The sequence below is a fragment of the Treponema maltophilum ATCC 51939 genome, from assembly GCF_000413055.1.
Taxonomy (GTDB): Bacteria; Spirochaetota; Spirochaetia; order Treponematales; family Treponemataceae; genus Treponema_C; species Treponema_C maltophilum.
Genome location: NZ_KE332518.1, coordinates 1,655,342 through 1,710,895, shown reverse-complemented (window position 1 = coordinate 1,710,895; position 55,554 = coordinate 1,655,342). Strand labels below are relative to the sequence as shown.

General features: G+C 48.7%; 56 protein-coding genes and 2 tRNA genes (2 of these 58 only partly in view). 24 read left to right on the top strand and 34 right to left on the bottom strand.

Going from position 1 to position 55,554, the window contains the following annotated elements; translation table 11 throughout:
- Together HMPREF9194_RS07815 and HMPREF9194_RS07810 are read right to left on the bottom strand one after the other, a co-directional pair.
- Positions 1-2,068: the 5' portion of an ankyrin repeat domain-containing protein gene (locus HMPREF9194_RS07815; RefSeq protein WP_016525828.1), read on the bottom strand. The gene continues 719 nt to the left of window position 1, outside the view; 2,068 of the gene's 2,787 nt are visible here — the first part of the coding sequence; the start codon lies at positions 2,066-2,068; its stop codon lies beyond the left edge, outside the window.
- Between the two features lie 57 nt (positions 2,069-2,125).
- Complete coding sequence (locus tag HMPREF9194_RS07810) at positions 2,126-2,917, bottom strand: copper homeostasis protein CutC (RefSeq protein WP_016525827.1); 792 nt, start codon at positions 2,915-2,917, stop codon at positions 2,126-2,128.
- Between the two features lie 30 nt (positions 2,918-2,947).
- Between HMPREF9194_RS07810 and HMPREF9194_RS07805 the strand changes: the two genes are divergently transcribed.
- From HMPREF9194_RS07805 to HMPREF9194_RS07790, 4 genes are all read left to right on the top strand, one after another.
- Positions 2,948-3,937, top strand: coding sequence for an ROK family protein (locus tag HMPREF9194_RS07805; RefSeq protein ID WP_016525826.1), 990 nt, complete (start codon positions 2,948-2,950; stop codon positions 3,935-3,937).
- A gap of 110 nt (positions 3,938-4,047) precedes the next feature.
- Complete coding sequence (locus tag HMPREF9194_RS07800; RefSeq protein WP_016525825.1) at positions 4,048-4,365, top strand: BrnT family toxin; 318 nt, start codon at positions 4,048-4,050, stop codon at positions 4,363-4,365.
- Positions 4,337-4,600, top strand: coding sequence for a BrnA antitoxin family protein (locus tag HMPREF9194_RS07795; protein WP_016525824.1), 264 nt, complete (start codon positions 4,337-4,339; stop codon positions 4,598-4,600). Before HMPREF9194_RS07800 ends, HMPREF9194_RS07795 begins: the two co-directional genes overlap by 29 nt.
- A gap of 14 nt (positions 4,601-4,614) precedes the next feature.
- Positions 4,615-5,643, top strand: a complete 1,029-nt coding sequence (locus HMPREF9194_RS07790; RefSeq protein WP_040846268.1) for an endo alpha-1,4 polygalactosaminidase — start codon at positions 4,615-4,617, stop codon at positions 5,641-5,643.
- A 25-nt stretch (positions 5,644-5,668) separates the two neighbouring features.
- Here HMPREF9194_RS07790 and HMPREF9194_RS07785 read toward each other — a convergent pair whose 3' ends face one another.
- From HMPREF9194_RS07785 to HMPREF9194_RS07760, 6 genes are all read right to left on the bottom strand, one after another.
- Positions 5,669-6,739: a DUF7955 domain-containing protein gene (locus tag HMPREF9194_RS07785; RefSeq protein ID WP_016525822.1), complete on the bottom strand. Its 1,071-nt coding sequence runs from the start codon at positions 6,737-6,739 to the stop codon at positions 5,669-5,671.
- 164 nt (positions 6,740-6,903) lie between these two features.
- Complete coding sequence (locus HMPREF9194_RS07780) at positions 6,904-7,680, bottom strand: alpha/beta fold hydrolase (RefSeq protein ID WP_016525821.1); 777 nt, start codon at positions 7,678-7,680, stop codon at positions 6,904-6,906.
- Positions 7,681-7,682: 2 nt separating this feature from the next.
- The gene (locus tag HMPREF9194_RS07775; RefSeq protein WP_016525820.1) at positions 7,683-8,219 is read right to left on the bottom strand and encodes a hypothetical protein; all 537 of its coding nucleotides are present in this window, start codon (positions 8,217-8,219) and stop codon (positions 7,683-7,685) included.
- A gap of 30 nt (positions 8,220-8,249) precedes the next feature.
- Positions 8,250-8,837, bottom strand: coding sequence for a 3'-5' exonuclease (locus tag HMPREF9194_RS07770; protein WP_016525819.1), 588 nt, complete (start codon positions 8,835-8,837; stop codon positions 8,250-8,252).
- On the bottom strand, positions 8,827-10,593 hold the full coding sequence (locus HMPREF9194_RS07765; protein WP_016525818.1) for a phospho-sugar mutase: 1,767 nt from the start codon (positions 10,591-10,593) through the stop codon (positions 8,827-8,829). Before HMPREF9194_RS07765 ends, HMPREF9194_RS07770 begins: the two co-directional genes overlap by 11 nt.
- Before the next feature lie 13 nt (positions 10,594-10,606).
- Positions 10,607-11,317 (bottom strand): lysoplasmalogenase family protein, encoded by a 711-nt coding sequence (locus HMPREF9194_RS07760; RefSeq protein ID WP_040846266.1) that lies wholly within the window; start codon positions 11,315-11,317, stop codon positions 10,607-10,609.
- A 101-nt stretch (positions 11,318-11,418) separates the two neighbouring features.
- On the opposite strand from HMPREF9194_RS07760, the gene HMPREF9194_RS07755 reads away from it, so the two are divergent.
- The 10 genes from HMPREF9194_RS07755 to HMPREF9194_RS07710 all read left to right on the top strand — a co-directional run bounded on the left by HMPREF9194_RS07755 (position 11,419) and on the right by HMPREF9194_RS07710 (position 23,462).
- Complete coding sequence (locus HMPREF9194_RS07755) at positions 11,419-11,664, top strand: OadG family protein (RefSeq protein ID WP_016525816.1); 246 nt, start codon at positions 11,419-11,421, stop codon at positions 11,662-11,664.
- 16 nt (positions 11,665-11,680) lie between these two features.
- A complete protein-coding gene (oadA, locus tag HMPREF9194_RS07750; protein ID WP_016525815.1) occupies positions 11,681-13,744 on the top strand; it encodes a sodium-extruding oxaloacetate decarboxylase subunit alpha in 2,064 nt (687 codons plus the stop codon).
- A gap of 13 nt (positions 13,745-13,757) precedes the next feature.
- Positions 13,758-15,140, top strand: coding sequence for a sodium ion-translocating decarboxylase subunit beta (locus HMPREF9194_RS07745; RefSeq protein WP_016525814.1), 1,383 nt, complete (start codon positions 13,758-13,760; stop codon positions 15,138-15,140).
- Positions 15,141-15,143: 3 nt separating this feature from the next.
- Positions 15,144-16,145 carry a TRAP transporter TatT component family protein gene (locus HMPREF9194_RS07740; RefSeq protein ID WP_016525813.1) on the top strand — a complete coding sequence of 334 codons (1,002 nt, stop codon included), beginning with the start codon at positions 15,144-15,146 and terminating at the stop codon, positions 16,143-16,145.
- Between the two features lie 29 nt (positions 16,146-16,174).
- On the top strand, positions 16,175-17,218 hold the full coding sequence (gene dctP, locus HMPREF9194_RS07735; protein ID WP_016525812.1) for a TRAP transporter substrate-binding protein DctP: 1,044 nt from the start codon (positions 16,175-16,177) through the stop codon (positions 17,216-17,218).
- Positions 17,208-19,058, top strand: a complete 1,851-nt coding sequence (locus HMPREF9194_RS07730) for a TRAP transporter large permease subunit (RefSeq protein ID WP_016525811.1) — start codon at positions 17,208-17,210, stop codon at positions 19,056-19,058. The genes dctP and HMPREF9194_RS07730 overlap by 11 nt, the downstream gene beginning before the upstream one ends.
- Before the next feature lie 6 nt (positions 19,059-19,064).
- Positions 19,065-20,471, top strand: a complete 1,407-nt coding sequence (locus HMPREF9194_RS07725; RefSeq protein WP_016525810.1) for a glycoside hydrolase family 3 N-terminal domain-containing protein — start codon at positions 19,065-19,067, stop codon at positions 20,469-20,471.
- A complete protein-coding gene (locus tag HMPREF9194_RS07720) occupies positions 20,452-21,180 on the top strand; it encodes an RluA family pseudouridine synthase (protein ID WP_016525809.1) in 729 nt (242 codons plus the stop codon). Before HMPREF9194_RS07725 ends, HMPREF9194_RS07720 begins: the two co-directional genes overlap by 20 nt.
- A 3-nt stretch (positions 21,181-21,183) precedes the next feature.
- Complete coding sequence (locus HMPREF9194_RS07715; protein WP_016525808.1) at positions 21,184-22,074, top strand: RsmB/NOP family class I SAM-dependent RNA methyltransferase; 891 nt, start codon at positions 21,184-21,186, stop codon at positions 22,072-22,074.
- A gap of 167 nt (positions 22,075-22,241) precedes the next feature.
- Positions 22,242-23,462, top strand: a complete 1,221-nt coding sequence (locus tag HMPREF9194_RS07710) for an HD domain-containing phosphohydrolase (RefSeq protein ID WP_016525807.1) — start codon at positions 22,242-22,244, stop codon at positions 23,460-23,462.
- Positions 23,463-23,534: 72 nt separating this feature from the next.
- On the opposite strand, the gene HMPREF9194_RS07705 is transcribed toward HMPREF9194_RS07710, so the two are convergent.
- The 6 genes from HMPREF9194_RS07705 to infC are packed head-to-tail and all read right to left on the bottom strand — an operon-like array spanning position 23,535 to position 25,852.
- Positions 23,535-24,014: a YaiI/YqxD family protein gene (locus tag HMPREF9194_RS07705; RefSeq protein ID WP_016525806.1), complete on the bottom strand. Its 480-nt coding sequence runs from the start codon at positions 24,012-24,014 to the stop codon at positions 23,535-23,537.
- Positions 24,014-24,328, bottom strand: a complete 315-nt coding sequence (locus HMPREF9194_RS07700; RefSeq protein WP_016525805.1) for a cell division protein ZapA — start codon at positions 24,326-24,328, stop codon at positions 24,014-24,016. The genes HMPREF9194_RS07705 and HMPREF9194_RS07700 overlap by 1 nt, the downstream gene beginning before the upstream one ends.
- A 10-nt stretch (positions 24,329-24,338) precedes the next feature.
- The gene (locus HMPREF9194_RS11925; RefSeq protein ID WP_016525804.1) at positions 24,339-24,719 is read right to left on the bottom strand and encodes a cell division protein ZapB; all 381 of its coding nucleotides are present in this window, start codon (positions 24,717-24,719) and stop codon (positions 24,339-24,341) included.
- A gap of 16 nt (positions 24,720-24,735) precedes the next feature.
- Positions 24,736-25,095 carry a 50S ribosomal protein L20 gene (rplT, locus tag HMPREF9194_RS07690; protein WP_016525803.1) on the bottom strand — a complete coding sequence of 120 codons (360 nt, stop codon included), beginning with the start codon at positions 25,093-25,095 and terminating at the stop codon, positions 24,736-24,738.
- 20 nt (positions 25,096-25,115) lie between these two features.
- A complete protein-coding gene (gene rpmI, locus HMPREF9194_RS07685; RefSeq protein ID WP_016525802.1) occupies positions 25,116-25,316 on the bottom strand; it encodes a 50S ribosomal protein L35 in 201 nt (66 codons plus the stop codon).
- 11 nt (positions 25,317-25,327) lie between these two features.
- Positions 25,328-25,852 (bottom strand): translation initiation factor IF-3, encoded by a 525-nt coding sequence (gene infC, locus HMPREF9194_RS07680; protein WP_016525801.1) that lies wholly within the window; start codon positions 25,850-25,852, stop codon positions 25,328-25,330.
- 146 nt (positions 25,853-25,998) lie between these two features.
- Between infC and HMPREF9194_RS07675 the strand changes: the two genes are divergently transcribed.
- Positions 25,999-26,640 carry a hypothetical protein gene (locus HMPREF9194_RS07675; protein ID WP_016525800.1) on the top strand — a complete coding sequence of 214 codons (642 nt, stop codon included), beginning with the start codon at positions 25,999-26,001 and terminating at the stop codon, positions 26,638-26,640.
- Between the two features lie 11 nt (positions 26,641-26,651).
- Here the strand turns inward: HMPREF9194_RS07675 and HMPREF9194_RS07670 are convergent, their stop codons facing one another.
- The 6 genes from HMPREF9194_RS07670 to HMPREF9194_RS07645 all read right to left on the bottom strand — a co-directional run bounded on the left by HMPREF9194_RS07670 (position 26,652) and on the right by HMPREF9194_RS07645 (position 35,336).
- A complete protein-coding gene (locus HMPREF9194_RS07670) occupies positions 26,652-27,731 on the bottom strand; it encodes an ABC transporter ATP-binding protein (protein WP_016525799.1) in 1,080 nt (359 codons plus the stop codon).
- Complete coding sequence (locus HMPREF9194_RS07665; RefSeq protein ID WP_016525798.1) at positions 27,731-29,434, bottom strand: ABC transporter permease; 1,704 nt, start codon at positions 29,432-29,434, stop codon at positions 27,731-27,733. The genes HMPREF9194_RS07670 and HMPREF9194_RS07665 overlap by 1 nt, the downstream gene beginning before the upstream one ends.
- 82 nt (positions 29,435-29,516) lie before the next feature.
- On the bottom strand, positions 29,517-30,563 hold the full coding sequence (locus tag HMPREF9194_RS07660) for an ABC transporter substrate-binding protein (protein ID WP_016525797.1): 1,047 nt from the start codon (positions 30,561-30,563) through the stop codon (positions 29,517-29,519).
- Between the two features lie 180 nt (positions 30,564-30,743).
- Positions 30,744-32,579: a 6-hydroxymethylpterin diphosphokinase MptE-like protein gene (locus HMPREF9194_RS07655; protein ID WP_016525796.1), complete on the bottom strand. Its 1,836-nt coding sequence runs from the start codon at positions 32,577-32,579 to the stop codon at positions 30,744-30,746.
- Positions 32,580-32,587: 8 nt separating this feature from the next.
- The gene (locus HMPREF9194_RS07650; RefSeq protein WP_016525795.1) at positions 32,588-34,078 is read right to left on the bottom strand and encodes a peptidylprolyl isomerase; all 1,491 of its coding nucleotides are present in this window, start codon (positions 34,076-34,078) and stop codon (positions 32,588-32,590) included.
- Positions 34,079-34,163: 85 nt separating this feature from the next.
- Positions 34,164-35,336 (bottom strand): DEAD/DEAH box helicase, encoded by a 1,173-nt coding sequence (locus HMPREF9194_RS07645; protein ID WP_016525794.1) that lies wholly within the window; start codon positions 35,334-35,336, stop codon positions 34,164-34,166.
- 45 nt (positions 35,337-35,381) lie between these two features.
- Here HMPREF9194_RS07645 and HMPREF9194_RS07640 point away from each other — a divergent pair, with 45 nt between their 5' ends.
- On the top strand, positions 35,382-36,506 hold the full coding sequence (locus HMPREF9194_RS07640) for a glycosyltransferase family 4 protein (protein ID WP_016525793.1): 1,125 nt from the start codon (positions 35,382-35,384) through the stop codon (positions 36,504-36,506).
- Positions 36,507-36,529: 23 nt separating this feature from the next.
- Here the strand turns inward: HMPREF9194_RS07640 and clpX are convergent, their stop codons facing one another.
- The 5 genes from clpX to HMPREF9194_RS07615 form a co-directional block, all read right to left on the bottom strand.
- Positions 36,530-37,786, bottom strand: coding sequence for an ATP-dependent Clp protease ATP-binding subunit ClpX (gene clpX, locus HMPREF9194_RS07635; protein WP_016525792.1), 1,257 nt, complete (start codon positions 37,784-37,786; stop codon positions 36,530-36,532).
- On the bottom strand, positions 37,779-38,390 hold the full coding sequence (clpP, locus tag HMPREF9194_RS07630) for an ATP-dependent Clp endopeptidase proteolytic subunit ClpP (RefSeq protein ID WP_016525791.1): 612 nt from the start codon (positions 38,388-38,390) through the stop codon (positions 37,779-37,781). The genes clpX and clpP overlap by 8 nt, the downstream gene beginning before the upstream one ends.
- A gap of 36 nt (positions 38,391-38,426) precedes the next feature.
- Complete coding sequence (gene tig, locus HMPREF9194_RS07625; protein ID WP_016525790.1) at positions 38,427-39,791, bottom strand: trigger factor; 1,365 nt, start codon at positions 39,789-39,791, stop codon at positions 38,427-38,429.
- A 100-nt stretch (positions 39,792-39,891) separates the two neighbouring features.
- Positions 39,892-39,963, bottom strand: a tRNA-Gly gene (locus tag HMPREF9194_RS07620).
- Between the two features lie 42 nt (positions 39,964-40,005).
- Positions 40,006-40,086: transfer RNA gene (locus HMPREF9194_RS07615), tRNA-Leu, on the bottom strand.
- Positions 40,087-40,281: 195 nt separating this feature from the next.
- Between HMPREF9194_RS07615 and HMPREF9194_RS07610 the strand changes: the two genes are divergently transcribed.
- The 6 genes from HMPREF9194_RS07610 to HMPREF9194_RS07585 all read left to right on the top strand — a co-directional run bounded on the left by HMPREF9194_RS07610 (position 40,282) and on the right by HMPREF9194_RS07585 (position 43,965).
- Positions 40,282-40,572 (top strand): TRL domain-containing protein, encoded by a 291-nt coding sequence (locus HMPREF9194_RS07610; protein WP_016525789.1) that lies wholly within the window; start codon positions 40,282-40,284, stop codon positions 40,570-40,572.
- Between the two features lie 98 nt (positions 40,573-40,670).
- Complete coding sequence (locus HMPREF9194_RS07605) at positions 40,671-41,213, top strand: hypothetical protein (RefSeq protein ID WP_016525788.1); 543 nt, start codon at positions 40,671-40,673, stop codon at positions 41,211-41,213.
- Positions 41,214-41,230: 17 nt separating this feature from the next.
- Complete coding sequence (locus HMPREF9194_RS07600; protein WP_016525787.1) at positions 41,231-41,833, top strand: P13 family porin; 603 nt, start codon at positions 41,231-41,233, stop codon at positions 41,831-41,833.
- 146 nt (positions 41,834-41,979) lie between these two features.
- On the top strand, positions 41,980-43,251 hold the full coding sequence (locus tag HMPREF9194_RS07595) for an ArsB/NhaD family transporter (protein WP_016525786.1): 1,272 nt from the start codon (positions 41,980-41,982) through the stop codon (positions 43,249-43,251).
- A gap of 65 nt (positions 43,252-43,316) precedes the next feature.
- Positions 43,317-43,568 (top strand): ribbon-helix-helix domain-containing protein, encoded by a 252-nt coding sequence (locus HMPREF9194_RS07590; protein ID WP_016525785.1) that lies wholly within the window; start codon positions 43,317-43,319, stop codon positions 43,566-43,568.
- Positions 43,546-43,965 (top strand): type II toxin-antitoxin system VapC family toxin, encoded by a 420-nt coding sequence (locus HMPREF9194_RS07585; RefSeq protein ID WP_016525784.1) that lies wholly within the window; start codon positions 43,546-43,548, stop codon positions 43,963-43,965. The genes HMPREF9194_RS07590 and HMPREF9194_RS07585 overlap by 23 nt, the downstream gene beginning before the upstream one ends.
- A 51-nt stretch (positions 43,966-44,016) precedes the next feature.
- On the opposite strand, the gene fumC is transcribed toward HMPREF9194_RS07585, so the two are convergent.
- Together fumC and HMPREF9194_RS07575 are read right to left on the bottom strand one after the other, a co-directional pair.
- Positions 44,017-45,393: a class II fumarate hydratase gene (fumC, locus tag HMPREF9194_RS07580; protein ID WP_016525783.1), complete on the bottom strand. Its 1,377-nt coding sequence runs from the start codon at positions 45,391-45,393 to the stop codon at positions 44,017-44,019.
- A gap of 39 nt (positions 45,394-45,432) precedes the next feature.
- A complete protein-coding gene (locus HMPREF9194_RS07575; RefSeq protein WP_016525782.1) occupies positions 45,433-45,804 on the bottom strand; it encodes a hypothetical protein in 372 nt (123 codons plus the stop codon).
- 334 nt (positions 45,805-46,138) lie between these two features.
- Between HMPREF9194_RS07575 and HMPREF9194_RS07570 the strand changes: the two genes are divergently transcribed.
- A complete protein-coding gene (locus tag HMPREF9194_RS07570; protein ID WP_016525781.1) occupies positions 46,139-47,275 on the top strand; it encodes a carbohydrate kinase in 1,137 nt (378 codons plus the stop codon).
- Positions 47,250-48,182 (top strand): pseudouridine-5'-phosphate glycosidase, encoded by a 933-nt coding sequence (locus HMPREF9194_RS07565; protein WP_016525780.1) that lies wholly within the window; start codon positions 47,250-47,252, stop codon positions 48,180-48,182. The genes HMPREF9194_RS07570 and HMPREF9194_RS07565 overlap by 26 nt, the downstream gene beginning before the upstream one ends.
- 15 nt (positions 48,183-48,197) lie before the next feature.
- Here the strand turns inward: HMPREF9194_RS07565 and HMPREF9194_RS07560 are convergent, their stop codons facing one another.
- The 7 genes from HMPREF9194_RS07560 to HMPREF9194_RS07530 form a co-directional block, all read right to left on the bottom strand.
- Entirely contained in the window at positions 48,198-49,829 is a 1,632-nt protein-coding gene (locus HMPREF9194_RS07560; RefSeq protein WP_016525779.1) for a hypothetical protein, read from the bottom strand.
- 27 nt (positions 49,830-49,856) lie between these two features.
- Positions 49,857-50,852 (bottom strand): protease modulator HflC, encoded by a 996-nt coding sequence (hflC, locus tag HMPREF9194_RS07555; RefSeq protein ID WP_016525778.1) that lies wholly within the window; start codon positions 50,850-50,852, stop codon positions 49,857-49,859.
- Positions 50,849-51,814, bottom strand: coding sequence for an FtsH protease activity modulator HflK (hflK, locus tag HMPREF9194_RS07550; protein WP_016525777.1), 966 nt, complete (start codon positions 51,812-51,814; stop codon positions 50,849-50,851). The genes hflC and hflK overlap by 4 nt, the downstream gene beginning before the upstream one ends.
- Before the next feature lie 2 nt (positions 51,815-51,816).
- On the bottom strand, positions 51,817-53,610 hold the full coding sequence (pyk, locus tag HMPREF9194_RS07545; protein ID WP_016525776.1) for a pyruvate kinase: 1,794 nt from the start codon (positions 53,608-53,610) through the stop codon (positions 51,817-51,819).
- Positions 53,611-53,674: 64 nt separating this feature from the next.
- Complete coding sequence (locus HMPREF9194_RS07540; RefSeq protein ID WP_016525775.1) at positions 53,675-53,863, bottom strand: hypothetical protein; 189 nt, start codon at positions 53,861-53,863, stop codon at positions 53,675-53,677.
- 68 nt (positions 53,864-53,931) lie between these two features.
- The gene (locus tag HMPREF9194_RS07535) at positions 53,932-55,035 is read right to left on the bottom strand and encodes an ISAs1 family transposase (protein ID WP_016525774.1); all 1,104 of its coding nucleotides are present in this window, start codon (positions 55,033-55,035) and stop codon (positions 53,932-53,934) included.
- A gap of 198 nt (positions 55,036-55,233) precedes the next feature.
- Positions 55,234-55,554, bottom strand: the 3' portion of a protein-coding gene (locus HMPREF9194_RS07530; RefSeq protein WP_016525773.1) for a hypothetical protein. It continues 177 nt past the right edge of the window; the window shows 321 of its 498 coding nt (coding positions 178-498); the start codon falls outside the window, past its right edge — the gene reads right to left on this strand; it ends in the stop codon at positions 55,234-55,236.

The following is a 55,554-nucleotide window of genomic DNA, read 5'->3' as shown; positions in this document are numbered from 1 at the left end:
CGGCGTCCATAAGCGGTGTGCGTCCGATAATATCGGTCGAATTGATGTCGGCCCTGCTGCGCAAGAGCAATTCGGCCATGGCGGTGTTTCGGCTGCGGGCGGCTTCATGCAGCGGTGTTTTGCCCGCAAGGTTTTTCGCGTTTACGTCGGCACTTGCCAAAAGCGCCAAAGCCGATTTTTCCGCGTTCCATCTTACGCATGAATGAAGGGGCGTGTTGCCCAAATAGTCGCGCAGGTTTTGATTTGCGCCGTTTTTTACAAACAGCTTTATCGCGTCGGCATTGTCCGATTTTACGGCGCTGAAAACGGGCGTTTCGCCATTTGTGTTTTGCGTGTTCACCGAAGCGCCTTTTTCGATAATGACGGCTGCCGAATCGTTAAGCTGCCATTCGGCCGCATAATGAAGCGGAGTGTTTCCCATTCCGTCGACGGACCGTATTACTTCGGAGGTTAAAAGCCAATCCTGTACATCGCCTCCGGCGCTGAGCGCCAAACGCAGCGGCGAATAGTTTGCCGTATTGGTCGAAAATACGTCGGCTCCGCGCGATAAAAGCATTTCGCCGATGAGCCTGTTGTTTTGGCGTACCGCCATATATAAAGGAGAATCTCCGCTTCGGTTGCGTGCATTGATTTCGGCACCGTTTTCCAGTAAATAGGTTATTTGATCGGCGCCCGCTTTGTTGAATACCGCAATGTGAAGCGGCGTGTTGCCGATGGAGTCGCGCGTATTGACCGTAGTGCGGTTTATGAGCGTCTTTGTCATGTCCAAACCGATTTCGAGCGAGCGTGTAAAGGGCGTGTTGCCGTTTACGTCTTCGGCATGTATGTCGGCTCCTTTCGATGCGAAAAAAGCGATGTGGGCGGTGTTTTTATGTTCGACGGCTTGAGCTAAAGGCGTAACGCCTTTTTTATTGCGCCCGTTGACGTCGGCACCGCGCGAAGCGAGCGCTTCCAAAACGGCAACGTCGGTTTTGGTCATTGTCGCAACATGCAGGCAGTTATCGCCGAACGAATCGACGGCATTTGCGTCCGCTTTGTGCGCCAAAAGCATATCGTACAGTTCCCGGCGGGTTTTATCGGGCATGATAATGAGCAAGGGCGTTTTTCCGATACTGTCGCGCGCATTGACGTTTGCTCCCGCATCCAGCAGCATAACGGCGATTTCCGTTCTGCCGTAGCGGACCGCTTCGTGCAGGGGCGTCGAGCCTGAAATGTCTTTTGCCTGAATCGACGCGCCTTCGCGGATTAAATACTGCACAATCGCTTTATCGCCCGCGATGACGGCAAAATGCAGCGGGCTTTGTCCGTCGCTGAAGCGCATGGAAAGATTGCGCGTTTTTACCGCGTCTTCAAAATATGCATGAGAACCGCGTTCGGGTTCCGCGTTTGCCAAAATGAGTGCCGCAGCGATATCGACCGAATCGATGTCTTTTTGCGAATAAGCGAGTGTCAGCGGGCTTACGCCTTTTATATCCGTTACCGAAAGCGGAATGTTCTTTTTAATGCAAAAATCGATTGCCTGCTTGTTTTTATTCCGGACTAAATAATGAATGATGCTTTGTCCTTCGATGTCCCGCATATCGCCCGTGCGCGTCGTAAGCAGCGCGTCGAAAAAAGTCGTTCCCTGCTTTAAGCCGATATCGAAAGCGCTGTTGCCTTCGGCGTCTTTTGCAAAAATGTTTCCCTTGAGTTCGGCAAGAACCGCGGCGGAATCCGTTGCACGGTTTTTTACCGCAGCGAGAAGGGGCGTATCGCCGGCATAATTTTTGATTTCGGAATCGGCGCCTTTATAAAGCAAAAAGGTAACCAGCGGCGCATCGTTTACCTGTGCGGCTATGTGAAGCGCCGTGTTCCCGTTGTCGTCCGTCATATTTATGTCGGTTTGCGATTGGAACAGCGCGCGCACTTCGTCGGTTTTGCCCGCAAGAATCAGTTGCTGTATGCTCATTTGTCGGCTTTGTCCGGCAGGCGAAGTCGTAAGACAGCCGCCGAACAGTGCGGCGCATAAAATAAAAACGGCGGATAAAACGGCTAAGCCGTGTTTGTGTTTAATTATGCATATTTCCATACTATGATTATCGATATAAGCGGAATAAGAATTGAGCGAAAAATGGGCATCAGGGCACTAGCCGATGCCGTTCAATTGTCGCCGCGCTTCGCGTATGACGTTTTCGTCGGCGCTCCACAATTCGTATTCGCTGAAGCTTTTTACCGACATGCTGACTTCAGGATTTTTATAGCGCATGGGGCTTTGAACGATTTTTTTCCCCGAAAGGTGAAAACAGCGCACGCCGGTTTCTTCAAAAAGCGGTACAATCAGTTCGGGTTTTAAGCCGCTTCCCGCCATAATGACCGGGCCTTTTGCGCCGCGTTTTTTTTGCAGTTCTTTTAAAAGAAAGCGGCCTTCATAGCAGCTTGCCTTTTGTCCCGAGGTTAAAATCGTGTCGAATCCGAGTTCGGCCGCTTTTTCGTAGGCTTCAAAGGGATCTTTACACATATCGAAGGCGCGGTGAAGCGTAAACGAAACTTTTTTCGCCCCGTCTTTAGCTTCCGCTGCGCTCATAAGCGTACGCAGCGCTTTTTCATCGAGCGAGCCGTCGGTTTTCAAACAGCCAATGACGATGCCGTCGGCTCCCGCTTTACGGCACAGCTCTATGTCTCGCGCCATTTGCGTTATTTCGGCTTTGCCGTAGCAAAAGTCGCCGAAGCGCGGCCGAATGAGTACATGCACGGGAATCGACAGTTCTTTTTTTACCGCTTCTACAAGGGCGAGCGTCGGCGTGGTGCCGCCGATAATAAGGTTTGCGCACAGTTCTATGCGCATAGCTCCCGCTTTTTGCGCCGTGAGCGCGCTTTCTGAAGAGTCGGCGCATACTTCAAGCATTTTATAAAACCGATTATTCGTATTGATTGACATGAATGCGATTATAGCACATTATAGTGCGATATGGAATATTTTTTGGGAATAGATTTGGGCGGGACGATGATTAAAGCATCCGTGCTCGATAAACATTACCGCATTATCGCTTCGGCCGTGAGGCGCACCATGCTTCCTCGTCCGTGGAACGAGATACTTGACGATTGCGCCTCCGCCGTGTCCGATGTGCTTGAACAGCTTCCGGCTTTATCTTTGCGCAGCTTTTCGTATGTGGGAATCGGTACTCCCGGCATTGTAAACATCGAAACCGGCGTTATAGAAACCGCCGCCAATTTGGGATTTTACGGAGTTCCGATAAAAGAATATTTGGAAGAAAAATTGCGCATTCCCGTTTGCGTTGAAAACGATGCGAACGCGGCCGCTTGGGGCGAGTTTATCGCGGGTACGGGAAAAGAAAGCTTTACCGGAAAGTCCGACGGAAAAACCTGCAGCGATTTGGTATCGATTACGCTCGGAACGGGAATAGGTTCGGGAATCATCATCGGCGGAAAAATCTTCCGCGGCGGCAACGGGCTTGCAGGCGAATTGGGGCACACGGTTATAGAACTTGACGGACGGCCCTGCCCGTGCGGGCGGAAAGGCTGCGTAAACATGTACGCTTCGGCAACCGGCCTAAGGCAAACGACAATGGAATTTATGGAAAAGTATCCTGACAGTATGCTGTGGCGCGAAGCGGAAGGAAAGCTTGAAAACGTTTCGGCAAAAACGGCTTTTCGTGTCGCAAAAACAGGGGATGATGCCGCCGTTCAAGCCGTACACTTTTATGTCCGCACGCTTGCGGCCTGTATCGTAAACGCCGTAAGTATTTTTCAGCCGCAGATTATCACGCTTTCCGGCGGCGTAAGTAAAGAAGGAGAGGCGCTGCTTGAGCCGCTGCGCGCTATCGCCGAAAAAGAATGCCTTCGCGGGCCGAACACCGCTTTGCCGCTCATCTGCACGGGTAAATTACAGGATAAGGCGGGCGTTGTCGGAGCCGCGCTGTTGAATGCGCTCCCGTAAAATACCGCAAAACCGTACCGCAAGGTATTAAAAGAAAAAAGGAAAGATAGCTATTATTTTAAACTTGCAGATCTGCAGAATAGGATGTATGCTTTTACTTAGGGGTTATTATGGGAACCGTAATCGTAAGTGAAGATACTTTATTTGAATGGGATATGGAAAAAAATGAGAACAATATAAAAAAGCACGGATTCGGTTTTGATGAAATAACCGAGGTATTCAAGGATCCGTATCTTCTTACAAGGTATGACGATATTCATTCCCAAGAGGAGCAACGTTTTTATAGTATCGGTTGTTTAAATGGTGTTCTCATTATTGTAGTCTATCATACAGAACAGAATAACCGCGTACGAATTATATCTGCACGGAGAGCCGAAAAAAAATTGCAGGAGGTGTATTATGATTATGTCAAAAAAGTTAACGGATAAAAGAATAAATGAAATTAAAAACAGGTCTATAATCTTCGATGAAGATATTCCCGAATTTACCGATGAGCAGTTAAAAGAATTCAAACCCGGTCTGATGGAATCTTTTCTGTCTCCTCCTCCAAAGAAGACAATATCAATAGCAATAGATATGGATATATTGAAAGCATTAGAGACGGAAGGAGAAATATGTCAAACACGAATAAACAGTATTTTACGTCAGGCTCTTTTCGGGTAATGTACGAGGATGGTATGAAAAAAAATATTCTTATTGCTTCCCTGTTGTTCTTTGTGCTGTCGATAAGCGCATGCCGCACATCGGCTAAATCTTCCGCCGTCGATTATCGCGGTGAAATGCGAAAATTCGTCGTTTCCATTGCGCGAACGGCGCGCCTTTCTTCCCCTTCATTTGCCGTCATTCCGCAAAACGGTCAGGAATTGATTGAGTCGGAACCGATTGACAGCGCGGATGAGTCTGCGGATAAAGCCTCTGCCGGTGAGCTCGACGGCGCCGACATCGAAACATATATGGATGCCGTTTCGGGGACGGGCAGGGAAGACTTATATTTCGGCTACGAAGCGGACGACAAAGCGACGCCCGAAGCTGTTTCTTCCTATATGAAAAACTTTTGTGATGCGTTCAAAGCAGCCGGAAAAAAGGTTCTCGTTATCGATTATTGCAGCACGCCTCCTTCCGTTGATTTTTCGTATGCGCAAAATTATAAAAACGGCTATATTTCTTTTGCCGCCGACGAGCGGAATTTGACGAACGTTCCTGCGTATCCGAGCGCACCCTTTAACGAAAACGGCGATCCGATTTTGAGCGTCGCCGACGCAAAAAATTTTTTATATTTGATTAACCCCGAAAGATTTTCTTCAAAGGAAGATTTTATCGCCGCACTTTGCACAACGAATTACGATATGTTTATAATCGATTTGTTTTGCGCCGATGAAAAGCTTGATTTTTCGGATGTGCAGCGTTTACAAGTTAAGCCGAACGGCGCGCGCCGTCAAGTTATCGCCTACATGAGTATCGGCGAAGCGGAAACCTATCGGTATTATTGGAACGAAAGCTGGAAGCGCTCAAAGCCCGCATGGCTTAAAAAAGAAAATCCGTTATGGAAGGGTAATTATAAGGTCGCCTATTGGCACCCCGAATGGCAAAACATCATCTTCGGCACTGAAGATTCCTATTTGCAAAAAATTCTCGATGCCGGTTTCGACGGAGTTTACCTCGACATCATCGATGCTTTCGAATATTTTGAAAACAGCCGGCATTGAGTTAATTATTCGCATCTTTATTTTATTATCGTAAACCGTTGTTTTTCAGCACGTACGACAGTATATCGGTAAAATAGGATTTATTCGCTTCATATATGTCGGCAAAGGTTGAAAAGTTTACTATGTATATATTTTTATCCCGCTTGCAGAAAAAGTAATATTGATAGTTTTTGCGTTGATTTTCATCGAGAAAAAAATATGAAAGTTCGGTATGTTTTTCCGTTACCTTGAATTGCACCGAATTGTAATCCGGCAAAGGATAATGCTCAACGGCCGTGCGTGCCATGCGCGTAAAAAAATCATCGGTTTGTAAATCGCCCATGAGCGATATGTCCGTTTTTTCAATTCCGATTTGCGAATCGCGAAGTCCGTTTACGTTGAGCCAATAGCCGGGGAAGCCGAACTCTTCGTTATATTTCCAGTTTTCATCTAAACGCGCTTTCAGCCCGTTTAACACGACATTCATTTTATTTTTTTTAGGAATTTTTAAGCCGACGTTTTCCCTCTTGATTTCTTCCGGCTGCGACAAATCCGCCTCAAAGAATTCCCGGCCGTCGCTGTCCGAGTTCAGTGTTCCTCCTTTAAATAAAACGTATGAAGGTTCGTTTTTACCTTTCATCGTAATTGTGTTGAATCTGAATAAGGGCAGCGCATTGTTTAATTCGTATAAAAGCGTGTAATTGTCCCACGGGTCTTCAACCGTTTTGCAGTCTTTAAATTGTGATTTGGAAGAATCGTATATCGTAACGAAGTTCAGAAAATCGACGCATGCCTGCACTATTTCGGCCTGCGGCTGCTTTTGCAATCCTACCGTACCGCCGATTCCAAATTCTTTTTCTCCTTTATCGTTTATGCCGTCGCGTACGGAAAAGTAGTAGTTGTACTCGTTTTTTGTTTTCCGGTCCACATTGCGTGAAAGTACGATCAGCTCAGTTCCTTTCCGGAGAGCAAGATAGCCGCGGATAAAATCCATATGCCCCCGTGTATCCCGGTAAAAGGCGTATTCGCCCGATTTTATGTATGCGGTTTTTGTCTGACATAGCGCCGGGTAACCGATTGCAAGGCACAGAAAAAGAATTACGGAAATTTTTTTCATATGTTTCTCCCTGTAATTTTAATTTTATAAGTCATTGTGCGGCAGCGGCAAGCATACATGCAAGTATCCGAATTGTCGGTAAAAACGGCAGCCCGAAAAAATAAGTTAGAAAAACAGGCAGAGCCGCAAAAAACATGCCGATTATGCCGGAGACCATAATGTATTTAATTACTTGAGCCGGGCAAACGGATCCATGCGGTCAGCTTTTCGCAAAATTCCTTCGGATGCAGCGTAAAAAATTCGGCGTGATCCATTCCCGTGTTTTCAATGATCTGTGCAGTGGGAAACGCTTTACGGATATATTCGATGTCCCATTTCCGCGCTTTTTTTTCATCGGCACCGTACCAATATGCTATTCGGCTGTTAATCTGCGGAACGGGATCGGGCATGGAGTAATTATTACAGGAATAGAACGAACGCCAAATCGTTTTCGCGCTCATACCGTTCATTGCATTCTTAATGTATTTGAGATCGTCTTCCGTGTATTTTTCAGGGTCGAACATGTTCCGCAGCGCTTTAACGCTCATATGTTTGCCGATTTCCAGCATCATAAAATCACGGATGCCGATGAGGTAGGTCAGCGGCTTCCAAAACCGATACGGAGTCATGCCGCCGTCCAGCACGGCACAATCGACATGCAGCTTTCGGACTGCAAGCATCCGCGCCGCGACTGCTCCGCCCATGGAACAGCCGTAAAGACAGGTAATGCTTTTGTGTCCTCTGTTTATAAGCCATGCGGCCGTTTCGTCGGCAATCCGTTCTACGCAGGTAAAATCCGTTTCCGGCGCGTCCGGATCAAAACCGGGCATTGCGGGAATGACAAGATGAAAGTCTTTTTGCAATGTCGGCGTTACATAGTTGAAAACATCCCACCGCGCGCCGAGTGGATGAAATAAGACAAGAACCTCTTTCTTTTCCGTTCCGAATTCATGAATAGTCATTTTTATCTCCTCAAGGATTTTTGCACGATTTGCATGATTTTTGCGGCGCGTTCTTTGTTGAGTTGTTTTTCTTCCAAAATAAGACGCGGTTTTTCGTCTTTGTATTCGGCGGCAAAAACGCGGTCATCGCTGAAATAAAATGTACGCACAAAGCGCTCGTCCCACGATTTTGTGATGCCGTTGTATTTTTTATACAGTTCGCTGATCGCCGCCGCCTTGCCGTCGCTAAACCATGCCGTGTATATGTATTGCCAGCCGTCGCCCGTTTCGCGTATTACCGCTTTTACGGTTTTCGAGTCGGCGTTTTGCTTTAAGGTTACCGCGTACGAAAGAAGTGGTTTGTTTTTGTTTTCGCGCGCTTCGTACTCGTATGTAAGATCATGCAAATCGGTTGCGCTTTCTATACCGGCAATCAACGCGTCCGTTTGCCGAATCGCATCGATTTTATCGATAAGCGTTTGTGCGTTTGCAGCAAACATGCATGCGCACAAAAATGCGGCGCAAAGCGCCGAATATGATTTAGGTAATTTTCCTGCCATGTTTCTCCTTCGGAAAAGTTAACACAAACCTTAAAACGGTAAATCCGGCTGAACTTGTTGCTTTTCGTGTTTGCCGATGCAATACAAAAAAACTTCGCGGCACACGCCGGCATCGTCTTGGGCGCGGTGAGCCGTGCCGCTGGGAATACCGAAGCGGCCGGCTAAAAACTGCAAATTGTATTTTTTTAACTTGGGGAAGGCTTTTTGCGCAAGCGTAACCGTGTCTGCGGCCGGCACGGAAGGAGAGGCAAGGGCGGGGCGGCCGGCTCTTTGCAACTCGCTGTTTACAAAGCCCGTGTCGAACGGCGCATTGTGGGCGATAAGGCGCGTGCCTTCGATAAAGTCCAAAAAGGAGGGAGCCGCCGCGGCGAAGACCGGGCAGCCCGAAAGCATCAAATCGCTTATACCGTGCACCTTGTACGCGCTTGGCGGAACGGAAATTTCGGGGTGAATGAGAATTTCATAAGTGCCTAAAATGCCGGTTTTATCGAATTTTACGGCACCTATTTCTATTATGCGGTCGCGTTCGCAATATAAGCCCGTTGTTTCCGTATCGAAGGCGGTAAAAACCGCCCCCTCTTCATACAAGCGCGCATATTCGCGGATCTTATGATGCATCAAGTACGGCCTGAATTTCTTTTTCGATTGCCGAGCACAACTTGTCTGCATCTTTTTTTGCCGCATCGAGCGAAGGCGAATCCAAAACAACTGCGTTTATATAAAACTTTATTTTCGGTTCGGTACCGCTCGGCCGCGCGCTCACAATCGATCCGTCTTCGAGGAAAAACTGCAATACATTGCTCGAAGGAATATCCAGCTTTTGCTTTTTGTGCGGATTTTCCGGATCGTACGAAAAGCCTTCGCCGACATCGCGGATCATGACGACTTTTTTGCCGCCCAAAGTTTTGAGTCCTTCTTTGCGCAGTTTGGACATAATGGCTTTCATCGTTTGAACGCCCGAGGCGCCTAAAAAGTTCTTTGAAATGGCGCGGTCTTCAAAATAGCCGTAGGTTTTATACAGTTCTTCCAAGCGTTCCAAAAGGCTTTTGCCCTGCGATCTCCAATACAGCGTCATTTCGGCGCACATGGCCGAAGCCGAAACGCCGTCTTTATCGCGCACTTCCGTTTCGACGTTATAGCCGTAGCTTTCTTCAAAACCGAAAATGTAGTTGTAATCGCGCTTTGTATCGTAGCGGTTCATAACGGAAGCGATCCATTTGAAGCCGGTTAAACATTCGTCGACATGAACGCCGTTCGCTTTTGCAATGTAATCGACCATCGGCGAGGTTACGATCGAACGGATTATCGCGGGATTTTTCGGCATTTTGTTCAATTCTTTGCGCGATACGATGATGTAGTCGGTGAAAAGCACGCCCATTTGATTGCCGCTTATAAGTACCCATTCTCCGTTTGCGGCGGGAACGGCGCTGCCGAATCGGTCGGCATCGGGGTCGGTTGCCATAACGGCGTCGGCTTTTTCTTTTTTTGCAAGTTCGATCGCCATTTTAAGGGCCGGCGCTTCTTCCGGGTTCGGTTTTTCGACCGTCGGAAAATTTCCGTCGGGCTTGCGCTGTTCGGGAACGGTAATAACGGTAAGTCCCAAATCGCCCAGCACTTTTTCGACGTGCATGGCGCCCGTTCCGTGAAGCGGCGTGTAGACAACGCGCACGTCCTTCGCTTTTTGCTTTATCAATTCCGGGCGGAACAATTGGCGTTTGCACATCGCCCAGTATTTTTCGTCGACATCGTTGTCGATGAGGATGATTTTGCCCTGCCTGACGCCTTCGTCTTTCGAAATGATTTTAATTGAGTTTACTTTGTTTACTTCGTCGATTATCCCCGTATCGTGCGGAGGCGTTACCTGCGCGCCGTCCGACCAATACGCTTTATAGCCGTTGTACTGCGGCGGATTGTGCGATGCGGTTACGACAACCCCGGTTGTGCAGCCGAAAGTGCGTATTGCAAACGAAAGTTCGGGAGTGGGGCGAAGCGAGGTAAATAAATATACGGTAAAGCCGTTTGCCGCAAAAATACATGCCGTTTCTTCGGCGAATACGTCCGAATATTTTCGCGAATCGTATGCGATGGCGGCCGAAAGCTTTCCCGCGGCGGCTTGTTCGGGCAGCGCTTTAATGCAGTAGTTTGCAAGGCCTTGAGTCGCCTTGTGAATCATAAGCGTGTTCATGCGGTTCGTACCGCCGCCGATAATGCCGCGCAAACCGCCCGTTCCGAATTCCAAACTTTGATAAAAGCGCTCTTCCAGTTCTTTTATATCATTGTCTTTTACGAGTTTTTCGACTTCGCTGCGAAAAACCTCGTTCGTTTCCTGCGCGATGTACTGTTTTGCCCGCGCGATAATTTCGTTGGTATCCAAAAACGCCTCCCGATTATATGCTGAGAAAACCCAGCACAATTAAAAATTGCGCGCTTAAATACGTAAGCATAACGACAAAGCGCGATTGATAAAACTGTTTAAAGAATATCGTATGCGACAGCACACTGTCCGACAGCAAAAAGAACAGCGTTCCGATATAGATTTTTAATAGCGGCCCCGGAATGCCGATTCCCACATGTACGCAACCTATAATATAAAAAAGCGTCAATAAACTGAACAAGCCGAGCACGGAAGCGTACACGATGACCGCCGCGCCGACGGCTCCTTTCGGCGAGCCGTTCATCCTCCAACTGACGTAAACGGCTGCGGCATAGACCGCAAAAACGACGATTGCGATCAGTCTGGGAACCGGCGGCAGGCTGAACGTCAAAGAAAGAAGGGCGATGTACACAATGTGCCCGATCAAAAAAGCGCCCAAGCCCTTGGACATGTTTTTCGGCGTTACGTCGCCGAGCAAAAAAATGTCTCCCGCGTTTCCGGCCGCCAACGCAATGCACAAAAGCACGATTTGAAAAAGGCCCAGATCGGTAACGCGTTTGCCCGCAAAGGACAGGCAATAGGCGGCCGCGACCGCAAGAATCAAAAGCGGCATGAGAATTTTTTTCGACACATCAGCCCGTTTTGTTTTCGAAAGCAGACACGACGTCAAATGGAAGGCCGCCGCAATAAAGAAAGGAATGCAGCATACAAAAATCATATTCATGCTCCCATTATAATACATTTATCCTCCTTGAACAAGATTTATATTTTCGTTACAATCGAAATACCACGTATTTTATACGATAATCTGATTGCGGAGGCCTTATGACAATAACGGAAATGCTGGGGCAAAGCTTAAAGTTGACCTTGCTCGGTATGGGATTTGTGTTTTTATTTTTAATAATAATGATTGTTTTTATCACTTTGAATTCGAAGCTGATAAAAGCCTTAAAACTGGATAAAAATGAAAAATCCGCGGACAATGCGCGTGCCGCCGGACAAAGCGGCGGCACTCAAACGGCGGTAATCGCGGCCATTGCGGCTGCCGTGCATGAAAAAGAAAACGGCTGATACACAGGAGAGAGTTATGGCTAAAAAAGTAAAAATTACCGACTTGGTGCTGCGCGATGCGCACCAGTCTTTGCATGCTACGCGTATGACGACTGCGGATATGCTGCCCATCTGCGATAAACTGGATAAAATCGGTTATTTCGCTTTGGAAGCGTGGGGCGGGGCGACTTTCGATTCCTGCATCCGCTTTTTAAATGAAGATCCCTGGGAGCGCTTGCGCAAACTTCACGCGAAACTGCCCAACACCCCCATTATGATGCTTTTGCGCGGTCAAAACCTTTTGGGCTACCGCCACTATGCCGACGACGTGGTCGACGCTTTTGTCGATGCGGCCGCGAAAAACGGCGTAAGCGTTTTTCGTATTTTCGATGCGTGCAACGATCCGCGCAACTTAAAGCGCGCGGCCGACGCGGCGAAAAAAACCGGCAAACACGTACAAATGGCCATTTCGTACGCGACGACGCCGTACCACACCAAAGAAGTGTACGCGAATTTGGCAAAAGCCTATGCCGATTTCGGGGCCGATTCCATCTGTATTAAAGATATGTCCGGCTTGCTCAAACCCTTTGAAGCCTACGATTTGGTGAAGGCGATAAAGGCGAAGGTCGATATTCCGATTGAAATTCACTCCCACGCCACAACGGGTATGTCGGTTGCCTCTCTGATGAAGGCAGCCGAAGCGGGCGCGGAAATATTGGACACGACCATTTCGTCCATGTCCATGGGAACGTCTCACAGCCCGACCGAAACCATGGTCGAAATCTTTAAAGGCACCGACATGGACACGGGCTTGGACATAAAACCGCTTTTGGAAATCGCCTCTTATTTCCGCGAAATCCGCAAAAAATACGCCAAATTCGAATCGAGTTTTTTGGGTGCCGACACGCGCATTTTGGCTTCGCAGGTTCCCGGCGGAATGCTTTCTAATATGGAAAACCAGCTGAAGGAACAGGGCGCCGCCGATAAAATCGACGAAGTGTTAAAAGAAATTCAGATTGTACAAAAAGACTGCGGCTATATTCCGCTCGTAACGCCTACAAGCCAAATCGTCGGCACGCAAGCCGTGTTTAACGTGCTTTTCGGCCGCTACGCAAAGCTCACGCAGGAAACGCGCGACCTTTTAACCGGAAAATACGGCGCAACGCCGGCAAAACCGAATCCCGAATTGGTAAAAGAAGCTTTAAAACAGAATAATATGGAAGAAGCGATTACCTGCCGCCCGGCCGACCTTATTCCCAACGAACTGGAAAAAATGGCCGCCGAAGCCAAAGAAAACGGCGGCGACGGCTCCATCGAAGATACCTTAACCTATGCGATGTTCCCGAAAGTCGCGCCCAAATTCTTTAAAGAACGTGCAAAAGGCCCGGTCAGTTCGGATTCTTTCGCGCTGCCGAAAGCTTCTTCCGGCGCACAGGGTGCGGGCGGAAGCTACACGGTTACCGTAAACGGTTCTTCGTACAATGTCGTTTCCGGCCCGGCCGGCGACACGATGAACGTTACCGTAAACGGCACTTCATACAACGTGTCCTTTGCCGCTCCCGGCGCTCAAGCTTCTTCGGGTTCCGCAAGCGGTGCGGCATCTGCCGGCGCGGTTGAGTTAAAGGCTCCCGTTGCGGGAACGCTTTTAAAGCTGCTTGTTGCCGACGGCGCTCAGGTTGCTTCGGGGCAAACGGTTATGATGATCGAATCGATGAAAATGGAACTCGAAATTAAAGCGTCCGAAGCCGGCCCCATACATTTCAAAGCGGCGGCGGGAAACGCGATTACCGCGGGACAAGTGCTTGCGGTTATCGGTGATGCAAATGCCGCACCCGTTCAAGCTCCTTCTGCTCCGGTTCAGGCTCCTCCCGCTGCGCAGGCACCTACGGGCGGCGCCGTTATCAACGCACCGGTTGCCGGCACCTATTTGAAAAATACCGTAGCCGAAGGTTCCGCCGTAACGGCGGGGCAGACAATCATTATGATTGAGTCCATGAAAATGGAATTGGAAATCAAAGCGGCTTCGGCGGGAACCGTACACTTTTTGGTATCGCCCGGTTCCGCAATTACCGCAGGCCAAGCGCTTGCCGAGATAAAATAAACAGGAGCGCCGTATGTTGGGTGAAAATAATTTTAAGAAAAAAGTACTGCATTTAACCCTGCTTATTTTAGCGATAGCGGCGGTGTTTTCGTTTGTCGGCGGCATTTTTGCATCCGGCAGCGAAGGCGAGGTCGCTTCATTCCGTACGATGAGCACGGCGGTTATAAAGGGTTCCGAAAACGTACCGTATATTTCCGTTTCGAGCTTTCTCCGTAAAACGATCGAAAATACCGGTCTTAATTTCATTATTAACGGTACCGAAAAAGTTCCCGATTTGACCGACGCGTCTAAAATCGATACCGTATTCGGTTGGCAGCGCTTGGTGATGATGGCCGTAGGTTTTTTGATTATCTATTTGGGAGCCGCAAAGGGCTTTGAGCCGCTTTTGCTTATCCCGATCGGATTCGGAACCGTATTCGTCAATATTCCCGGCGCGGGTATGTACGACGAACATTCGGGTATGCTCCGCCTTATCTACGATATGGGTGTCGGAAACGAGTTTTTCCCGATGCTTATTTTTATGGGTATCGGCGCCATGACGGACTTCGGCCCGCTTATTGCAAATCCGAAAACAGCCCTGCTCGGAGGGGCGGCGCAGCTCGGCGTTTTCCTTACGCTTTTCGGCGTTGCGCTTATGAACCTTTTACCCGGCGTCGATTACACGATGCTTGAGGCGAGCGCAATCGCGATTATCGGCGGTGCCGACGGACCCACTTCGATTTACGTTTCGGGAAAACTTGCCCGGCATATGATGGCCGTTATCGCCGTTGCCGCATATTCGTACATGGCCCTCGTTCCGATGATTCAGCCTCCCATTATGAAGCTGCTTACTACGGAAAAAGAGCGGCGCATAAAAATGCGGCAGCTGCGCGAGGTTTCCAAAACAGAAAAAGTGCTGTTCCCGATTGTAATTCTCGTGCTTGCGATTTTACTTTTGCCGCCCGCTGCCCCGCTTATCGGTATGCTTGCGTTCGGCAACTTCCTTAAACAATGCGGCGTTGTCGAGCGCCTTTCCAAAACGGCCGAAAACGAGCTTATGAATATCGTTTCGATTTTGCTGTCCTTGGGCGTCGGCTCTCAGATGACGCCCGAAAAGATTATGAACCGGGAGTCTTTGGGTATTATCGTTTTGGGGCTACTGGCCTTTGCGGTTGCGACTGCAGGCGGCGTGCTTATGGCAAAGCTCATGAACCTGTTCCTAAAAGAAAAGATCAACCCGCTTATCGGATCTGCAGGCGTTTCGGCCGTTCCTATGGCCGCCCGCGTTTCGAATAAAGTGGGAATGGAATACGATCCGTCGAACTTTTTGCTTATGCACGCGATGGGACCGAACGTTTCCGGCGTTATCGGCACGGCTATAGCGGCCGGCGTATTTATCGCAACGTACGGAGGCTGAGATTTGAAAAAGAATTTTCCGGCGTTTTTACGCTGCCTGTGCTGTTTGTGCGCGCTTTTGTGTACCGCTTTGTTTTTCGGCTGCGCGCTTACAAAACACATGGCATTGGACGCGCTTTCGGATTCTCTTGCGGGAGCCGACAAAAAAGGCAAAGCTGTAAAACCAAAGGCGCCGGAAAATTCACTTATGCCGGTATTGACGGGTGAGAGCGATCCTGTTTTAATGGGCGACTTTTTCCCGACGGCATTAAAACTGTATGAGATCATGGCGGCGCAAAACCCCGATCATCAGGGGCTGTCCGTTATGACCGGTTCTTTATATGTTATGTATGCGAACGCGTTTGTTCAAACTCCGGCCGACATGCTCGATGCTTCGCAGTATGTGCTGCAGGCGGAAGAACAAAAACGTGCAAAGCTGCATTATCTTCGCGGCCGCTCCTACGCCCTGCGCGCCCTCGAACTGCGGTATCCCGGATTTACGGCCGCTCTTTTAAGCGGTTCGCTCGATACCGCAGCGGGTTATATTGCGAAACTGCAGCTTGCCGATGTTGCGGCCGCTTATTGGGCCGGGGCCGGCTGGCTCGGCGCTTTTTCGGCCGATCCTTTGGATACGCAGGCGTTAAAAACGCTGCCCTGTGCGGTCGCCCTTTTGGAAAAAGCCGCCGAACTCGATCCCGATTATAACAACGGCGCCGTTTGGGATGCCCTTACCGCCTTTTATGCCGCGGCTCCGGCCGAATTCGGCGGCGATATGGAGCGCGCCCGTTTTGCGAGCGCACAAGCGTTCCGTGTTTCAAAGGGCGAAACACCCGGCCCCTATATTACCTATGCGACCGCCCTTTGCGTGCCGCAGCAGGACGCCGAAGGTTTTAAAGCAAATTTAAAAAAAGCGCTTGCAATAAATCCCGATTCGAGGCCGCAGGAGCGGCTTTCGGTTACGATTGCGCAAAAAAAAGCTTTATGGCTTTTGCAGCACGTCGACGATTATTTTATTCAATGGGATTAGTGTGCAAAGATTCGAGGATGATTATTGATATGAAAATAAAATTATTTTGTATAAGCATGTTTTTGTGTGCGTGTTCTTTTGTGATTTGCGCCCAAACAATTACGGTCAAAATGGCGTCGGTGGCGCCCGCGCGTTCGGCTTGGGATACCGAGCAAAAAGCCTTGGCTCAGGAATGGTCGCGCATAACAGGCGGACAGGTTGAATTGAAATTCTATACCGCAAGCGCTTTAGGCGGCGAAGGCGGCGTTATCAGAAAAATGAAAGCGCTGCGTCCCGGTCAAAAAAGCCCGATCGACGGTGCCGTATTTACGAACATCGGCGTGTACGAGCTTACACCCGCCTCTCATGCGCTGACGCTTACCGTCCCCTTCCTTTTCAGAAATCAGGATGAATTGTCGTACGTCCTCGATGCTATGAGTCCGGAGATAGAAAAAGCCATCAAAGATGCGGGTTTTGAATTTTTGGGATGGTTTAACGTCGGCTGGGCGAACTTTTTTACAAAAACCGAAATCAGGACGCCCGACGAACTGAAAAAAGCGAAAATGGGATTTTCCGGTATCTCGTCGCCCGGCTTAATGGCGGCTTTTAAATCGGCCGGCTTTACGATGGAAGACGTTCCGGGCGAAAAAATGCTTCAAAGCATAAAAAGCACAAACGGCATAAAGGTTGCCTATTGTATTCCGATGTATGCGTATGCGACGACCTACTACACGGGGCTTCCGTATATTATCGACGTTCCGCTGAATCCGATTATGTCGGCTTTTATCGTTTCTTCCGATACGTGGAAGGCTATTCCCGACGCATACAAAGCGCAGTTAAAACAAGCCGTGCGTAATGCTCAGGGCAAGTTTATTTCGGTTCAGCAGAAATCCGACCGCGAATATCTCGATAAAATGCGTGCCGAGGGCTGTACGCTTGTAAAACTGAGTGCTGCCGAAATTAAGTTGTGGGAAGATTCTTTTAAAAAAGACGCCGAAAAAATGGCGAACACGCCCGACTCGGTTATCAACGGTCCCTTTTATAAAAAGATAAGCCTGCTTTTGGAACAATACAGGAAAACTCATGCCCGATAAACAAAACGGTATTTTTGAAAAAATTGAAAATACGGTTTCGGTTTTTTTACTGATTTTTTTATGCATTTTGCCCCTTATTCAACTTATAACCGAACGCTTCTTTCGTATTCCGCTTTTAGGTGCCGAAGGCGCGACGGTCAACCTTGTTTTTTTGTTTGCCTGCTTTACGTCGATTATCACGTGGCGCGCTCACAAGCACATATGTATAGCCGCCGTCGATGAATTCGCTCCGGTTCCGGTAAAAAAGACCGCGGATGCTTTAAAGGCCGTGTTTATTCCGGCCGTACTTTTGGCCCTCTTTTTTTCGTCGTTCTCGGAATTGTTTGCCGTCTTTACGCCCGCCGACAAGGTATGGGGCGTCCCGCTCCAAGCCGTTTTTGCCTTATTACCGGTTTCGTATGTTCTTATGCTTTTTTCGAGCCTTGCGCACAAAAAGATGCTCGTGTTTTCCGTTTTGGGTGTTTTGCTCGGATGCGCTATTTCCGCAGGGCCGATAAGCGGCGTATTGTATTATCTTTTTAAGATGGAAGAACCCGCATTGCTTTCCGCATTGGGCAGCTTTTGGCTCGGCGTTTCGGCGCGTTTTTTTCCGTTTTTGGTTTTACTGATTGTCGCCTTTGCCTTTTTGGGCGTGCCGCTTTTTGTCGTTATAAGCGCCGTCGCCTATGTTGCTTTTTCTCAGGGCGGCGGCTATGTGGAAATGCTTTCCCTCGAAGCGTACGGTATCTTAACCGATAAAAGCATAGCCGCAATTCCGCTTTTTACGATGGCCGGTTATATTTTATCGAAGGGAAGTGCGGGACGGCGCTTAGTTGACGTCTTTAAAACGCTGTTCGGCTGGTTCCGCGGCGGCTTTATTATCGCGGCCGTCGTCGTTACGACCTTTTTTACCACTTTTACGGGCGTATCGGGCGTTACCGTTTTGGCGCTCGGCTCTTTATTGACCATAGTGCTTACCGGTTCCGGATACGCAAAAGATCGTTCGCAAGCGCTCATTACGGCGTCGGGCGCTTTGGGACTTTTGTTCCCGCCGAGCCTTGCCGTTATCATGTACGGAACGACGAATTATTTTTCCGTCGACGTGTTCGATTTGTTTAAAGGCGCGGTTATTCCCGGCTGCATTTTGGCGGCGGCTATGATTGCGCTCGGCATTTTTTTCGATAAAGATTCAAAACGCGTTCCGTTTTCGTTTCGCGAAGCGCTCAAAGCTTTAAAGCACGCCGCTTTCGAACTTTTGCTTCCCGTTTTTATTATTGCCGGTTATTTCGGCGGCTTTTTTTCGCTGTTCCAAGCGGCGTCTTTTGCCGTTTTGTACGCGGCCGCCGTCGGAATTTGGGTGCGCAAAGATTATACGTTTAAAGAAGCATTCAGCCTCATTGTCGAAGCGCTTCCCGTTACCGGCGGCGTACTCGCGATTTTCGGTGCCGCGCGCGGCCTTTCGTACTTTTTGCTCGATGCGAATATTCCGGCCGTGTTGTCCGACTTCGTGCTTACCTTTGTCGGCTCGAAATATGTGTTTTTATTGTTGCTCAACTGCGTTCTGCTCATAGCCGGGTGCCTTATGGACGTATATTCGGCCATATTGATTGTTTCGCCGCTCATTATTCCGATCGCCGAATCCTTCGGCATACATCCCGTGCACACGGGCGTTATCTTTTTAATGAACATGCAGCTCGGTTTTTTAACGCCGCCGGTCGGAATGGATTTGTTTATCGCGTCGTACGCGTTCGAAACGCCGATGGTAAAAGTCATAAAAGGAATCCTGCCTTTTTTACTCGTGCAGTTTATCGTGCTTATGCTTGTTACCTATATTCCGTTTTTTACCCTTGCGCTGCTGTAATCGAAAATGAAAGTCGGTTTCCGTCGGCTGCGCCGAAAATTTTTCCCTTCGTTTTTACCGCCGCTTATTTTATTGATTTTTTGCTGCGGTTTGTTTTTGCTTCCGATCTGCTCTTGTTCCGCCCGCGCAAACTCCGATACGCTTAAAGCCGAACGCGATAAAATCGAAGCGGCTTTTGATCGCCTTATCGGTTCTTTAAGCCTTGAAGAAAAACTGTGTCAGCTTTTTATCGTGTCGGTCGACGGTACCGTCTCTTCGGCTTCCGCCGTTTCGTACGATATTCCGCCGGGCGGTTATATTTTATTTGCCCGCAACTTTACCGGAAAGCCGGAACAGATAATCGCGCTTACCGATTCGACCCGAAACTTTTATGCGGCACAGCATACGCAAAAATGCACGGAAAAATATGCGGGAAAGGGTGAATGTCTTCCGCCCTTTTTTGCGATAGATCACGAAGGCGGGGAAGTGAACCGTCTGCGCGGCATTGCAAGTCCGCTGCCGTCGGCCGAAGCGGTCGCCCGCTTGCTCGGTCCCGAAAAGGCCGAAGAGCTGTATTTGTACGCGGCGTATCAGCTTGCCGCCCTCGGCATTCACGTAAACTTTGCTCCGGTCGTCGAAACTGCGGGCGAACACAACGCAGCCTTTTTGGGCAGGCGCAGTTTCGGTTCGGCCGAACAGGTTGAAGTTTACGCTTCGGCCTTTGTGCGTGCTTTTAATAAGGGCGGCATCTTTTGCGTTTTAAAGCATTTCCCCGGCAACTCGAACGAGGATCCTCACCGCACGCTTCCCGTATTGGAAGGAAGCGAAGCGGATATACGGGAATTGTACGTGTTGCCCTTTGCTTCTCTTATTTCCTCGCTTGCCGAAGTGCGGGATTTTGAAATCCCGGCGGCCGATCCCTTTCCTTTTGCGGGCGTGCTTATGAGCCATGCCGTCGTTCCCGCCTTCGACGCGGAAAATCCGGCATGCTTTTCGCGTGCGGTAGTAACCGATCTTTTAAAGAACGAACTGCATTTTGACGGCTTGATTTTTTCCGACGATTTATACATGCTCGACGGCAAACTGTTTTCCGTTGCGGACTGCGTGATAAAAGCGCTGCGTTCGGGTGTGCACATGTGCATGCTTTCCCGTCCCGTATATAAAGACATCGTTTCGGAATTGACGGAAAAAATCGGGAACGATTCGGAACTCCAAACGATAACGGATGAAGCCCTGCGCCGCATTTTAAAAGCAAAGTTGCGCATGGGGCTTTTAAAACTTGAACCGACCGAAGACGGCGAATACGCGCTTGTGCCTGCGCAATTTAACGAAGCCGAAGAAGACGCTTCTTTACGCTTACAAAATTCGCTCGAAAAATTCAGAGATGCGAAACAAAAAGGAGACGCTTTGTATTATGAATATTGGTCAAAGTGAATCCGAAAGTCCCGTCGACAAAAAACGTCTGTTATATATCGATTCGTATCTTGCGGTCTTTAACAAAGCGTGCGGCGACATTTGCGAAGAACCTTCTCTTCCCTTTATTTTTGCCCGATGCTTTACAGATTTATACGGAGACTCCAAAACGCTTCCGTCTTTTATTCATTGTTTTAATCGGCTCGACCGTCCCGTATCGGGCGCCGTTCTTTTGGTTTTCGACAAAGCGCTTTTGCCGCGCCTTCAAAATCAATTTACCGAACATCAAAAAAAAGCTCTTGCCGTAAAAAAAGTCTATACGGCCGTTCTCAAAGGTTCTCTTCCGATAAGCGGCGACTTTGCGCTGTTGGAACATTACCTTCGTTTTGATGCGCGGCGCCAAAAAGCTTTTGTCTGCGAAAAGGATGCACGCAGGGCAAAACTTGCCCGCCTTTTGTGGCGTCCCGTTTTTTCGACCGGCCGCTATACCTTCGCCGAAATAGAACTTATAACGGGACGCACGCACCAAATCCGCTGTCAGCTTGCGCATGAAGGCTATCACATTAAAGGCGACGTAAAATACGGTGCGCGCCGCTCCGACCCTTTAGGCGGTATACGGCTGCACGCGTCGCGCCTGCGCTTCGAGCATCCCGTAACGAACGAAGTGATCGATATCGCAGCCCCGCTTTTAAAAACGGACGCGCTGTGGCAAGCGTACGGAGGCTTTTAACCGATGTGCGCAGCGCAGGAAAAAACGCTTAAAGGAGAAGCCGGCTTCGATGCGTATTACGCACGGCAGTTTAAAGAACGCTGGCCTTCGTTGCGCGCCGCCTTGCTTGAAAACGCACGGTATGTGCCGATTCCGGCAAAGGTCGGCGGCGCCAAAGATTATTTTTTGGATGCCGCAAGCGTATCGGCAGCTCTTGCGCTGCCGACGGCCTGCTGTAAGCGCGTGCTGGACATGTGCGCCGCCCCCGGCGGAAAAAGCCTCGTACTTGCGCACAAAATCCTCGAAGAAGCGCGATCGCACGCTGCGGAAGGTGCGCAAATAGAAAACCTTCTTCCCGAACAGTTTATTTGCAACGAAGTTTCCGGTGCCCGCCGAGCCCGTCTTGCCGCGGTTTTGGATACCTATGCCGATCCCGTAATGCGCTCCCGTATCGCGGTTACCGGCTTTGACGGTGCAAAATGGTGCTTGTACGAGCGGGAAAGCTTCGATGCCGTTTTGCTCGACGCTCCCTGTTCGTCGGAGCGCCACGTACTGCAGGATCCCAAATATCTTGCGCAATGGTCGCCGTCGCGCATAAAGCATACGGCGCAAACCCAATGGGCGCTGCTTTCATCCGCTTTCAGACTGCTCAAAACGGGCGGTCATGTACTTTACGCAACCTGCGCACTTTCTTTTCAGGAAAACGACGGCACGGTAAAAAAACTTTTAAAGAAATTCGAAAACGCGCATCTTGTGCCCGTAAAAATCCCGCAAAAGTTTTTTTCCTGCCTGCTGCCCGTCCGTGAGAAATGGGAACAAACCGAATGCGGCTTTCATATATTGCCCGATGCGCACGAAGGAGCAGGCCCCTTATATTTTTCACTCATACAAAAAGCGGATCCGCCGCTTACATAAAATCAGTGCGCTCATATAAAAACAATGAAAATCGCAATGACGGAAAATGTGTGATTGTCGGAAATCTTTAAATTCAATCTGGACAGAGCGTTCGATTTGGGATATACTTTTACCGTGCGATTGATTCACTCAGTTAATATAAGTTTTGCATAACCGGTTGGAAAAGTATGGATGAAAAAAAATTAAAAAAAACCGTCGAGTCCGCACGGCTTTTAAATGAAATTCAGGATATGGATATTTTGCTCGAACGGCTTTTATCGGAAGTGCGGCATATTACGAATGCCGACGCCGGTTCGATATACATTCACGAGCAAAATATGCTGACTATAAAATGCGCGCAAAACGAAACGCTGGAAAAACAGCTCGATCCGGGGCAAAAAGTTCCTTTTTCTTCGTTTATGTTTAAAGTGAACGAAAGTTCCATTTCCGGCTATACCGTTTTAACCGGCACGACGCTCAATATTCCCGATGTGTATGCGATTTCCGACGATAAGCCGTACCGCTTTAACAAACAGCCCGATTCGATTACCGGCTACCGCACGAAATCCGTATTGACCGTTCCGCTTATTACGCGCACCAAGGATATTTTGGGCGTGCTGCAGATAATCAATCGGCGCAATAAATCGGGGGCGGTTATTCCTTTTAACGAAGAAGACGAACTGTATATACACCATTTTGCGACGACGGCCGTTCAGGCTTTGGAATGGGCCAAACTTACCCGCGCCATGGTTATGCGCATGATCAGCATGGCCTCTTTGCGCGATCCGCGCGAAACCGGTCCGCACGTCAACCGCGTATCGAGCTATGCCGTTGAAATTTACGACCGCTGGGCTTTTAACCATAAGGTGCCTATTGAAGAAAGCCACAAATTCCGCGACAAACTCAAAATTGCCGCCATGCTCCACGACGTGGGAAAGGTCGGCATTTCGGACACTATTTTAAAATTGCCGCGGATTTTTACGCCCGAAGAATACCTCGTGATAAAGTCGCATACCGTTATCGGCGCAATGTTTTTCCCGTCGATAGAATCGCCTTTGGATGCCATGTCGCTCGATGTTGCGCTGCATCACCATGAGCGCTGGGACGGTACCGGCTATCCCGGCCGTGTAGATATGTCGAAGGTAACGCTTGACAATATTAACTCTCTTATCGGTTTGAATCCTATGGCGGGCGAAGAGATTCCCTTAGCCGCCCGTATCGTGTCATTGGCGGACGTTTTCGATGCACTTTCGTCAAAACGCGTGTATAAAGAAGCCTGGGATGACGATCGCGTGCTTAAGGAAATATCTTCGCAATCGGGCAAGCAGTTTGATCCGGAAATCGTAAAAGCCTTTTTGGAAATTCAGCCCGTAATCCGCTCGATTAAAGCCGCGTGGCCGGAAACATAAAACTTGCGGAAAACATAAAAATCCGTCGGGCAATCCGCGGCGAAGATACGGGGCTTGCGCTAAGGTAACGCGCTAAACCTTGTTCGCTGTTCTTTTCAGTTTTTTTTGCAGCTCGCGGTCAAAACTGTTTGCGAACAGGTTCAACTCTTTTTTGCCGAAAGAGCCGGTTTGATCGCCCTTTAAGCCGTTTTCGTACAGTTCCAAATTGAAATTCCGAAGCGAAAGCCGTTCGCGTATATTTTCGTCCGTGTATACAACACCGCGGTCGTTTAAAACGGTAATGCCTTTTTCAACGAGGCGCGAGGCGAGGGGAATGTCGCGCGTTACGACCACATCATCTTCGCCGCAATGCTCGACAATATAGTTGTCCGCGGCATCGGGAGTTGCATCAGAAATCTGCATGCGTATAAAAGGGGAGGGCGGTTCCAGCGGAACGGGACGGTTTGCCGCAAAAACGGCGGGGATTTGTAAGCGGTGCGCAAAGCGTATAATCATCGCGCGCACGCCGACGGGACAGGAATCGGCGTCGACCCATACGGTAAGGTTTGCCATTACGGCAAAACCTTGTCGATGCGTTCCATTATTTTTAAGGCGATGCGTTCGGCTTCAATAAGTTCCGTATCGTCATTATTCGATTTGTTCGGATTTTGTCCGCCGGCGTATTTTTGCTTTATCTGTTTGATTTCGTCGCATAAACTTATGCCGGCCATAATTGCGATTTTTACATTATCTTTAAGTCCCGACATTCTTTCGATGTAAGAAGTCAGGTTTTTGTAGCGCGCCAAAAGCTCTGCAAGATACCGGTCGTCTTCTTTTGCCTGAATGCTGAAAGATGTTCCCAACAGGTTGATATTGAGAGTGCCCATAGCGTTCCCGCTAGAATATGTCCAGCTGTTCGCCCGACGGTGCTGCCGGCTTGGCCGGTCCCGCTTCATGCCGTTCCTGCACGACTTGCGGTACTTCTTGCCGCCGCTGTGCGTTTTTTTCATCGCTGCCGCTCGTACGGCCGCTTTCCATCACGTGCTGAACCGCATCTTCCATGTTGTTGAGGCGGTTCAGTACGCTCAATATTCCCTGCTCGATTTTCTCTTCATCCTGCTCGAACCGGCTGCATTTTGCGGCGAGTTCCTGCACTTCGGCTTTCAGTTTCGCATTTTCCTTTTCGAGCACCGCTTTTTCGCTTTGCAGCACGGCCAGCAAATCGAGAATGCTTTCAATTTTTTGCTCAAGGAGCCGAATTTGGTTCAGAGAAATCATGTGCTACACTCCGCTCTTAAAGTCCGACGGCTTTTTTTGCGGTATCGACGACCGCTTTAAAAGCTTCCGGGTCTTCAATCGCCATGTTTGAAAGGGCTTTGCGGTTGATGATTACGTGAGCCTTTGTCAAACCGTCGATAAAGCGCGAATAGCTTAAGCCTTGACTTCTGACGGCCGCATTGAGCCTGCTTATCCACAAAGAACGCATATCGCCTTTTTTATCGCGGCGTCCCACATAGGCGTCGCTGAGTGCCTGCGTTACCGCATCCTTTGCCGCCTTAAAGTTCGTACCGCGTCTGCCGCGGAAACCTTTTGCGAGTTTTAATATTTTTTTTCGCCGGTTAAGTCTTTTTGAACCGTCTATTGCTCTTGACATTTTCTTCTCCTGATTATAATTCAGCCGTAGGGTAAAAGCTGCTTGCGGATTTTTGCCGAATCGGCACCGCTCAATATTCCGGCGCTGCGCAAATGGCGTTTGCGTTTTTGCGCTTTTTTGGTTAAAATATGGCGCAAATTCATCTTTTTGTACTTAACCTTACCGCTTCCGGTAAAAGCTACGCGCTTTGCCGCACTGCGTTTCGATTTCATCTTTGGCATACGTTACCTCGTTATTTTTTAGCTTTCGGATTCAATGTCATGGACATAAAGCGGCCTTCCATAGCCGGCTGCTTTTCCACCGTATAATCATCGAGCCGTTTCAGTACTTCCTGTAAAACGACCAGTCCCAGTTCCGTGTGAGCAAGCTCGCGCCCCTTAAAACGGACCGTTACTTTTACCTTGTTTCCTTCGTTCAGAAAGTCCTGTATGTGCTTTGACTTAAAGTCCAAATCGCCCGAGCCGATTTTCGGCTGCATGCGGATTTCTTTCATCTTCAGCAATTTTTGTTTTTTCTTGGAATCACGGAGCTTTTTTTCCATTTCAAAACGATATTTGCCGTAGTCCAGTATTTTGCATACCGGAGGGTTTGCCGTAGGCGCAACCTCAACCAAGTCAAGATTTTGATCTCTTGCCATAGCGAGCGCATCGATTGTGGAAACGATTCCCTTCTGTCCGCCATCGCTGTCTATGAGCCGTACTTCCCGTACGCGGATTTGTGTGTTAATCCGCAACCCTTTTTCTTTTATTTCCGCCAACGATCCTCCTTCCCGTTATTTCTTTTGCTCCCCGAAATGAGCACGAAAAAACAAGATAGTCTAAAGCATAGAAAAGATTATATCATAAAATAAAGCTTATTGTCCAGTACTTGAAACTTCCGTCTTTTCGGGTATAATTAAGTATTATGAAGCTTTTTATGATCCTTGTGCTTCCGATATCGCTTGCCTATGCGATACTCAAAAACGATTCGCGGGAAAACGTGCCCTATGCGTCCGTATTAACCGGTTTTGTGCTCGGCGCTTTGTATTCTTTTGTCGAATGTATGTTTACATCTTCTTATTATCTTACCCGTTATGCGTTTTTTTCGAACTACGCTTTTTACCTTTGCTTTGAAGTACTGCTGCCCTGTTTTTTTTGCACGGCCGCCTGTTTGATTTTTATAAAAAAGCGCGACCAAGCGCTGCTCTCTTTATTTTTCGGCCTTGCGGCTTTTTATTCGGTTTTTATGCCCGCGCGGATCATTCACCGCAATGCGGTTTTCGATTGGTATCTTTTGTTCGTAAAACCCGTTGTATATACCGGTATGCTTTTTGCGCTGAAATACGCGTTTTCGCTTTTAAATGACCGTTTAAACGGCGCCGCGCCGAAAAGCGCTTTGCCGCAGCTTATCCTGTGTGCGGCGCTCCTTGTTCCGCCCGCAATCGACGTTATGCACCTTTTGGCAACTCCCGTGTGGACGATTGCCCTTGCAAGCGCCGCGTATGTTTTGTTTGCGCTGTGGGGCTGCCGGCAATTTTCTTCGGGGAATATTTTCCGGCAGCGCTGATTTTTCGGAACTTAGGGCAGCATGTGCAAGTTTGAGCTGTCGAAGGTTAAAAACGCTTTGTCGCCGACGCGGTAGAGCTTTTTATTTTTGGGATTGTATTCGGTAATTTTAACCGTTCCCGCTTCGGTTTCGGCCCAATAGTATTGATACGCGCCCATAAAGGTTGAAAGGCTTACCGTGCAGGGAACAAGTCCCTTGTCGGCAAGCGACACCGATTCGGGGCGGAGCACGATTTTGCACGGAGAACCTTCTTTTAAGTTTTCGTTCCCTTCGGTTTCGATAGTTGAACTTCCGACCTTAACCGAAGCGGTTTTACCGCTGCGCGAAGAAACCGTTCCGTTTAAAAAATTCACTTCGCCGATAAAGTCGGCAACGAATTCGTTGTTCGGTTTGTAGTAAATGTCTTCGGGGCTGCCGATTTGCGCAATGACGCCCTTGTGCATAATGATTATTTCGTCGGACAAGCTCATCGCTTCGGCTTGGTCGTGGGTAACGTACACCGCCGTTATGCCGACCGCCTGCTGAATTTTTCTGATTTCCGTTCGCATCGCGACGCGCAGTTTTGCGTCGAGGTTCGAAAGGGGTTCGTCGAACAGCAAAACGCCCGGCTCCACCACCAAAGCGCGCGCCAATGCAACCCGCTGCTGCTGGCCGCCGGAAAGCTGGTTTGTCATGCGGTCTTCCAAGCCGTCTAGTTCGACCAATTTAAGCATGTCGAGCACGCGCTGCCGTATTTCGTCTTTGGGCACTTTGCGCAGCTTTAAGCCGTAGGCAACGTTGTCGAATACGTTGTAGTGCGGTAAAAGGGCGTAGCTTTGAAAAACCATCGCCGTGTCGCGCTTGTTCGGCGTTAAAGCGTTGATCGCTTCGTCGCCCAAATATATTTCGCCCTTGTCCGGACTTTCAAAGCCGGCAATCATGCGCAGCGTTGTCGTTTTGCCGCAGCCGGACGGTCCGAGCAGCGTTACAAAACTGCCGGGTTTTATGTCGAGCGTTATGTCGTCTACGGCGGCGAATTCCTTTTTGGTTTTGGGATCCTGATAGATTTTCGTTATATGGTCAAGGCGCACGCCTTTTGAAGTTTTTTTCATTATAGTCCCCTTTGTGTGCTTTTACCGAATCGTTTAAGCACAATATTCATAATCATAATGGCCGTATAGGTAATCAGTATCAAAACGGTCGCGTAGGTACAGGCTATGCTGTAGTTTCCTTTTTCGGCGTGTTCGTTTATGCGCACCGTGATTAAAAGAAATTTGGGCGTTACGAGCAGGATGATTGCCGAAATCGCCGTGATCGAACGGACAAAGGTCGTTACCAAGCCGCTGAAAAACGATTCTTTGATGAGCGGCAGCGTAACCGACGTAAACACCTTCGCGCTGTTTGCGCCCAAATCGTAGGCCGATTCTTCAATCGATTTATCTATTTGCCTGAGCGCCGCAATGCCGCTTCTCGTACCGACCGGAAGAGAGCGCACGATGAATACGATGACCAATATGGCGCCCGTTCCGTATAAGCCTTGCAGCAAGCCGGTATGAAAAAGTCCGCTGTTAAAACCGCGTATAAAGCCGACGCCCAAAACGGTTCCCGGAACGGCCATTGCGAGCATGGCCGTAAATTCCATAAGCGCTTTGCCTTTAAAGTTCCGCTTTACAACCAAATACGAAATCATCATCGATAACAGAGCCGTCAGCGGAGAGGCTATTAAAGAAAGTAAAATCGAATCCGTAAAAACGCGGTAGCCGTTATTTTTAAACACGTACTCGTACCATTTAAGCGACAGCGAATAATCGCGCCCCCAGAGCTTGAATAGGGAACCGAAGGGTACCAAAGCGTACATAATCAATACGAAAACCGTTACGGTAACGCAAAAAGCGATAAGCGGAATGCGTACGCTTTTATCGTTCATAAGGGCGCGTTCGCGCGATGCTTTGCCTGTTAAGGTTGCGACCGATTTGCGTTCCAAATAGTATTTCTCCATAAGGAACAGCCCCATCGATATGGTTAAAAGCACAACCGCCATTGCCGCGGCTCCGCTTTTATCGTAGGCGCCGGTGAGCTGAAGGTATATCGAAGTTGCAAGCGTGTCGTAGTTGCCGCCGATAATCATCGGGTTTGCAAAGTCGGCAACCGATTCTATAAACGTAATAAGAAACGCATTGCCGAGTCCCGGCAGCAAAAGGGGCAGGGTAACCGTTTTAAATACATGCCAGCGCGAAGCGCCCATGTTGCGCGCGGCTTCTTCAAGCGAAGGATCTATATTTTTAAGCAACCCTTTCAGCATAAGATAGCACACCGGAAAAAAGGTGAGCGTTTGCACAAGGGCAATGCCGGGAAGTCCGTATAAACCGGTGCTGTTTAAATTGAGCCAGCCTCTGGTAACGATACCCGTTCTGCCGAACAACAGAATTGCCGAAAGCGACAGCACAAAGGGCGGCGAAACGACCGGTAAAATCGAAACGGCGTTGAACAAGCCTTTTACCGCCTTCGATCCCGTGTTGACGTATGCATCAACATACGCAAATAAAAAACCTATGAGGGTTGCCGCAATGCCGGTAATTAAGCCCAAAAACAGCGTGTTCGTTATAGCCGTTTTGAACGAATGCATGTTGAGTATTCTGAAAAAAACATCGAGCGTAAAACGCTTATCCACATACATACTGTCGACCAGCAGGATGCTGAGCGGGTATAAAATAAAAAGAAATAAAAATAAAAAAATGCCTGCGATCACCGTTATTAAAAACGGATCGGCGAATAATTTTTTTCTGTCAAGTTCTTTTTTTTGTGAAGAAGACATACCTTTTCCTGTTCATGCACATCATGCAAAAAAAGCGCCGAAACGGTATTGTCCGCCTTCGGCGCTTTCCTCTTAGACGCGCTTATTTTGTTTTTACACGGTCGTCGTTTGCAATGGTTGCAAAAAATTCTTTTATATACTTGGGACCGTTTTCGGCTGCATCTGCAAAGTTGTAATTGATTGTTTGGATTTTATCCAAGCCGGCTTTTACCGCAGCCGCAACCGGTTTTGCGTTGTCGATAACGAGGAATTGGTACGAACCGTTTTCCTGTGCCAAATCGACGCAATCGGGCGAAAGGGCGAATTCGATGAATTTTTTCGCGTTGTCAAGGTTTTTCGCTCCCTTAAAAATCGCCGTCGCGCCGATTTCGTAGCTTGTTCCCGAAGCGGGGGCGGTCATTCCGAGGTTGTTATAGCCGTTGTCCACAATCTGATACACGACATCGTGCAAAAATCCGATGCCGATAACGATTTCACCCATCGGAACCATTTTGGAAGGACCCGAACCGGATTTGGTGTACTGAGCGATATTTTTATCCAAGGCGGCAAAATACTTCATGGCTTCCTGTTCGCCGCGCATTTGAACGATCGTATTGATAATGAGTTTTCCCGTTCCCGCCGTATTCGGGTTCGCAAATGAAATAAGACCTTTGTATTCGGGTTTTAATAAATCGTCCCAGTCTTTGGGCGGCTGCAAACCTAAGCGGCTCATCTCTTCCGTGTTCCAAAAAAATCCCAAGATGCCGCGGTAAATGCCGTACCAATTGTCATTCTTATCTTTGTATTGCGGACCGATAAGGTGTTTTGCGTTTTCGGCTTTGTACGGGAAAAGCAATCCCTTGTTTGCCGCCATATTGTACGGATCGGTCGTGCCGCCGAACCACACGTCTGCGGAAGGGTTGCCGTTTTCTTCTTCGATTTTCGTAAAAACTTCGCCGGTGGAAAGCCGCTGATAAGTGGTTTTAACTCCGGTAAGCTCTTCAAACTTTGCGCAAACGGCGGCGACATACGCTTCTTCGCACGAACCGTATACAACCAGTTCGCCGGCGTCTTTCGCTTTCGGCTTGCAGGATATGCAAAGTGCCGCTGTCATAAGAATGCACATTGCAATTGCCCATAATTTTTTCATAACAACTCCTATAAACGTATAAAAAATGTATCTATAAAATTATACCCGTGTTCTTTCTAAAAAACAAGTGGCGTTTTAAAAAAAAACGGGGATTCGGTACGAGCAAAAAACGACAAAGGAAACCTCTTTCTCATAAATAGACGCGTGGAACGGAGGCCGTGAACGGCTTGTGAACTTAATTTAATCTGCATGTTTAAAACTTTTTCGAACGATAGCCGCAGCCGCTGTATTTTCGACGGTTTTCAGGAAAAAGTCGATTTCGCTTCTGACGCGGTTTAAAAAACTTTGCGATAAAACGGCGCCGTGCCGCGCATCCGGGAAGTGTACATATAAATAGCTGCATTCTTCAAGCCGCGCTTTTAAATCGGCTTCACCTAACGGCTGTTCGCCCGTAAGGGCTGCGCGCAGCGTGTGCAATCGTTTTTTTTCTTCTTCATAAAAAGCGGAAATCGCACGGATTTTTTCCCGCCCGTTTGCATTTTCTTTTTCCGATTTTTTTGCTGCGGCGTAACTTGTTTCTCCCTCGCGCGCGGCCGGTTCTCGGCGGTTTGTCCGGGCACTGAACGCTTCCATAAGACGGCATGCGTCCGCTTCGCTGATGCGCGGCAAAGTCAAATCGATGCCCGAAGGCGAAAGGTCGTACAGGTTTTCCGTGTTTTTATAGCGGGCCGAAAAAAGTTCCGCATAGGATTTTAAAGCAGGGTCGCAGGCCGCTTGTGAACCGGTTTTTCCTTCGATAAAAAAAGCGCCGGCTTTAAATGCTGCCGAAGGATTCCCCGCAGGCGAGAGCCGGTTCGATTCATTCATCATTTCTTTGTATGAAGGACTTTCTTTGCAATGGCTTAATCCCGCAGGATACGAAAAGTCGAGGCCGCAGACAAAGACACTCGCCTCTGCGCGGCGCAAAAAAAGGGCGATTTCCACGGCGGCCAAGCCTACCGATCCGAGCGGCGGAAATACCGGTACGTCGGGCAGCGCTTTTTTTATGCGGCCGAGCAGGGGAAGTTTTGCGTATTCGGACATAAAAAACGAAACCGTGCCGCCGCTTACACGCAGATTGGCGCTTCTTGCGCACAGGTCCGCGATGATAGGAACGCCGCTTCCCTTTGTGCCGAAAAAGGCTCTTCGGCTTACGCATTGGCTTTCAACCGCGACGACGGCATCGGGCCGTATGCCGCTGTCTAAAAGCGGACGGAATGCCGCGTCTACGGCAAGAAGATAAAAATCTTTCCGGTATTTGCGCATAAAAGGAATAAGCGCATCGAGCGAAGGGCCTGCGCCCGTAACCAAAATCGGGCGGCGTACCGACGCCTGTGCAAGCGGCGGCGATACGGCGGCTTGCGCCGCGTTTTTCAGTACATTGCGCGAAAAAAGACGCCCCAAACGCACCAAGGTCATTGTGTTTTTCCAAAACATGCTTATGCCGTTTTGCGCAAGGGCCGCACTTTGTGCGTAAAAGTTTTTGTAAAAAGCCGCGGCGCCGGACGCTTCAAATACGAGAACCCGCTTAAAAAAGCCGATATCCGGCAGTTTTACGCCTTCGTACCGTCCGCCGAAAGGCGCTCCTTCCAAAAGCCGGGCGATGTCGCTTACCTGATTGAGCAAAACCGCCGCGTCGGGGCAAAAGTCCCGCGCGTTTTCAGCGGCCGGAGTTTGCGAAAAGTCCGTTGTGTGCGGAAAATCCCCGTGCGGTGCTTGAATGTCCGCATTCGTTTTTTGAGTTTCCGCTTTTTTTTGCGCACGGTAAAAATCGTACAATGCTTCGTCCGCTTCCGCACCGAGAATAAAACAGCCGGAAATATTTTTGCGCATGAGCATGCGCCGAATCGAATCGATTACAAAAGGAAGAACGGGGGAAAAACAAAGGATTAAACTTTCAGGCAGTACGCTGAACGATTCAAGCCGCTTTTGCAGCGTTTTATACGGATCGTAGCGCGAAAATAAATAGCGGCCCTTGTATAAAACGGAAACACCCCGTCCGGCGTCTACCGCACGGGGTGCATCATCTTCGGTCATCGCCCTTTTCAGCTTGCCATAAAATACTTAAAGAAGACATTCAGCATATTGTTCTTTAAGTGCGGACTTGCCATAAAAAAAGATTGAACCGCGTACGCGTTCGATTGCGCCGCATAATTATTGTAATACTGCGAATAAAACATCCGCATCACATCGGCTTCGGTATCTTCCGTTTCGACGTTTTTAAGGCGCAGCACGACAATATTCCGTTCAACAACCAGCGGCTCCGAAATTTCTTTTTCGGAAAGCGAAAAGGCCGTTGTCAGGAATTTTTCGTTCGATTGAGCTCCGGTCAATTGAGGCACCAAGCCGAATTGAATCGAATTTAAAAGCTGTATGTTGCCGTAGTTTATCGGGAAAGCGGGAACCGTCGCCGTTTGCGCATTAAAAGCTTCGGCCGCTTCATAAAAGTCTTTTACCGCCGCTTGTGCGGAAAAGTCTTTTGCAATATTGATAAAATATTCTTCAATAGTGCCGGCTTCGTATACCGTCATATAATTGTATACCGTATCGACGACGCTTTGATTCGAAAAATCGGCGTTTTCGCTCGCGCCGGTACACGTAAAAACCGACCAGCCGGTTGTCGTTTCAACCGCGCCGCTTATGCCGCCCGGCGCAAGTTCCGTTATTTCTTTGAATTTGTCTTCCGCTTTTATAATATTTTTAAGCTGGTAATGATAGCGGCCGTTCAAAACGCCGTTTTCGTCGCTGTACTGCTTTGTCGAATATTCGCTCACCGCATCCGAAAATACCAATTCGTTGTGCTGAAGTCTGTTTGCAACCTTTTTCGCTTCGGCTTCGGTTGCGACCGTTATAACGGACAAATCGTATTTTTTGAAAAGCTCGGCATGATTTTTACCGAACTCGGCCGCCTCTTCTTTAGGATAATCGTTTGTGGAAAAAAACGCGGCGTCGAACGAACGCGACGGGTAATTCATGTTTAAAACGAATTGAACTTCGGCGTCCGAAACTTTGATGCCGGCGATGTCTTCGGAATAACGGTTGAATATGAGCTGCTTTTCCGTTTCATTTTGAATTTCGATTTTGCGGCTGTCGGGCGTGTCGCGGTACATTTTCGCCGAATATTCTCCGTTTTCGTTTTGAAAATACCGCAACCGCAACATGGAGCGCTCTACGAGCGAAGCGGGGGCGACATAACCGCTCCGCTTTACCTCATCCGTAAAGGCGGTCATCATAACCGCATCGCGGAACGCCTGATTGAATGTATTGAACGAAAATCCGCCGTTTGAAGATTTGTTTTGCTTTTTAAGCTGCTCCCGTTCCTCTCTGTCGTAATAATCGACCGCGTTGGCAAAATAAGAACCGGTTGTGTATTCGATTTTTGTGCCCCGATAGGAACCGACCGGCGGCAGCTGCCGCTGCGAACCGGGAAGCATGGCCGGAATGACGATAAAAGAGATTGCCGCCAATACGAGAATAATAACCGATCCTACGGAAAGAAACGTTTTGAGAACAGGTTTATGCCCTTCTTTTTTCATATAAAATCCTTATGCCGTATGTAAAATGTGAATATTCAATAATTTTATCACGGAGGGCACTGTGTGTCAATGTATGAACGGGCATTCAGCAATCGTCGTCGGCGGCTACAACAGTGCCTTCGCGCAGCGCTTTCGGATACACGATAAAACCGAGCTTTTTTTCGAGGCGGGCAAGGTCGAACAGTTCCGCCTCCGTCCCGATAACGACATTCGTTCCCGTATTGCCCGAACGTCCCGTGCGCCCCGCCCGGTGAATAAAAAAGTCGCTGTCGGACGGAAGCCCCATTTGAACGACGTGGCTTATGCTGCCGATGTCCAAACCGCGCGCACAAAGGTCGCTTGTAACGAGTACGGGGCAAGAACCGCTTTTAAATCTGTCGAGCGCCTGTTTGCGTTCGATTTTATCCGCTTGAGAATGAAGGACGCCGCAATCCACGCTTTTTGAGGCCAAATACTGTGCCGTGCGTTCGGCATCATCGGTTCCGCCGCAAAAAACAAGCGTTTTTTCCGGTTGTGCGGCCGCCAAAAAGCGGCGCAGCGTATTGTTTTTGTCGCGCTCTTCGGCATAAAAGGCCCAATGCGTTATCTGTTTGGTAAGAATGTTTTCTTTCGGCAATATGCGTATGTGCGTTTCGCGCTCTGCCGTTCCGCCGCGCTGCAAAACAGAGACAAGACGGCTTTGCGTTTGTTGCGAAAGCGTTGCCGAACATGCGCAAAACTGAATCGAATCGGGCAGCGCCTGTATGAGCGCAATGCTTTCGCCGCTCATTTCTTTCGATAAAAGACGGTCGGCTTCGTCGAACACAAGGGCTTCAACTTGCGCCGCTTTTATTTTTTTCAGTTGAATCAACTCCAAAAGCCGGCTCGGAGAACCGACGGCGGCAAAGGGCTTTTCTTTTAGCGCTTCGATTTGCCGCTTTAAGGGAGAACCGCCGAAGCATAGCAGGGCTTTTCCGTACTCGCCCAAAAAGAAATTCAATTCGTTTTTTATTTGAGCCGCCAGTTCCTTTGTCGGCGCCGCAATAAGCAATGCAAGTGTGCGCGATGCTTCGTTTTTGTCCGGCGCGTCAAAAAGCAAACGCTGAAACAGGGGAAGCGCATAGGCGAGCGTTTTTCCCGTTCCCGTTTCCGATTCGAAAAGGCAGTTTGTGCCCGCATATATAAACGGGGCAACGTCCTTTTGAACGGCGGTCGGAGCGGAAATACCTTTTTCGGTCAATTTATCGGTAATGGCTGTGTCGTAAGAAGATTGTCCCATAAAAAAAGTATAGCACAGTCGCGCAATCTATGCTATACTGCAGAAATGAATATAGGAATAGATGTGTTCGGCTGCGATCACGGCCGTTCGGGTTCAGGCTCGTATGTGCTTTCTCTGGTAAAAAATCTGCCTTTGGACAAAGACTGTACCTATGATTTGTTCGGCCCGGAAATCGACCGGTACACCTTCGATTCGGGCGACGGGCGCAGCACGTACAGCGGCATACAGATTCCCGACAGCATTACCGCCGAAAGACTGTGGCACCTTTTCCGCTTGGAGCATTTTGCCGCGAAAAAAAAATACGACGCGGTCCTCTTTCCCATCGATTCGCGATTAATCCGCTATACCCGCAAAATTCCGGCGATCGTCGTCGTGCACGATGTGCTTTCGGAAACCTACAAGACTTCAAACGACGTGTGGGCTTTAAAGCTGCAAATGAACGCGTTGCGCAACGCGTCGAAAGTTATCGCCGTCAGTCAATATATACGCAAAGACCTTGTTTCGCTCGGCATCCGAAGCGAAAAAATCGAAGTTATTTACGACGGTATAGACCACAGTATGTTTTATCCGCGACCCGTTTTGGATTCGGCGATGGTAAACATTCAGCCTTTTGCGATAAAAAAACCGTATATCATTTATGCCTCGCGCCTTTCAAAGCCCGAAAAAAAACACATAGAATTGATACGCGCCTTCGCCGTTTTTAAAAAGAAAACGGGACTGCCGCACCGCCTTGTTTTGGCCGGAAGCGAAGATCCGTATGCCGAAAGCATTCACCGGGAAGCGGCCGCGTGCGAATATGCGTCCGATATTTTTATTACCGGCTATTTTCCGTACAAGGATTTTCCCGAATTGTATTCCGGCTCGGAAGCATGCGTGTTTCCTTCGGTCGGAGAAGGGGTAGGGCTTCCGCTTATTGAAGCCATGGCATCGGGAATTCCGGTCGCTTGCGCAAAAGCCGGTTCTTTGCCGGAAATCGCCGGCGACTGCGCTCTATATTTTAACCCCGACGATACGGAAGAATGCGCGCTTGCCATCGAATCGGTTATAACCGACGGCAAATTGCGCGAACGGCTTATAAAAAGCGGTTTTGAATGGGTTAAGCGCTTTTCGTGGGAAAAAACGGCCGAAAAGACAATCGATTTGGTGAAGGGTGAATGCCGCGAAAGCTGAGCGGAAACACTTCGGCGTGCTTTTTATGCGGTTTTTTGTTCCGTAACCATGCTTATGGACGGAGCGTGCTTTTTTTCCACGATATCTTTTGTTATAAGCAATTTTTTGCGGCCGCGTATTGAAGGCGCTTCAAACATCGTATCGAGCAGCAGTTTTTCGACGATGGAACGAAGGCCGCGTGCGCCCGTTTTTTGCGTAAAGGCGCGGTCGGCAATCGCTTCGATCGCATCCGGCGTAAAGTCGAGATCCAAATCGTCCAAAGCAAAGGATGCGCGGAACTGCTTTATGATCGCGTTTTTCGGTTCGGTAAGAATGCGCACCAAATCGTCTTTTGTCAACTCTTTGAGGGCGACGTTGATCGGGAAGCGGCCGATAAGTTCGGGAATAAGACCGAATTTTACCAAATCGTCCGGATTGGTTTGGTTCAAAAGTTCGCAGCGCTGTTCGTCGGAAAATGCGTCCACATCGGCGCCGAAGCCCATCGTGTGCTGGTGAATGCGCGCTTCAACGATTTTTTCGAGCCCTACAAAGGCGCCGCCGCAGATAAACAAAATGTTCGTCGTATCGATATCGATGAGTTCCTGATTCGGGTGCTTGCGTCCCCCCTGCGGCGGAACGCTTGCGTGTGTGCCTTCGATAATCTTTAAAAGCGCTTGCTGTACGCCTTCGCCGGAAACATCGCGCGTTATCGAAACGTTTTCCGAGCGGCGCGAAATCTTATCGATTTCGTCGATAAAGACGATGCCGCGCTCGGCTGCGGCGACATTGCCGTTCGCCGCATTTATAAGTTTAAGCAAAACGTTTTCAACGTCTTCGCCGACGTAGCCGGCTTCGGTTAAGGTTGTCGCATCGGCGATTGCAAAGGGAACTTTCAGTTTTTGCGCAAGCGTCTTTGCCAAAAGGGTTTTGCCCGAACCGGTCGGCCCCATAAGCAAAATGTTCGACTTTTCTATAAGCACATCGTCGTCGTCTCTTTTTTGCGCCGGCTGCGACATGCGTTTGTAGTGATTGTATACGGCAACCGACAGGGCTTTTTTTGCGTAATCCTGTCCGACGACGTATTGATCCAAATATTCTTTAAATTCTTTCGGCGTGGGCACTTCGCTCAGCTGAATGGGCGAGGGCGTCGTTTTTTCTTCTTCGAGAACGGTTTGGCACACGGCAATACACTGATCGCAGATGAAAATATCGTTGGGACCGGCTACGAGGCGGCGCGTCGGAGAGGCGCTTTTACCGCAAAAAGAGCATATTTGAGAAAATCCGTTTTTAAACTTAGGCATCGGTTTTCCTCCGTGAAGACATAACGTTGTCTACAATACCGTATTCGAGGGCTTCCTGCGCGCTCATATAAAAATCGCGCTCCATATCTTCGGCGACTTTTGCCGGCTTTTTACCCGTATGGAAGGCAAAATAATCGATGGTCAGTTTTTTTAGACGAACTATTTCTTTTGCCTGAATTGCAATATCGGCTGCCTGTCCCTGAGCGCCGCCCCAAGGCTGGTGGATCATAATGCGCGAAGAGGGAAGGGCAAAGCGTTTTTTCTTTGTGCCGCCGGCCAGTAAGATTGCGCCCATACTTGCCGCCTGCCCCAAGCAGATGGTTTGAATATCGCTTTTAACGTACTGCATCGTGTCGTAAATCGCAAGTCCTGCGGTAACCGAACCGCCCGGGCTGTTTATGTACATGCTGATATCTTTGTCGGGGTTTTGCGATTCCAAAAAAAGAATTTGCGCTACGACCAGATCGGCCGTTACATCGGTAATTTCGCCGTCCACAAAGATAATACGGTCTTTTAAAAGCCGCGAAAAAATATCGTACGATCGTTCCGCATTGCCCGTCTGTTCGATGACATAGGGAACAAGGCTGCTCATTTTTTCATTCATACTGACCCTCGGTATGCCGTCCGGAAAATATCCGTTTTATTTTTTGAACAAATCGGCAAAGGTTGTTTTATCGCCTTTGGTGATTTTTACCTGTTCAAACAACTGCGCATACAGTTTTTGCTCTTTCATATCGTCTATAAGATACTCTTTTTTCGACGCATCCGCATAGTGTTTTTTCACTTCTTCAAGCGAAATTCCCGCCCCGTCGGCGATTTTTGCGTATTCGGCTTCGACTTCTTCGGGCGTTACGGCGATATTGCGCGCCTTTAAAAGATTTTCGACAATCAGGCGGCTTTTAAGCATTTTTTCCGAATCGCCGGCCCATTGCTTAAGCATTTCTTCTTTCGTTTGACCCGAAGATGCGACCAGTTTTTCAAGCTGTTCGGGGCTGGTTTGAAAACGCTGAGCCGTCATGCGCCAGCGTGCGTCGATTTCGGCATCGAGCATGGATTTGGGGAGCGTAATCGGATTTTTTTCGACCAGCTGTTCGAGAAGAGCATTCGCTTTAATTTCGCGCAAGCGGTTTGCAAGAGCCGCTTCAAGATTTTTCGTGATGTCTGCTTTCATGTCGGCAAGCGTTTTATATTTTTCGTTTACGTCCTGAGCAAGCTCATCGTCCAAATCGGGCAGTTTGCGCAATTTTAAAGTTTTAAGCGTTACGCCGATTTTTTTTGTTTTGCCGGCAAGATATTTGTCTTCGTATTCTTTGTCCCACGATTTGGTAAGCGTTTTCGTTTCGCCCTTTTTCATGCCGATAATATCGTCGTCGAATTGATAGATGTTTTGCCCGCTGCCGATCGTAAAGGTAAAGTCTTCGCGCTTACTTTTGTCGACTTCTTTTCCGTCATCATCGATTTCCCAATAATCGACCGTCGCGATGTCGCCTTTGGCGGCAGCTTCCGTATCTTTTTTATCGATAACGACGGCGTTGCGCTCGCGGATCGCTTCCAATTCTTCTTTTAATTCCGCTTCTCCGATTTTTACCTGCGGTTCTTTTATCGTTACGCTCTCAATATGCTTTACGTCGACCTGCGGCATAACGTCGTAGGTAAGCGAAAACGAAAAATCGCTGTTTACATCGAGTTTGGGCGCTTCGTCCATTTTCGGCTGCGCGTAGGGCAGGGGACGGTTTGCTTCGTCGTTTTTGTCGATGTCGGAAAAAACCTCTTCGAGCGCTTTTTCGATAATATCCGATGCAATGTCGGCTTTTAACGCTTCGCCGAATTTGCGCTCCAAAACGGCTACCGGCGCTTTACCTTTGCGGAAGCCGGGAATCTGAATTGTCTTTGCATATTTGTTTACGATTTGATTATAGTTGTCCTGCACTTCTTTTTGGGGAACTGTTACCGTCAGTTTTACTGCCGAATTTTCAAGTTTTTCGATTTTTTTTGTCGTATTCACAGCGGTTCCTTTTTCCGGTTTTCCCGGAACCTTTAACTTTAAAGAATAATTTTTGTAAAAAAAAAGCGATTCAGATTACTCCGAACCGCTTTTCGCTTCGAGCGGGAAACGGGAGTCGGACCCGCGACATCCACCTTGGCAAGGTGGCGCTCTACCACTGAGCTATTCCCGCAAGTAAAAACCAATCAAGCGCTTCGCACGGTCTAAACGACTATGCGAGAGAAGGGACTTGAACCCTTATGCCTAGGGCACCGGAACCTAAATCCGGCGTGTCTGCCAATTTCACCACTCTCGCCCTTAGCCGGCAGAAAACCTAGCCTTTACGAACGATATGTACTATACCGAAGCGCGCTAAAAAAGTCAAGAGGGGAAGTTTTTTTTAATCGGAATCTTTTTACGGATATTCATTTTTTTAATTTATTTTGTTTGCCTCTTGATTTTTATCCAAAACGAATTATAATGGTAGTATATCTTATAGGAGGTTTTCTTTATGAAGAAAATTGTATTGGTGTTGGTATGCGCTCTTGCTCTTATTGCGCTTGCCGCGTGCTCCACGACGATGCCCTTCGATGCCGGTGCTACCGGTACGGTAGGTTCAAAAGTCGGTGAAGCTTCTCAGAGTTTTGTTTTCTGTTTCCCGTTGAAAGGTGAAGGCGGCGTTCAGATGGCTGCTAAAAACGGCGGCATCAAAAAAGTCGGAACGGTCGATATTCGTATCAATTGGCCCGCAAGCCCCATTATTCCTTACTGCACCGTAACCACGGTTGTTTCCGGAGACTAAGGAAACCGTAAGGGTGCCGAAATCGTCGCAGGCTTTAACGGTCTGCGGCTTTTTCGGTCCCTTTTTCTTTTTTGCTTTATAACATTCCATATCATACGATGAAAATAAAAATAATAAAAATAAAAATTCTTTTAGCGAGCGTATGTATCTGTTTTTTTCTTTCGGGCTGTATGATGATTCCGCATGCATCCGGCAACGAAAAAGTCCTCGTTACCTACGCATCTTCCGGTTATCTGCAGTATTATCTGCGGCCGGCAAAAATGATTTGTGCGGACAAAGACGATAAAGCCTTTGTACTTATCGATTTTACCTATCAAAAAGACGGCCGCGCATACGTTACCGATGCGTATGTCAATTTTACACTGAACTGCAAAACCGACGCGTTTATTTCCGCCGCGCGTTTTGTGTTGACCGATTCGGCCGTCGCGGAATTACAAAATCTTTCGATGCTCAGACGCAGCAAAAAAGAAGGCCTTTTACGCGTAACGACGACCCTTGAAAAAGAACGCATTGAAGAGGTTTTACAAGCGCTGTATGATTCGAAAGCCCTTTTGGAAATTACGCTCGACGACGGCTCGGTTAAACGGTTTACCGTTACGCGCGATCTTATCGACCGAATCGACGAAGCGTTTTCAAAATAAAAGCCGGAAGGACGAATATGAAAAAAACGTTTATTATTGCCGCCGCAGCCTTTATTTGTGCCGGCATTTTTTTGCAGGAAGCGAAAGCTCAAGAAGCCGTATACAACGAAGATACGGTTGCCGACAATGTCGCGCGGATCGACATATTGATGAAAGATCTCGATGCGAATAAGGCGGACATTCAAAAGCTGGCGCTCGAAATTCCCTATCACGAACGCGCCGCGCTCTATAAAAAGGGCAAAACCGACGCGCTTCCGTCCGTCGCTTTAAATGCGTTTTCTTTTTTTATCGGCATTCCGCCGAATTTGGGTATCGGCTCTTTTGTACAGCACGATACGGCAGGCGGTCTTATCAACCTCGGCACGGGGCTTGCGGGAATCGGCTGTATCACTTCGGGCTTAATTCTTTTTAAGACAAATCCCGATACCGCGGCGGCTCTGTTCGTATCGGGCGGTGCTCTTTGTCTCGGCTCTTGGATATTCGGCATCGTCAGGCCGATTGTTTTTGCTTCTTCGCACAATAAAAAGCTGGAAGACGCCCTCCTTTTGAAAACAAAGGTGACGCTGGTGCCCGCAGTCGGCGCCGATCGTTTGGGGCTTGGAGTCGCAATCCGCTACTAAAGAACCGGGCAACCGTATAAAACTCGATTTAAAACGACCGATTCAAACGGCCGATTCATACTTGATTCTCTGTGCCGTAACGGTTATTATAGCGGCATTACTCGGCAAAACAGTGTCTGTAGCCGACGGGCAGGGGAGAATGTGGCATGGAAATGAAGTGGATTGTTCTGGCGCTCGCGGCGCTTATGTATGTTTTTGTCGTTATATTTCCGTCAAAAAAACATTGGATTTCGCTTGGTGCCGGCGCGCTGGTTATCGTTATCGGTGCGGTTCCCGCCGCCCACGCGCTTTTAACGCTTATAAATTGGAATATTTTAGGCATCTATATCGGCTCGCTCATTATTGCCGAGCTTTTTTTGTATTCGCGCGTTCCGAACCGCCTTGCCGATACGATCATCGATTCGATGCCGAATACGGGAAGCGCCATTACCGCCGTTTTGGTTATGACCGGTATTATTTCGGCCTTTGTCGAAAACGTTGCGACCGTGCTGGTTATGGCGCCCATTGCGCTTTCGGTGTGTAAAAAACTGCGCATTACGCCGGTGTATTTTATGACCGGCCTTGCCGTTATGGCGAACCTGCAGGGGACGGCAACCTTGGTCGGCGATCCTCCTTCGATGATATTCGCGTCTTATGCCGGTTACGGATTTAACGACTTTTTTGTGTATCAGGGGCGCATGTCGATTTTCTTTGTCGTGCAGGCGGGCATGATTGCCGGCGCTTTGTATTTTTATCTGTATTTTGCGAAAGCCGGAAAGCAAAAAATCAAAGTTGAGCGTGCGCCCGTTCTTTCTCTGTTCCCGACCGTTTTGCTGCTTGTTATGATAGCCGCCTTGGCTTTTTGTTCGTTTTTTCATATTGAATATTCGGGGCTCATCGTGCTTTTGCTCGGTGTCGGCGGTTTATTGTGGTTTTATCTTGTGCGCAAAGAGGGTTTTCGCAAAACGGCCGTGCTTGTAAAAGAACTCGATTGGGAAACCATCGGATTTTTAATCGGAATCTTCGTCGTCATCGGCACCATTTCCGAAACGGGCTTGCTCGAAGACTTCGCGCTTTTTTTACGCGGCGTCATCGGCGATAATAAAATCGCGGGTTTTTTTGTTATCATTTTCGTATCGGTTTTGATTTCGGGCTTTGTCGACAACGTGCCTTATATTATCGTTATGCTGCCGGTTGCCGCGACTCTTGCGCAGGATATGGGCTTAAAAAGCGAATTGTATATGTTTGCCTTGTTGGTCGGTTCCTGCATGGGCGGCAACTTGACGCCCTTCGGCGCTTCGGCAAACATAGCCGCGATGGGAATTTTAAAAAAGCACGATTGCCCTCTGTCGTTTGCCGGCTGGTGCAAAATCGGCGTTCCGTTTACGCTTATTACCACCGCTTCGGCCGCCCTTGTGCTCTGGCTGTTGTGGAGCTGATTCCGCAAATCGAGTGTTGACAAGCGGCAATGGTTGTATTACATTTGTAATACGGAGGTGTGCCTATGACTACCGTACGATTACCGCTTGAATATGAACAAAGACTGAATGTATTGTCCGCTCTAAAGGAAAAAAACAAAAGCGAGTTGATAAAAGAAGCGCTTGATATTTTTTTCCATACGGAAGATTCGGGAATGAGTTCATATGAATCGGGAAAAATGTATTTCGGACAATACGGCAGCGGCCGCGGTGATTTGTCGGTTTCATATAAGAAAAAAATAAAGGAAAAGCTGCATGGTAAATACGGTTCTCATTGATGCCGGGCCGCTTATCGCTTTATTTGATAGGGATGATAAATATCATCGCGCTATTGTAGAATTCATCAAAAATACCGATTATCGTTTTATATCCACTACGGCAGTATTGACGGAAGCAATGTATATGCTTGATTTCAATATGGAAGTTCAAATTAATTTTTTAAGCTGGGTCATGAAAGAAGGCGTTATCATTCATGAAATCAAGCAGACTGATATAAAGCGAATAATAGAGCTGACAAAAAAATATTGTGATAGACCGATGGACTTTGCGGATGCAACATTAGTTGTAGCGGCAGAAGAAAGAGGAATACGCCGCATAATCAGTATAGATGCCGACTTTGATGTATACAGACTGCATAATAAAGCTAAAGTCGAAAATATATTTGTATATAAGTGAGGGTAGTGAATTGCCGCCCTTGTGCTCTGGCTGTTGTGGAGCTGATTCCGCTTACACCATGTTTTCAGCCCGTACCAGTTTGTCAAACTCGGCGGCGGTTAAAAAGCCCGAATCCGTACACGCCTGTTTGAGGCTGATGTTTTCGCGATGGGCTTTTTGTGCGGCCTTTGCCGCTTTTTCGTAGCCGATGTGCGGGTTGAGTGCGGTAACGAGCATGAGGGAATTGTCGACATTGCGCTTCATGCGTTCCCTGTTCGCCCGAATGCCCGATGCGCAGTGTTCCGTAAACGATAGAATCGCTTCCGATAAAAGCCGCACCGACTGCAAAAAGTTGTACGCAATAAGGGGCATAAATACGTTCAATTCAAAATTGCCCTGGCTTGCCGCGATTGAAAGTGCGGCGTCGTTTCCCATAATGTGAACGGCAACCATGGTTACCGCCTCGGCTTGCGTCGGGTTCACCTTTCCCGGCATAATCGAAGAGCCGGGTTCGTTTTCGGGAATGAAGATTTCCCCCAAGCCGCAGCGGGGGCCCGACGCCAAATGGCGCACGTCGTTTGCGATTTTCATCATGTCGCAGGCGAGGGCCTTTACGGCGCCGTGCGCGAACACCGCTTCATCCTTGCTTGTAAGCGCATGGAAGTTGTTTCGCGCCGGTTTAAAAGTGCTGCCCGCAATTTCGCCGGCTTGATGCGCCGCTTCTTTTGCAAAGCCTTTGGGCGCGTTCAATCCCGTGCCGACCGCCGTCGCGCCGAGTGCAAGGGAACGCAGCGGCTTTAAAGACAGATTCAGCAATGCAATATCCTGTTCGAGCGATGAACGCCAGCCGCTTATTTCCTGCGAAAAACGGATGGGAACGGCGTCCTGTAAGTGCGTGCGTCCTATTTTGATAATATGCCGGTTTTCTTTTTCGAGTTTGCGGAAGGTTTGAACCAAAGCGCGTGCGGCGGGAATCAGTTTATGTTCGATCGAAAGAACAAAGGCGATGTGCATCGCCGTCGGGAACGTGTCGTTCGACGATTGGCTCATGTTCACATCGTCGTTCGGGTGGAGGAGTTTTTTCCCGGCAAGAGCGTTCGCACGGTTTGCGATAACTTCGTTCACGTTCATGTTCGTTTGGGTGCCGCTTCCCGTCTGCCACACGACAAGCGGAAATTCGGCGGCCAACTTTCCGCTGCAAATTTCATCGCATACGCTTTCTATACCGCGCAGTTTTTCGGCATTCATTTTGTGCGGAAGGAGCCGTGCGTTTGCGCGCGCGGCCGCCTTTTTCAGCACGCCGAAGGCATGGATTATTTCGGCAGGCATCGTTTCGATTCCCGCTCCGATTTTAAAATTTTGCCTGCTGCGTTCGGTTTGTGCGCCCCAATACGCATCTTTCGGGACTAAAACTTCTCCCATTGAATCGTGTTCGCTTCGGTACTGCATATGTTCTTTGCTCTACGGCTGTTTGTAAAAAGCTTATAATTAAAGCAAGGGCGAGAGGTCGAAAGTTGCAATTGTATAATATTGCATTATTTTATTATCATACATAGTTTCTATATAGTCCAGACTGCTGCCTCCGCCGGGCAATCTTCGATTCGACAGTATAACTCTTTTTTCTGTCCAACCGTAGATTTTTATATTGCCGCTTTCTATCCGCATATGATCCGACTTTTCGATTCTATATTTTCCCGATCTCGTAATAAAATTATAGCGGAACACCGCCAGTGTGAGCACTCCGTCGGAACTCGGTATGCGGATATCGTCGCGGTAAGTCCCCGTTAAAAGATCGCAGCCCGCATACATAAAAAGGGCGGCAACGATAATCACCGTTAAAATTGTGAGTTTCTTTTTCATAGTGTTCTCCTTATAAATACATATTTTACCGAATACTTCCGTAATGTCAAGTTGATAAGCACGGAGATTTTGACTCAAAAAATTCCCCTTTTAAGCGGGCAGGGGTTCAGGATGCGAAAAGTGTTCAAAAAATATATGTTTATGAGAAGCTCGTGTGAAAAGCGACCGTGAATGGCTTATGAGCGAAGCGAATTGCCTGAACGGTTGCTTTTCACACGCTTTTACCGGAAATAAATCATTTTTTTGCCGATTTGCGTTTATACGGAATTCCTGCAGGCAACTTGACTTTTTGTCGGTTTGAGTATATGCTTGTTTTAAATAAGGATATGCTTATATGAAAAACGTAACCGCACGCGAGCGGCAGATTTTGCAGTGGATACGGGAAAATCCTCTTATTTCGCAGGAAGAGCTTGCAAAAAAGGCGGGCATCACCCGTTCGGGCGCTTCGGTTCACATTTCCAATTTAATAAAAAAGGGCTTGATTTTGGGCAAGGGCTATGTTGTAAGCCGCTTGCAGCCGGTTACCGTAGTCGGTGCCGTCAATGTGGATATAAAAGCGACGCCGTCGGTTTCGCTGCGCCAATCGGATTCCAATCCCGGCAAAATAAGCGTATGTGCCGGCGGGGTGGGCTTTAACATTGCGTGCAATTTGGCCCTGCTCGGAGTTCCCGTGCATTTTATCAGCGTGTTCGGCGGCGGCACCTACGCTCCCATGTTAAAGCAAAAATGTCTTGAATGCGGAATCGATATATCCGCTTCGCTTACGGTGGAAAGTGAAGTCAGCTCATCCTATGTATGCATAAACGATAATTTCGGCGATATGTTTATGGCGGTAAACGATATGGACATCTATGCGCATTTGTCGCGCTCGTTTATCGAAACAAAACTGCCGCTCATCGACAAATCGGCATTGTGCATTGTAGACACGAATATTCCTGCCGAAACGATTGAATTTTTGGCGAACCGCAGCCGCGTTCCGGTTATTGCCGAACCGGTTTCGGCGCACAAGGCCGTAAAGCTGTTGCCGGTACTGCATAAACTGTTTGCCGTTACGCCGAATAAACTTGAAGCGCGGGTTTTGTGCGACGGTGCGCCGTTTTTGCCGCCGGAATCGTTTTCATCAAAAAAAGACCTTATATCGGAAGCGAAAGAATACGCTTCTTTTTTGCTCAACAAAGGTGTGCAGCGCGTGTATATTTCGTTGGGAGCTGAGGGCTTGTTTTGCGCCGACAAGGCGGAGCATCTTACAATCCCTTCGTTTATGAGCGAGGGAAAGTTCATAAAAAATACGACCGGAGCGGGCGACAGTCAGACTGCGGCTATCGCGTGGTCGATATTAAAAAATATGAGTTTGCGCGAAAGCGTGAAAGCGGGAATTGCCGCCGCTTCTCTTTGTTTGGAAACCGAAGAAGCGGTAAACGAAAATATATCGGAAGGAGTGCTTTATGAACGAATACGTGAAATACCTTGACGTAGCGCCGGAAGTGAAAAAGGCCGTCGAAAACGGTCAGCCGGTTGTCGCTTTGGAATCGACGATTATTTCTCACGGAATGCCGTATCCGCAAAATGTCGAAACGGCTTTTGAAGTCGAAAAAATCGTCAGAGAAAACGGTGCGGTTCCCGCGACCGTTGCCGTTATCGGCGGGCGTTTGAAGGCGGGAATCAGCCGCGACGAAATCGATTATTTGGGAAAACAGGGTTTTGCCGTTACCAAAGCAAGCCGCCGCGATTTGTGTGTTTTAGCGGCGCAGCACAAAGACGGAGCGGCAACGGTTGCATCCACGATGATTATCGCCGCGATGGCCGGCATCCGCGTTTTTGCAACCGGCGGCATAGGCGGCGTTCACCGCGGGGCGGAAACAACGATGGATATTTCCGCCGACCTTGAAGAACTTGCGAAGACAAATGTGCTGGTCGTATGTGCCGGCGCCAAATCCATTTTGGATTTGGGACTGACGCTCGAATATTTGGAAACGCGCGGCGTGCCCGTTGTCGGCTATCAAACCGAAGAATTACCGGCCTTTTATACGCGCTCGAGCGGTTTTAAAACCGACTGCCGCATGGACAGCCCCAAAGAGATTGCCGAAGCGTTTAACGCAAAACTTGGAATGGGCTTGCAGGGCGGTATGGTTGCGGCAAACCCGATCCCCGAACAATACGCAATGGACAGCGCATATATTTCTTCTTCGATTGAAGCGGCGCTCGAAAAGATGAAAAAACTCGGCATTAAAGGCAAAAAGACGACGCCCTTTTTGTTGGACGAAATTCAAAAAATTACCGGCGGCGCAAGCTTGAGCGCAAACATTCAGCTTGTATACAACAACGCGCGTTTGGGCGCTCAAATCGCCTGCGAGCTGAGCAAACTGCAAGGCCGATAAGCAAGCGGTGTTATATCAGGGCAGCCACGGGTAATCGTCTTTGATTTGCCGAATACCCTCCGAGGCGAGGCGCTGCACAAAAAGTTCGGCGTCAAAATCGACGTCTTCGCTTCGGCTGTCTATCCGCGTTATTTGCCAGTATTTTTTGCCGTATTCCAGCATAAGGCGGTCGGTATACGCGGCGACGCGGTAATTATGCTGCCCCTCTTCGGCCAAGATGTAAAAGCGGGCGCTAATCTGCGCCGTATCGCCTCTATGCGCGTTTTGCGCATAGGCTGCCGGATCTTCCGATTCAACGGTTAGATGAGTTAAGCCGAATACCCAATAATCGAGCGGATTGTCCGAGGCAACCCATTGTTCGGGCGTTAAAAAAGACGGCGTGTTTTCGTAGGCTTGGCGCATTTTACCCGTAACGAAGAGGGTTGCCGCCATATTCGAATAGTTTTTCAGCGCTTTGCGGCTTCCGCAGCTGTCCATGGTAAGCGTGTCGAGGTTGTGCAAAGCCGAATAAAACGTGCGCACGACTTCCATCGCCGTCATGTTTTCGGTTGTGAGCCGGTTGTTCGATTTAACTATGCCGACCGCCGATACGGCGGCAATCAAAACCGCCGCGGCGGCGACGGCCAGCTTTACGCCGTGCCTGCGCATAAAGCGGCGGCGCTTTACGGTTTTGTGCCGTTGTGCAATAAAGGCCGTGCGTTTTTCGTCCAATTCTTTTTTTGCGGTTGCCGCCGCATCCGTTTTACCGTATGCACTTGCCGCCGTCAAAAGGTCGGTAAAGTCGGGCGGCAAAAAGGCCGGCGCCTTTGCGGACGCTGCTGCCGCTCCGGCGCTTTGCGAAGGGCGCGCACTTTGCAAGCCGCCTTTTGTGTACTGTGTTTTACAGGATAACGCGCCGTCGATAGTCCGGAGCAGCGCTTTTGTTTTGTCGTTTTCGGCGGCAATAAGATAGGCAAGCGGAATAAAATTGTTGTCGAGGTAATCTTCGCCGCGCTTTTCTTCATCTTCCTGCTCGAATGGCCGCTTGCCGCTCATTACCGCATAGGCGCAGGCCGCGACGGTAAAGCGCACGCTCGCGCCCCTATCCGAAATCGGCGCGATCCACGAGCCGTATAAAAATGCGCGCTCATTTCCGCTTCGGGAAAGCATACTGCGCTCAAAAAGGGTCGGCGGCAAAAACAGCACCGAACCGTTTTCCGATACAATGATGCCGGCAGGCCCGCAGTTTACAAAATTTTTATTCTGCTTTAAAAGATATTCCGCCGCACTTGACGCGGCATAAATCGCTTGCAGAGCTTTTTTTTGCGCAACGGCGGTATCGGCGCCGGCGTTGTCGGCGGCAGCGGTTCCGGCATGTGCGGGCAATGCGTTTTGTATGAGCGAAAGCAGACAATCGCCTGCAAAAGAGGGAGCGCATAAAATCACGGTTCCGTTTTTTCCGAGCCGCGTTCCGGTAAAGCGGAAGTCTTCGATGCGGAAACGTGCTTTGTCGTTCGAAGCGTTCGGTGCGTTCGGCTCCGGCGTGCACGCAAAGCCCGTTTCGCTCATGTATTGTCCCGATCGCGAGCGCGCAAAATCCTGTTCATTTAAGCCGCTGTCGATTTCTATGGAATCGCGGCCGATATGTACAACGTCATCGGTATTCATCGTGTTACTTTAATTCCTCATTCATCGTCAGCGCGCATTGGGCGTGTATAAATATTTAAAATAATCCATATTGGTGCTGAATGCGGCATCAAAGTTCGGTACGGTATTTTTATACGATTCCATGCTTTTCCAAAACGTATAAAAGCCCGGATCCTTCGAATAGGCTTGCGCGTAAATCTGCGCGGCTTGAGCGTCCGCCTCTCCCATGATTTCTTCCGATCTGCGGTACGCTTCGGATTCTATCGTATTTTTGTCCTTTTCCAAGCGTCCCAGCCAATCGGCTTTTTTGCCTTCGCCCCACGAGCGGTAGGCTTGGGCAACCTGCTTGCGGTCGGTAATCATTCTGTTGTACACGCTTTCGGTCATTTCGTCCGAATATTTTATTTGACGCGGAACTATGTCGATCAATTCAATGCCGTATTCGCCGGCCAATTTGCGCGCTTCGTTTGCCATTTCTATGCTCAGCTGGCGCCGTCCCTTTGTAACCTGTTCCACGAGCGTGTTTGCGTTTACGAGCGAATCGATTGCAAGCTGGGACGACAGGTCGGCCGCATTGTCCGCGGCTTCCGTTTCGGCCCTTATTTTGTCGTTGATTTGATTCGACGTGCGCACAACTTCGCTGAGCGGATTTTGCGTAATAATCGTCCGTGTTGCCGAATCGATAACGTCGCTCAGGCGCTTGTACGCGGCGTTCAGCGTTTTAAAAGACTGGTAAAACAGTTTAGGATCCGTAATGCGCCAGCGTGTCGTCGTGTCCACGATAATGAATTGATTTTCCTTTGTGGGAATGCGCTGGGCGTCCCCGTCCAAAGATAAAATCAGTTTTGGGTACACGGTAACCGTATCGATAAGCGGAAGTTTTACGTATAAGCCCGCTTGTGTCCGCGTTCCCACTATTTCGCCGAAGCGCGTGATGACGGCTTGCGAGCCTTCCTGTATAACGTACAGGGGGCCGAGCATTAAAAAGGCGATGAGAATTGCCGCTGCGGCTGCAAGGCCGATGTACAGATTTTTGGTTTTCATTGTTCGCCTCCTTTTTTCCCGTCAAGATTTTTTATGGGCAGCACGTTCGTAAGTTTTCCGTCTATGAGAAGCGGATTTTGTTTTGCGTTGAATACGTGTTCCATCGTTTCCAAATACAAACGCTCTTTGGTTATTTGAGGCGATTTGCGGTATTCGGCGTACACGGCGTTAAAGCGGGCCACATCGCCGCGTGCCTGATTCACGCGCTTTACCGCATAACCTTCGGCGCTTTGTATTTGCTGTTCGGCCTTTCCCTGTGCAAGCGGAATTTCTTTTTTATACGCTTCCTTCCCTTCGTTGATGTAGCGTTCGGCGTCCTGGCTCGCGCGGTTTACGTCTTCAAAGGCATCTTGGACGCCCACGGGCGGCACGATGTTTTGCAATCGAACGGTAATCACCTTTATGCCCAAACCGAATTGATTGAAGTTTTCGTTCATCAGTTCGGTTGCCGCTTCTTCGATGGAAGAACGTGCCGAACCCATAACGTCCAAAATGGCGCGGTCTCCGACCAGCGTATTTATAACCGACTGCGAAATGTCGCGGATCGTCTGCACGCGCTCCTGTACGTTAAAAAGCCATGCGGCGGGATCTATGATCCGGTATTGAATAATCCATTCAACGTCTACGATATTCAAATCGCCGGTGAGCATGGTCGATTCTTTTGTTATACCGTTTTGGTAGCGGTTCGATTGACCCGACGATACGGTCGTAAAGCCGAACTGTTCGGTTTGAACGACCCGTACCGGCACGTTGTAATTTTTGTCTATGCCGAAGGGAATTTTAAAACGCAGTCCCGGTTCCTGCGTTGTATAATATTTACCGAAACGGGTAACGACGGCTTGTTCGGTTCCGTCGACAATATAAAAACCCGTTGCCGCAATAATCAGCAGCAACACGATGCATGCGGCCGTCAACACGTTGGCGGGCGTCAGGCTGATTTTTTTTCGGTTTTTCGATTCCATCGCTATATTCTTCCTTCATATATAAGCAAATCTTTGCTGTCGATTGTAACCGTGAGCCCCGTTTCCAAAGTGCCGGCGGCTTTTCCCGCTTCGTTTATCCAAACGATGTTCGTGTTAATCAATTTCATCGTGTCGGAAGGAATTTCGTTCGTGCCTTCGCAGATGACGCCGTCAACGAGGCGGAGGATCGGAATCCAGTTTTCGTTGAGGGTAGGGCACACGAGAATTTCGCCCGTTTTGCGCCGAATTGCCGAAACGGCTTCTTCGGGCGAAGATGCCTTTGCGATTCTTCCGGAAACGCGGGCCGACTCGGAACTTGAACCGCCCGAACGTCCGCTTGCCAGAACGTTGCCGACAAGCAGCACGCGGATCGTGTTTACGGGAATGGGACTTACAATCGGAATGCCCGCGCAGATGATGATCCGGTCGCTTTGGCGCACAAAACCGTTGTCGAGCGCAATTTTGACGGCGTTTTGCACCATGTCTTCGCTGTCGTCAACCGCTTTCGAAAGAAGCGGAAAGACGCCCCAGTTGAGGAGCATTTGCCGCTGTACTTGCGTGTCGGGCGTAACGGCGAGAATCGCCTGTTCGGGGCGGAAGGTGCTTATCATGCGCGCGGTATTCCCGCTCATCGTCGGAACGACAATCGCGAGCGCTTTGATTTTATCCGCCGTTTCGTACGCCATTTGCGCCATAATTTTGCCGATAGTTACATCGGCGTCGCTTTGCGGCAGTGCGGCTTTTATGCGCTTGCAGTACTGTTCGCTGTCTTCGACCGTTTCCGCAATGCGCGCCATCGTTTCGACCGCCTCGGCGGGGTAGGCGCCGTTTGCCGTTTCCCCCGAAAGCATAACCGCATCCGTGCCGTCAAAGATGGCGTTCGCAACGTCGGTCAGTTCGGCTCTCGTCGGACGAGGATTGACGATCATCGAGTCGAGCATTTGCGTCGCGGTGATGACCGGCTTTCCCGCCCTGCGGCACTCTTCGATGATGCGCTTTTGCGCAAGCGGAATGCGCTCGATCGGAAGCTGCACACCCATATCGCCGCGCGCAACCATAACGCCGTCTGCCGCCTGCGCGATTTCGGCGATATTGTCGAGTCCTTCTTCGTTTTCGATTTTGGCAATAATTTTCATATTCGAGCCGAGCGATTCGATATAGCGCCGTATTTCGTGCACTTCGCTCGCAAAGCTCGTAAAGCTTGCGGCGATAAAGTCGCAGTTCATCTGTACGGAAAACGCGATGTCGGCCTTATCCTGTTCGCTCATAATCGGAAGCCCCGCGTGCAATCCGATGAGATTGACGTTTTTTTTGCTTCCGATAGTCGCCGTATTCGCCGCCGTGCACAAAACCTTTGTTCCGTCGGAGGATTCGACGTCCAGTTCGAGCAGGCCGTCGGCAACGAGGATTTTGTGCCCCGGTTTTATACGGTTCGGCAAGTCGCGCCACGAAAGCGAAATATGCGCCGCATCCTTTCCGTTTGCCGCCGTAACGGGACTGTCGTCGGCGGTAACGACGACGCGCTCGCCCGTGTGTATCGTAATCGTTTTATTGTCCGGCACGATACCCGTTCTGATTTCCGGGCCTTTGGAATCCATCATAAGCGCGACGGGCTTGCCGATTTCGCGTGACAGGCGCCGGATGCGCTCCATCATCTCTTTTTGGCTTTCGTGCGTACCGTGCGAAAAGTTAAAGCGCGCGATATCCATACCCGCGCGTATCATCTTTGAGGCAATAGCATCGTTGTTGCTTGCGGGCCCTATTGAACAGACAATCTTTGTTTTTCGTAACGACATGCTGTAAGTATAGCACAAAATGCGCTTTGTGTAGAGGGGAAAGAAGTCAGACAAAATATTTAACTTAAATACTTTCGACTTCTTGCTTGGAAAGACCGGTCATCTTCTGAATAAAGGAAACCTTACAGTTTTCCGCTTTCATCAACTTTGCCGTTTCGAGTTTACTTTGATAGGCACCCTTTTCAAATCCGATTTTTTCGCCTATAAGGGAACCCTGTCTAAGTAAATCATCTTTATGAATATTTAATGACATATACAAGCTCCTAAAGCGTTCGTTTTGTCTGGTTGTTTCAACAAGTTCGTCAATGGTCTGCGCAGGGCTTACGCATGAGAAAACAAAATCCTTAATCTGTAGTTGTCATCGTACATACAGGAACGTTTACCAAAGCACAGCTGTTCTTTTGGTTTAAGCTGCATTTTGATTCTGTTGTAGATTATCCTTCTTATGATCGCGATATTTTGCGCAGTGTTTCTGTCGAGAATAGGACATTCATCCTCTCTGAAAATCACATCAAGACACCAGTGCAGATTGTTCTCAACTGCCCAGTGATTTCTGACCGCCTGCGCAAAATCCATCACATCTTCAACAGAGCAAATAAAATATCTTGACTCGACAGTCTCTTTGCCTTTTTTGATTACATGGCTGTCGCATTTGCCGAATGCCCTCAAGCCCTGCCATTCTTTTAATTCGCAGAACCATTTGATGTCAGTGTCAAGGTAATAAATCCTCTTTTCAATCCGACCGTGTCCCTTGTCGTTAGTTTCGTAAACCTGGCACGAGTTCCTCTGAGCGCCTTTGAACAGTTCCTTAATTTCTTCAAACATCGTAGGATGGTTTTTCTTTACGGCCAGTACATAGCCGCATTCTTTGTCTATGATTTTTTTGCAGATTTCCTTCTGACACATCATCGCATCGGTGGTTATGAGCGCATCCTTGATTTTGAGCATATCCAGAAGTTCAGGACAGCAGGAGATTTCGTTTTCCTTGTCAGTCTTACATTCTTTCTGGCCGATTACGATGCCATTCTTATGGCTATAGGCGTGCAGAAGATGCAGAGGAAAGATATTTTTCTCCTCATTCCCGCTGCCCCTCAGGGTTTTTCCATCAATGCTGATGTACTCGCCTTCTTTCAGCTCAAGTTTTTCTTCAATCCACTTGATAAAAAGCTTCTGGAAAACCTTCGGGTCAATCATTCCAAGCGTTCTTCTGATTGTGTCGTACGAGGGAAACCCGTGCGGTAACTTCAGTCTGACTTTTTCTCTTAGCCACTGTTCTTTTATCTTGGAGAATGCATAAATCCCGTGTATCGTGTTCTCACCGGCACTTATGCCGCTCATTACTATTGTCAGTATCTCATCAATATTGTGTAAAACCTTCCAGTCCTGTCGGCTGTCCGGTATCTGTTCAAAAAATCCTTCCACCATGATAAAATTCTATCATATTTTGCAAGTTTTAAACAGTCTTTTTTCATGCTGAAGCCCTGATATCGCACAGCCCCTCCCTTACAGACAGCATGTCCATACAGTATACTGTATGGTTGCCGTATCCTAAGGGAGTGTACAGCTTGACAGTGTTATATTTTGAAACCTAGTATGATAATACTGCATAATTACAAAAAATAATTATTTACCGTGCTTAAATGAATCATACCAGCAATATTTTAATTCATCGTTTTCAATATAATAAATTCCAATCTTTGTAGCACCATAAAAAAAACCTATAAAAGCAAAACAAGAATTATCATAGCTGCTTTTATAATTTTTAAGCTTTTGTTTCACTTCTTCTACAGTGACAGTTTCAACCTTATCATGCGTGCTATTCGGCTCAGAACAGGTTATAAAGCTTGATGAATATGTCAGAAATTTAAGTTTCGAATTAACATTCCAATTTTTTTCAATATTATCAAATGTATCAATGACACATGCATTATAAGCCCTGATTAA

What these genes read in the sequence shown, in the direction of transcription:
- HMPREF9194_RS07810 (WP_016525827.1), bottom strand. Translation starts at nt 2,917, where the DNA reads ATGTCAATCAATACGAATAATCGGTTTTATAAAATGCTTGAAGTATGC.
- HMPREF9194_RS07805 (WP_016525826.1), top strand. Translation starts at nt 2,948, where the DNA reads ATGGAATATTTTTTGGGAATAGATTTGGGCGGGACGATGATTAAAGCA.
- HMPREF9194_RS07800 (WP_016525825.1), top strand. Translation starts at nt 4,048, where the DNA reads ATGGGAACCGTAATCGTAAGTGAAGATACTTTATTTGAATGGGATATG.
- HMPREF9194_RS07795 (WP_016525824.1), top strand. Translation starts at nt 4,337, where the DNA reads ATGATTATGTCAAAAAAGTTAACGGATAAAAGAATAAATGAAATTAAA.
- HMPREF9194_RS07790 (WP_040846268.1), top strand. Translation starts at nt 4,615, where the DNA reads ATGAAAAAAAATATTCTTATTGCTTCCCTGTTGTTCTTTGTGCTGTCG.
- HMPREF9194_RS07785 (WP_016525822.1), bottom strand. Translation starts at nt 6,739, where the DNA reads ATGAAAAAAATTTCCGTAATTCTTTTTCTGTGCCTTGCAATCGGTTAC.
- HMPREF9194_RS07780 (WP_016525821.1), bottom strand. Translation starts at nt 7,680, where the DNA reads ATGACTATTCATGAATTCGGAACGGAAAAGAAAGAGGTTCTTGTCTTA.
- HMPREF9194_RS07775 (WP_016525820.1), bottom strand. Translation starts at nt 8,219, where the DNA reads ATGGCAGGAAAATTACCTAAATCATATTCGGCGCTTTGCGCCGCATTT.
- HMPREF9194_RS07770 (WP_016525819.1), bottom strand. Translation starts at nt 8,837, where the DNA reads ATGCATCATAAGATCCGCGAATATGCGCGCTTGTATGAAGAGGGGGCG.
- HMPREF9194_RS07760 (WP_040846266.1), bottom strand. Translation starts at nt 11,317, where the DNA reads ATGAATATGATTTTTGTATGCTGCATTCCTTTCTTTATTGCGGCGGCC.
- HMPREF9194_RS07755 (WP_016525816.1), top strand. Translation starts at nt 11,419, where the DNA reads ATGACAATAACGGAAATGCTGGGGCAAAGCTTAAAGTTGACCTTGCTC.
- oadA (WP_016525815.1), top strand. Translation starts at nt 11,681, where the DNA reads ATGGCTAAAAAAGTAAAAATTACCGACTTGGTGCTGCGCGATGCGCAC.
- HMPREF9194_RS07745 (WP_016525814.1), top strand. Translation starts at nt 13,758, where the DNA reads ATGTTGGGTGAAAATAATTTTAAGAAAAAAGTACTGCATTTAACCCTG.
- dctP (WP_016525812.1), top strand. Translation starts at nt 16,175, where the DNA reads ATGAAAATAAAATTATTTTGTATAAGCATGTTTTTGTGTGCGTGTTCT.
- HMPREF9194_RS07730 (WP_016525811.1), top strand. Translation starts at nt 17,208, where the DNA reads ATGCCCGATAAACAAAACGGTATTTTTGAAAAAATTGAAAATACGGTT.
- HMPREF9194_RS07725 (WP_016525810.1), top strand. Translation starts at nt 19,065, where the DNA reads ATGAAAGTCGGTTTCCGTCGGCTGCGCCGAAAATTTTTCCCTTCGTTT.
- HMPREF9194_RS07720 (WP_016525809.1), top strand. Translation starts at nt 20,452, where the DNA reads ATGAATATTGGTCAAAGTGAATCCGAAAGTCCCGTCGACAAAAAACGT.
- HMPREF9194_RS07715 (WP_016525808.1), top strand. Translation starts at nt 21,184, where the DNA reads ATGTGCGCAGCGCAGGAAAAAACGCTTAAAGGAGAAGCCGGCTTCGAT.
- HMPREF9194_RS07710 (WP_016525807.1), top strand. Translation starts at nt 22,242, where the DNA reads ATGGATGAAAAAAAATTAAAAAAAACCGTCGAGTCCGCACGGCTTTTA.
- HMPREF9194_RS07705 (WP_016525806.1), bottom strand. Translation starts at nt 24,014, where the DNA reads ATGGCAAACCTTACCGTATGGGTCGACGCCGATTCCTGTCCCGTCGGC.
- HMPREF9194_RS07700 (WP_016525805.1), bottom strand. Translation starts at nt 24,328, where the DNA reads ATGGGCACTCTCAATATCAACCTGTTGGGAACATCTTTCAGCATTCAG.
- HMPREF9194_RS11925 (WP_016525804.1), bottom strand. Translation starts at nt 24,719, where the DNA reads ATGATTTCTCTGAACCAAATTCGGCTCCTTGAGCAAAAAATTGAAAGC.
- rplT (WP_016525803.1), bottom strand. Translation starts at nt 25,095, where the DNA reads ATGTCAAGAGCAATAGACGGTTCAAAAAGACTTAACCGGCGAAAAAAA.
- rpmI (WP_016525802.1), bottom strand. Translation starts at nt 25,316, where the DNA reads ATGCCAAAGATGAAATCGAAACGCAGTGCGGCAAAGCGCGTAGCTTTT.
- HMPREF9194_RS07675 (WP_016525800.1), top strand. Translation starts at nt 25,999, where the DNA reads ATGAAGCTTTTTATGATCCTTGTGCTTCCGATATCGCTTGCCTATGCG.
- HMPREF9194_RS07670 (WP_016525799.1), bottom strand. Translation starts at nt 27,731, where the DNA reads ATGAAAAAAACTTCAAAAGGCGTGCGCCTTGACCATATAACGAAAATC.
- HMPREF9194_RS07665 (WP_016525798.1), bottom strand. Translation starts at nt 29,434, where the DNA reads ATGTCTTCTTCACAAAAAAAAGAACTTGACAGAAAAAAATTATTCGCC.
- HMPREF9194_RS07660 (WP_016525797.1), bottom strand. Translation starts at nt 30,563, where the DNA reads ATGAAAAAATTATGGGCAATTGCAATGTGCATTCTTATGACAGCGGCA.
- HMPREF9194_RS07655 (WP_016525796.1), bottom strand. Translation starts at nt 32,579, where the DNA reads ATGACCGAAGATGATGCACCCCGTGCGGTAGACGCCGGACGGGGTGTT.
- HMPREF9194_RS07650 (WP_016525795.1), bottom strand. Translation starts at nt 34,078, where the DNA reads ATGAAAAAAGAAGGGCATAAACCTGTTCTCAAAACGTTTCTTTCCGTA.
- HMPREF9194_RS07645 (WP_016525794.1), bottom strand. Translation starts at nt 35,336, where the DNA reads ATGGGACAATCTTCTTACGACACAGCCATTACCGATAAATTGACCGAA.
- HMPREF9194_RS07640 (WP_016525793.1), top strand. Translation starts at nt 35,382, where the DNA reads ATGAATATAGGAATAGATGTGTTCGGCTGCGATCACGGCCGTTCGGGT.
- clpX (WP_016525792.1), bottom strand. Translation starts at nt 37,786, where the DNA reads ATGCCTAAGTTTAAAAACGGATTTTCTCAAATATGCTCTTTTTGCGGT.
- clpP (WP_016525791.1), bottom strand. Translation starts at nt 38,390, where the DNA reads ATGAATGAAAAAATGAGCAGCCTTGTTCCCTATGTCATCGAACAGACG.
- HMPREF9194_RS07610 (WP_016525789.1), top strand. Translation starts at nt 40,282, where the DNA reads ATGAAGAAAATTGTATTGGTGTTGGTATGCGCTCTTGCTCTTATTGCG.
- HMPREF9194_RS07605 (WP_016525788.1), top strand. Translation starts at nt 40,671, where the DNA reads ATGAAAATAAAAATAATAAAAATAAAAATTCTTTTAGCGAGCGTATGT.
- HMPREF9194_RS07600 (WP_016525787.1), top strand. Translation starts at nt 41,231, where the DNA reads ATGAAAAAAACGTTTATTATTGCCGCCGCAGCCTTTATTTGTGCCGGC.
- HMPREF9194_RS07595 (WP_016525786.1), top strand. Translation starts at nt 41,980, where the DNA reads ATGGAAATGAAGTGGATTGTTCTGGCGCTCGCGGCGCTTATGTATGTT.
- HMPREF9194_RS07590 (WP_016525785.1), top strand. Translation starts at nt 43,317, where the DNA reads ATGACTACCGTACGATTACCGCTTGAATATGAACAAAGACTGAATGTA.
- HMPREF9194_RS07585 (WP_016525784.1), top strand. Translation starts at nt 43,546, where the DNA reads ATGGTAAATACGGTTCTCATTGATGCCGGGCCGCTTATCGCTTTATTT.
- fumC (WP_016525783.1), bottom strand. Translation starts at nt 45,393, where the DNA reads ATGCAGTACCGAAGCGAACACGATTCAATGGGAGAAGTTTTAGTCCCG.
- HMPREF9194_RS07575 (WP_016525782.1), bottom strand. Translation starts at nt 45,804, where the DNA reads ATGAAAAAGAAACTCACAATTTTAACGGTGATTATCGTTGCCGCCCTT.
- HMPREF9194_RS07570 (WP_016525781.1), top strand. Translation starts at nt 46,139, where the DNA reads ATGAAAAACGTAACCGCACGCGAGCGGCAGATTTTGCAGTGGATACGG.
- HMPREF9194_RS07565 (WP_016525780.1), top strand. Translation starts at nt 47,250, where the DNA reads ATGAACGAATACGTGAAATACCTTGACGTAGCGCCGGAAGTGAAAAAG.
- HMPREF9194_RS07560 (WP_016525779.1), bottom strand. Translation starts at nt 49,829, where the DNA reads ATGAATACCGATGACGTTGTACATATCGGCCGCGATTCCATAGAAATC.
- hflC (WP_016525778.1), bottom strand. Translation starts at nt 50,852, where the DNA reads ATGAAAACCAAAAATCTGTACATCGGCCTTGCAGCCGCAGCGGCAATT.
- hflK (WP_016525777.1), bottom strand. Translation starts at nt 51,814, where the DNA reads ATGGAATCGAAAAACCGAAAAAAAATCAGCCTGACGCCCGCCAACGTG.
- pyk (WP_016525776.1), bottom strand. Translation starts at nt 53,610, where the DNA reads ATGTCGTTACGAAAAACAAAGATTGTCTGTTCAATAGGGCCCGCAAGC.
- HMPREF9194_RS07540 (WP_016525775.1), bottom strand. Translation starts at nt 53,863, where the DNA reads ATGTCATTAAATATTCATAAAGATGATTTACTTAGACAGGGTTCCCTT.
- HMPREF9194_RS07535 (WP_016525774.1), bottom strand. Translation starts at nt 55,035, where the DNA reads ATGGTGGAAGGATTTTTTGAACAGATACCGGACAGCCGACAGGACTGG.